Below are 57,671 nucleotides of genomic sequence, written 5' to 3' on the forward strand. Positions count from 1 at the left end.
AGAAAACGTATAAACAATACGATATTGAGACATGGATGCCGAGCCGGGGCGCTTATGGAGAAACCCATTCGTCGTCAAACCTGCAAGATTTTCAGGCGCGCCGTTCGAACATTCGCTGTCGAGATGCCGAAGGTCAGCTAGCGTACTGCCATACGCTCAACAATACGGCCGTGGCATCACCGCGGATCCTCATTCCACTTTTGGAGAACCACCAACAGGAGGATGGAAGCATTCGCATTCCGGCAGCTCTGCAGCGCTATATGGGTGGTGTTGAATATTTGACATTGCCGCTTCCAGATGAAGAGTAACCGCCTGAACTATAAGTTAAGTTGGCAGCAAGACAGAAACGGAGCCCTTTATGGGTTCTGTTTTTTATTTTCTTGAATGTAACGGCGTAGAGCTTTAATTCGTAGAAAGGTTGATTGGAAAATTGTCCAATCCCACTTCTTTAGACCATCCTAGCACTGCAAAATTCATTATTATGCATTCAATCTCCGATATAATATAATAGAAGTAAAATATTGGGTTATGGGAGATGGAAGATAGCAATGAAAAGAGTAAAACGAACACTTCGAGGAATGCTTGCATTGATCATGGTATGTGCCATCTTGGCTCCATCGCACATTCTGGCGGCTACGGGTGACGTGACCTCCATTGAAATTACCAACAGCAGCCCGCAGAAGTTAAGTGTGTCACAGACGGCTGCGCTGAAGGTGATGGCAGAAGTTGAAGGGTTTGATAGCAAGCAGGATGTGACTGCAGGGGTTACGTGGTCTACGAGTAATGCAGCAGTTGCAACCATTGTGAAAGGTAAAGTAAAGGCAGTAGCAGCGGGTGAGGCAACGATTCATGCTGAGGTCGATGGGGCAAAGGCGCAGCTCGTTGTCCAGGTTTCCGAGAAAATCAAAAGCATCAAGGCTTCGCCTAAATCCTATAGTTTTGTCAAAGGCAGTGAAAGTGCGCTTCCCAAAGTCAGCATTGTGCGTGCGAGCGGCAAGGAAGAGGACGTAACGTCAGAGATCGTGTGGAGCGTTTCGAATGCAGCAGCTGTCGTGGAAAACGGCAAGATCAAGGGCAATACCCCTGGCCGGGTGCTGTTGCAAGGTAAATACGGCTCGGAAACAGTTAAAGTACCTGTCGCCATTACAGACATTATTACCAAAGTGGAAGTTACTCCTACTGCAATGCAGTTGAACATCAAGAAATCCAAAGCACTGAAGGTCATTGGTACATATGCCAACGGAAAAACAATCAATCTGTCGAAACAGGTGACCTGGACTTCGTCGAATAATGCAGTGGCAACCGTTAAAAATGGGACGGTCAAAACGCTGACCGAAGGAAATGCAACCTTGACAGGAACCTACCAGGATCAGACAATAAAGACAGAAGTTACGGTTGTTCCATTGCTGAAAAAGTTGATTACAGGTCAGAAGAAGCTGGTGTTATCCCCGCAGGGAAGCACAACGCTAACCGTTATGGCGCAGTATGATACAGGCAAGACAACGGTAGTTACCAACAATGCAGTTTGGAGCAGTACGAAACCGGGCGTAGCTACCGTAACCAATGGCAAAGTGGTGGCTGTAGGTAAAGGCAAAACGAGCATAACCGCCAAGTGGAACAACAAGAAAGTGACGATACCGGTAACGGTAAAATAAAGCTTATTTCAATCCAGCGTGTGACCATAGCTTTTTACATCATAGAGACAGGCAGCAGAGGGGCGTAGAATATACGTCCCTTTTTAGATACAAAAATACGAAGTCACCGCAATAAGAGGCTTACCTGCGCGGATCCAGAAACAAAAACGGAGAGGATGTGATCCGCATGAAAGCTACAATTATAAGTTCAAATGGGGATCTGAAAGATTGAACTTACTTTAGGCAGAGAATTGCTGTATAAAAAGGCAACTGCGGTTTAGGCCCGATGGATCGTAAGCATTGGAGAAGGTGATGTTGATCAGAGAAAGACGAATTTATTTTATTGCGGTAGTCATTACCATGGCAGCCGGGCTGGCATCCCGTCGTTACGGGAATATGCTGCCTGTTTTCTTACATAACCATGCTGGAGATGCCTTGTGGGCAGGCATGATCTATTTCGGATTTCGTATGGTTTGGATCAGGCGAAGTAAGGCTTGGGCTTTCCTTTTGAGCTTTGTGTTTAGCTGGGTAATAGAATTCTCGCAAATGATTCAGATGCCATGGCTCAATGAGGTGCGTTCAACCATGTTGGGTGCCCTGATTTTAGGACACGGTTTTCTTGTCATAGATCTCATCAGATATACGGCAGGGATTCTGTGCACGTTCGTGATAGATCATTATTTCCTAAGCAATAGGAGGAGTTTGTATGAACATTGAAAAGTTATTCGCGGAGTCGCCAGAATTTGAAACAGAACGGCTGCTGCTCAGACGTCTTACATTAGACGACACGGAGGATTACTATGCATTTGCCTCCGACCCAAGAGTGAGCGAGCAGAGTTTGTGGAACTGCCATGAGATGGTGGATGACTCCGTTCAATACATTCAACGGGACTTGGAAAATTATGAGAATAAATTGGTGTATCTATGGGGATTTGTTCTCAAAGATACGGGGCGCCTGATTGGCCGCGGGGGGATCTTTCATTTCAATGAACTTATGCAGAGTGCTTCTTTGGGATATGCCATTGCAAGCAAGGAGTGGAATAAAGGGCTTGCTGCTGAAGCGATGCAGCCCATCGTTCATTACTGCTTTCAGGAACTGGACTGCAACCGGCTGGAGGGCAGATGCAATGCTGGCAACATCGGTTCGGCACGTGTCATGGAGAAACTGGGTATGTCGTATGAAGGCCTGCTTCGCAAGCAATTGAAGATCAAAGGCGTGTTCACGGATCAAAAATTGTACTCCCGTATACGGGATGATCTATAATACTTGCAATGATACACAGGATACATAGTAGAAATAATAAGGAGGCGGAGCAATGATCTACAGCATTATTTCTCAAACGGTATGGGAACAGGTGTCCAAGGAGAGCGTATACGCACCGGATAGTCTGGAAACGGATGGATTCATTCACTGTTCAACCAAAGAGCAGATTCCATGGGTAGCTGCACAATATTACACAGGGCGTACGGATCTGCTGCTGCTGGGTATTGATGAAAAAGCATTGAAGCCAGAACTCGTATATGAAGACCTGTATGAGTTAAATGAACTTTTTCCTCATATTTATGGAGAACTTAATCTGGATGCGGTGAAGAAAGTGATTCCTTTTCCGCCGAATGAAGAAGGCGTACTGGTATTTCCCGAATAAAGCAAGCCTTGCACTCACTATGGATATAGAAAGGTGTTGGCCTATTGTGGATATGAATATGAATCAGGCATTTCTGGAGACAGCCGAGAAGCAATTTCTGTATTATAAGCAGCTTGGAGAGAAGGCCATGGAGCAGCTGGAGACCGAGCAATTATTTCAGGCATGGCATGAGGATACCAACAGCATTGCCGTCATTGTGAAGCATCTATGGGGCAATATGTTATCCCGCTGGACCGATGTGCTCACAAGTGATGGTGAAAAGTCTTGGCGAGAGCGGGATGCCGAATTCGTCAATGACATCTCCACACGAGAAGAACTGATGGGCAAGTGGGAGGAAGGCTGGAACTGCTTGCTGAGTGCCATTCGTTCTTTTGCACCGGAACAACTCTCACAGATCATATACATTCGCAATGAAGGTCATACCGTCATGGAGGCTATTACACGGCAATTGGCGCATTATCCGTATCATGTGGGACAAATTGTTTACGCAGCCAAAATGCTAAAAGAAACACCATGGACAAGCCTTTCCATACCAAGAAATGGGTCAGCAGTATACAACGGCAGCAAGTTTGCCAAACCAAAATAACGCAGACATTTACCGAGGATGAGCTAGACAAGGATTAAATGATCGGAGTCGTGATTAACGCCTACTATTGAACAAAGAGAGGGACACTATGACACAGTTTGCATTAATACGTCACGGAAGCACAGCATGGAATAAGGAGAAGCGGTCTCAGGGGCAGACGGACAATCCGCTGGATCAGGAAGGGAGAGAACAGGCCGTTTTGCTTGCGGAAAGGCTGAGCTCGGAGTCGTGGGATGCCATCTATGCCAGCGATCTGGGGCGTGCACATGAGACGGCGAAAATTATCAGTGAAAGGTTGGGTATGGATGAGATTCATCTGGACCCAAGGCTGCGTGAGATGGGCGGCGGTCAGGTGGAAGGAACAACGGAGGCGGAACGTATAGCCAAATGGGGCCCGGACTGGAGCACTCTTGAGCTGGGGCGGGAAGCTGCAGAAGCCGGGACGATGCGTGGCAGTGCTGCAATCGAGGATATATGCAAAGAGCATCCTGATGGAAAAGTGATTGTGGTCAGTCATGGGGCCATTCTGCGTAATACCCTCCGAGGATTGGTGCCTGCGCTTGATGTCAGTACGAAGTTGTCCAATACCTCGATTACCCGGCTTGAAAAGAAAGCTGGATCCTGGGCTTGCGACTTATACAATTGCAGTGTCCACTTAAATCCTGCAGAGGATTCCTTATAGATGAATACAACTGAACTTAAAGAGCAATTACAGCTTATACAATCGAAGAATTTTGCGGCCGACGAGGTAGAGCACCCTTACGAACTGGCGCTGCATATGTTACAGCACATCGGAAGTACGGACCCTGTCCTTCGAGATGAACTTATATATGTTACATTTGCAACCTGGATCGGACAGGGGATATTTTCAGAAGAACAACTCCGTGTGCTGCTCCATAAAGCAATGGACGATCAGCATCTTTTCTATGGAATCGGAGAGAATGGGATGGACAGTGTATTTACCCGGGCCTTTTCCGTCCTGCTGCTGTCTCCCATCTTAAACATGGATCGTCAGCGGAACTTTCTAATCAAGGCAGATATCGAGGCTATTCATCACCGATTGACCACGTACCTGAAGGAAGAGAAGGATGTCCGCGGATACGTCGATGAAAAAGGTTGGGCTCATGCTCCTGCACATGCATCCGATGCGGTTGAAGACCTTGCTCAATCCCCATATATGGATGAAACGGCGTTGAGAGAACTGTTGGACTCGCTTGCTGTGAAAATAACGGATTTCAGTGCAGTATACATCCATGATGAGGATCAGCGTATTGCTCATGCAGTAGTGACTATTGTTAGACGCAAGCTACTTAATAGATCGGATCTTGCAGCTTGGATTGATGCACTTGAACAGGCATGCATAGATCAGACCGGCGAAAGAAGCTATGTTGAGATAAGCCGAATTAGCATGAATGTACGTGTCTTTTTGCAGACTCTGTATCTGGTGATACGAAAAGAAGAACAGGATCCATTTCCGATAGTTAGGGAGCTTGTTTTAAACGCATTGGAAAAAGAGTGAACATGATCAATCCTAACTTACCAACAGGGGGAGATGGCGTGAGCAAAATCAAGTATGTATGGACAGAAGAGATGCTGTCTCCACTGGGTGAGGCTGGAGTGATGATTCGTTGCGGAGATGCAATATCGGATGAAGTTCACCGCAGAGTGATCTCGGTCTGTGCTTGGCTGGAGGAAAATTCCTTTCCGGGCATGGTGGAGTTGGTTCCATCATTCGCGTCGATTGCACTGTTTTATGATCCAATGGATGTTGCAGAATCCACTCGATTGGCTTCAGGGAAAGGAGCAAGTGAATCTTCTCCATATCAACAGGTGTGCAGGATGTTATTGTCCCGGTTAGAGATGCTTGAAGAATCCGTACATAATCAATTCAGAACCATTGTGATTCCAGTGTGCTACGGAGGTCCATTCGGGCCTGATCTGGAGTATGTTGCGAGTGAAAACGAACTGACCCCAGATGAGGTTGTTGCGATTCATACATCCGGGGAATACCTGGTCCATATGATTGGATTTGCACCGGGATTCCCCTACCTTGGCGGATTACCCAAGCGGATTGCTACACCCCGAAGAGCAACTCCGAGGCTGAAAGTGGAAGCCGGGACCGTCGGAATCGGCGGCGAGCAAACCGGAATATACCCGGTAGCCACTCCTGGTGGTTGGCACTGCATCGGACGAACACCTCTGAAGCTGTTTCGTCCTGAACATGATCTGCCGAGCCTGCTTCAGGCAGGGGATCGGGTCCGGTTTGAAGCGATAACCGAGCAGGAATACATGGAGTGGAAGGAGGGCGAAGGATGAGAATGGAGGTCATTCGCCCAGGCCTGTTGTCCACAGTTCAGGATGAGGGAAGGTACGGATATCGACGGCATGGGGTACATCCGGGTGGAGTCATGGATACATTTGCAGCAGGAACAGCCAATATGCTGGTGAATAATCGCCGTAATGCAGCTGTGATGGAAATAACCATGACGGGCCCTGAGCTTCGATTTCATGAAAATAGCCTCATCGCTCTATGTGGTGCAGATCTGTCGGCAACCGTGGATGATCAGCCGGTTCCCCTGTGGCGTCCGGTCGCGTTAATGGCCGGAAGTGTATTGAAATTTGGGCGATGTCGATCCGGATTGAGAGCATATCTGTCCATTGCTGGTGGGATAGAGGTAAATGAGGTCATGGGGAGCCGAAGTACGGATCTGAAAACTGGCATTGGTGGCTTGGAAGGCAGAGCTTTGCGAGCAGGAGATATTTTATCTGCTGCGGAGGCTTCTTGCGAAGCACGAGCCATGCTCCATCAATTGCTGGAACAAGCGAAGCGGGAGAAAACACAAATGAAGGGGCCGATATGGCACCTATCCAGCAGAGAATGGCCTTTCTATCAGAAGGATCCAGTGATCCGTGTGATGGCGGGTGCGGATACCTCCAAGTTTACTAGGGAAAGCCTGGAACGAATGTATAATGAACAATATGTGATTGCTCCTCAGTCGGATCGGATGGGATATCGATTGGAGGGTTCAAGGCTGGAGCTTGAACAACCCATGAGCCGGTTATCAGAAGCCGTAACCTATGGCACAGTTCAGGTCCCAGCAGATGGTCAGCCCATCATCCTGATGGCAGATCATCAGACCATTGGAGGCTATCCTGTGATTGCACAGGCAGCCAGGGTGGATTTACCAGTATTGGCTCAGGCAAGGCCCGGGACACGGGTTGCTTTTCAGCCAATTACACATGAAGAAGCGCAGCAGTTGTTCCTGGAGCAGGAGCGGGGATTACAGCTGTGCGCTGCATTCATCCGCAGAAGATTGACCGAAACGGGGGATCGCCAATGAAGACGGTAGATATCAATTGTGATCTGGGCGAAAGTTATGGTATATACCGAATGCCGTGGGATGAAACGGTTTTGCCGCTGATCACTTCGGCCAACATTGCGTGCGGATTTCATGCAGGGGATCCGGCCACGATGCGATCAACGGTGGAAAAGGCAATGGAGCATCAGATTGCAATTGGAGCACACCCGGGATTGCCGGATATGCAGGGTTTTGGCAGGAGAAGCATGGATATAACTCCGCAGGAAGCCTACGACATGGTCATATACCAGATTGGGGCACTGGATGCCTTCGTAAGAGCATCCGGTGGATGCATGCATCATGTGAAACCGCACGGCGCGTTATACAATATGGCTGCGGAGAATATGATGCTTGCTGAAGCTATTGCTCAGGCGGTTTACAACGTAAGGCCAGAACTATACCTGTATGGACTTGCGGGTAGCGCGCTCATTGAGGCGGCGGATCGTACCGGTCTGCGCAGCGTAAGTGAAGTGTTTGCAGATCGGACTTACGGTGCGGATGGTAAATTGACGACCCGCAGTCATGCAGGAGCAGTCATTGGGCAGCCAGAACAAGCACTGGCTCAAGTGCTGCGCATGGTGAATGAAGGTATCGTAGTGTCCACGGAAGGCATAGCGGTTCCCCTCAAAGCGGAGACCATATGCATACATGGTGATGGGGAGCATGCCCTCTCTTTTGTAAGAGAAATCCGCAGAGTACTTGAAGCTGAAGGGGTAATTCTATCGGCTGCAGGTCATGCTTGAGAATGGGTCGGTACCGGAACCCGCCGAGATAGATACATATGAATGAATTGGAGTCGATGAACAAATGAAACCGATACGGAATTCCGCAAAGGCGGTCATCGTACAGAATGGAAGGCTGCTCGTCATCCGTTTGGAGGATCAATATGGTGCAGCTTATGTTTTCCCGGGTGGAGGCCAGGAGAAGGACGAAGAATTGAAGGCTGCGGTTGCCCGCGAATGCCTGGAAGAGATTGGACAGGCCGTGAACGTAGGCGAATTGCTTCATATCCGGGAATACATCGGGAAGAATCATGAGTTTGCCGAATGGGATGCTGACATACACCAGGTTGAATTTTATTTCGAATGCAGCCTGAAGGATGCGGATGCCACAGTATTTGAAGGCTCGAACCCGGATGACCATCAGGTTGCGGTGGAATGGATTGCGCTTGAAGATCTGCCTTCCGTCCGTTTGTATCCCCAAACGATTGGTGAATTGCTGCTGAAGCGTGAACCATCACGGATTTATCTTGGGGATATCAACTAATAACCTTTCCAATATTGTCACGTTTACGAACGGATTCATGGATTCACCATAGGTGGGGTGGGTACACTATAAGTACAGGCTTTTATGTCACAACAAACTTAATAGAAGTGGAACATAGAATTACACGATAACGGAACGGACAGAAGAAACCTGAAGAAGCGAAGCGGTCGCCTTTATCACTGGATTTTTCCTTTGCGAAAAGGGAATAAAAAAATCTGGGGATAACAGCGATCGGAAGGTTGTTCTGTCAGTGGAGTGTTTACGTGTAATCACCGTAAGTTCTGCTTATATACCCCCAAACCGGAAGGAGCATGTCCCATGAATAAGACGGAACTAGAACAAAACATTGTAAAGGCATTGGAAAACAACCCTTTTTGCAGCTTCTCAACTGTGGAGAATGGTAAACCGAAATCCCGCTATATGGCGCTTTTCAATGATGGTATGAATATTCACTTGGCGACGAACCGCCGCACGCATAAGGTGGAGGAGCTTGAGAACAACCCTAATGTCAGTCTTTTGCTCGGCTATGAGGCGGGTGGCTCCAAAGAAGTGGTTGAGATCGAAGGAACCTGTGAAGTAACCAAAAATGAAAACCTGCGCGAAGAAGTGTGGAATGATGAACTGAAAGCATGGTTTGACGGACCGAACGATCCGAATTATGTCATTTTGGATATTACACCCGTACGCATTGAATATACAGGCAAGGACCATGAGCATCAGGTGTGGGAACAATAAAGCAACCCAATGAAGTGCTCTTTGGGAGCACTGAATAATCGGATATATCTTGATGGACATATAAACCGTGAGGCCGCAGAGCTTCGCGGTTTTTTACTGTCTGATGAGCAGGCTGAAATGGATACATATGTAAGTCCTATGTAATATACGTATTTAACACGTTTAGTAAACTATATATTAACAAAAAAAGAGAGAATAATGTCGAAATCCCGCATGATTATGTAAAGTCGAACTCTTATGTGCGGATAATGTAAAAAATAATGCTTTTCAACCACGCTTCATTGCGTTATGATTTGGAATGTAAACGATACGCACAGATATGAATAGATGTTCATGTGAGATAAACTAACCTGAATTCAGCTGGTTAAGACCGTGATTTTAGCACGCACAACCCATGAAATCTATGCTATTTCTGCGCCTATTCGTTTGCACACTATGGCATGATTCAATGTACATAACCGGGAGGGGTTATTTTGAAAAAGAACAAAAAAGTATTATCAAGCCTGACTGCCGCTTTGGTTGCATTAAACGTGCTTGCAGTATTTCCGGTACCTGTATCGGCTGCAGATGCTGCCAAAGTAAAATTGCGGATCATGGAAACAACGGACATTCATGACAATCTGATTAACTACGACTACTACTCCGATAAAGAGACCGATCAATATGGACTCGCCAAAACAGCTACGCTGATCAAAAAAGCCCGTGATGAAGCGAAGAACAGCCTGTTGTTCGACAATGGTGACCTGATTCAGGGTAACCCGCTCGGAGACTATGTAGCCAAAATCGATCCACTTCAAAAGGGTGAGACTCACCCTGTATATAAAGCAATGAACCTGCTCGATTATGATGCCGGTAACATCGGAAACCACGAGTTTAACTATGGTCTGGATTTCCTGGACATGACGCTGGAGGGCGCCAACTTCCCTTATATTAATGCGAATGTCTATGTAGATGACGGTGATGACGATGAAACGAACGACAAGAATTACTTCACACCCTATGAAATTCTGGACAAAAAAGTAACGGATGAGAGCGGCAAAGAGCACACGATCAAAGTGGGTGTTATTGGATTCGTGCCGCCACAAATCATGCAGTGGGACAGTGCTAATCTGGAAGGCAAAGTCATTGCCAAGGATATTATTGCTACAGCCAAGAAATTCATTCCGCAAATGAAGGCTGAAGGTGCAGATATTATCGTTGCCATTCCTCACTCCGGTTTTGAAGATATCCCTCAAACGGATCTGATGGAAAACTCGGTGCTGTACCTGAGCCAGGTAGAGGGCATTAATGCGATTCTGTTTGGACATGCCCACAAGGTATTTCCAAGTGCTGATTTTGAAGGCAAAAAGGGAGTAGATCTTGAAAAAGGCACCATCAATGGCGTTCCAGCGGTGGAGCCAGGGTTCTGGGGTGATCATCTCGGAATCATTGATCTTGATCTGGAACTGGTGGATGGAGAGTGGAAAGTGGTAGATTCCGCGACAGAAGCACGTCCAATCTATGACACTGCGAACAAAAAGCCATTGGTTGATGCAGATCAGGAGATCATCGATGCGGTTCATGAAGAGCACGAAGGTACGCTTGACTATGTACGTGGCCCGGTCGGAGAGACAACGGCTCCAATCAACAGCTTCTTCGCGTTGGTACAGGACGATCCATCCATTCAGATCGTGACGAATGCTCAGAAATGGTATGTGGAGAAACACATGCAAGGAACCGAGTATGAAAATATCCCGGTATTGTCTGCAGGAGCTCCATTTAAAGCAGGCGGTCGTTCAGGTGCTTCGTACTATACGAATATCCCTGCAGGCACCATCGCGATCAAAAACGTAGCGGATCTGTACGTATATCCGAATACGGTTCATGCCGTTCTGGTTAACGGTGCTGAAATCAAGGAATGGCTGGAATGGTCTGCAGGCCAGTTCAATCAGATCGACCCGGCTAAGGGTGGACAGCAGCAGCTGATCAACATGGATTTCCCGACGTACAACTTTGATGTTATCGATGGTGTAACGTATCAAATCGATGTGACTCAGCCTGCCAAATACGATTCCAAAGCAACCGTGGTGAATGCATCGGCAAGCCGGATCAAGGACCTGAGCTTCAATGGCAAACCGATTGATCCGGAGCAAAAGTTTATCGTGGCAACGAATAACTATCGTGCTTCTTCGTCCAAACTGGCCAATCCGGATGGTAAACGTATCGTTTTGGCAGCACCGGACGAGAACCGTCAAGTCATCATTGACTACATCCGTGATAACAAAACAATCAATCCGGCTGCGGATGGCAACTGGTCACTGGCACCAATTAAGCCTTCTGCAAGTGTAACTGCAGCAGCACTGAACGATCTTGAAGTTGTGTTTGCGTCTTCTCCGGATGCCAAAGCGCTGGTTGAAGCTAACCCGGCAATGTCGTTCATTGGTACGAATGACGAAGGTTTTGCCGAGTATGGCTTGAAATTGACTGGAGAAGCCGCGGTGACTCCTGAACCGGGAACGAAGCCTGCTCCAGCACCAACACCTGCCCCAACACCAAAACCAAAACCAGAACCGCAACCGCAACCTGAGAAACCAGCAAGCGGCAAAGTGGTATATGTGGTGAAAAAAGGGGACAACCTGTACCGCATCGGCTTGAAATATGGTGTGGACTGGCGCAAGCTTGCCACAGCCAACAAAATTTCAAATGTACATCAATTGAAAGTTGGACAGAAAATCGTAATTCCCGCTTCTTAATATATAGCGGATAATGAAGGCCGACAGTCAACAGACTGGCGGTCTTTTTTTCTGCAAAAATGTTTAAGACTGTAGCAAAAACGTTCATACCGGAAGTCATTAAAACACTAGAGATTAATTTTATGACCCATGCTATAATATTTACAAACTTTGGGTATATACCATTTTACATTAATTGAAATAGAAACATAAACCGGCAAGGGGGTTCTACATGAATTGCAGTGGCTGCAGTCCAATCTATCCAATTGAGGATCAAGGTACTCTGTATCTGCGTCCCGTTTTCCCCGTTTTGCTGGAATTGCTGAGAACGTTGGGTGTGCAAGTTGAACATTCGGATGAAGCGATATGGACGAACTATACGAATGCCGAATCTGTACAAAACTGGCTGGAAGCCATACAGAAGCTCGAAGTCATCCGCCCAGAATCCATTACAGTACAGGTAACTCCAATGCATGAACAGGCGGATCAAGCAGGCTGGATTAGTCTTCAGATGATGAAATCTCGATTCGAGCATGCAGATCTGGTATCGATTATTTTGAACAATCAATTCAGCAGTCATATGCAGCCTATTGTTGATGCAAATGAACAGATTGTCGGATTCGAGTTTTTGCTTCGACCTTCCGAAAATGGCAAGACATTTAGCCCGTATAACTTGTTTGAGGTTGCCCGGGACACGGGTTTACATTCCTTTTTGGATCGGACCGCAAGAATCACAGCAATCGAAACAAGTGCAGCTTTTTTGCCTCATGGTGTTAAGCGCTTTGTGAATTTTCTGCCCTCCTCTATATACAATCCTGAATTTTGCCTGACCCATACGTTTGAAGCGATTGAGCGCTTGGAACTGGACCCCCAGGATTTTGTGTTTGAAGTTGTGGAAACGGAACAGATCCAGCATATGTCCATTCTCCAGCATATTTTTTCGGTGTATCGTTCCCGTGGAATGTCGGTAGCACTGGATGATGTTGGGGCAGGGTATTCGACCATTGAATTGATGAATCGGCTGGAGCCTGATTTTGTCAAAATTGATCGCAGTCTGATTGATCAGTGTGATCGTGACCCAGTGAAACAACAGCAAATTATCGATATTGTGCAGATGTCACGCCGATTCGGGGGACGTGTGCTTGCTGAAGGCATCGAACGCATGGAGGAATTCGATTTTTGTCGCTCCATAGGGATCGAGCTGGCTCAAGGATATTACTTTGGCAAACCTTCGCCCAAGCCGCCACAGGGCCCATACGGGCAAACATCTGCCTAGATAAATGCCTTTCTAATATGTACATATAAACAAGTCACTTCCAATAGCGGAGTGGCTTGTTTGACATGTCATGTGAATTATTGTAATCAAATAAATTTAGACTTAAGCCGATATATAAGATAACCCTATGCGAAGATTTGGTATGAAGAGAAGGGTTAAGGTAGACATGGAGAGGGTCCTACATACGAACAAAGACAGATTGAACTTTTTAGAGGGGGAGAAGCAGATGGGGGAGAATCTGGACCAAGGGCAAGCGAAAAAAGCTGCCAAACCAGTCAAACAGAAAGAAAATAAAGCAAAAAAGAAGAACAAGAAAAAGGGCTTTGTCTGGAGTATACGAAATAAATTGCTGGTATCCTTTCTGGCCGTATTGCTGGTGCCCAGTTTGATCATTGGAATGATCACACTGTTGATTGCCGATCGCACGGTAGAAGGTCAACTGATGGATAGTGCCAAACAAAGTGTAAGCACGACGAATTCAATTATTGAAACCCATGTCAATGCGAAGATTCACGATATCAATTATTTTGCCGAATCCATTCGGACGGACATGCTTAGCGGGGATGGTGGCCTTTCTGAATTGGAAGTGAAACTACAGCAGTATGTCGGATTGCATCCTGATGCGCTGAATATATTTGTAGGAACTGAAGATGGGACTATGGTTAGGGGGAAAGAAAAAACCGGCAGTGCACAAGGGTCCAACTATGATCCAAGGGAGCGTGAATGGTACAAGCTTGCGATGGCCAACCCGGGCAATCCCGCTGTGTCAGCCGTGTCCAAGAATACGGATGGAGTAACGGTTGTGTTTATATCCAAAACACTGGAAGATCAATCTGGTGTAGTAGGTCTGTCTTTGGATCTAACGGAACTTAGCGAACAGGCTTCCATTAAGGTGGGCAAGGAAGGATACGTTATTATTATGGATCCGGAGAGAAATTATATCTCCTCACCTGTGGTGGAATCTGGCACGCACGAAACGTCAGAGGCTTTGGACCCCATGTTTGCAGAACAAGAGGGATCGTTCGATTACACCTACAATGGTGATTCCAAAATGATGATCTTCTCTACTAATGAAGCTACGGGCTGGAAGATTGGCGGAACGATGTTCCAAAGTGAATTGTCTCATGCCAGTAAAGACATTCGTATGGCAACCTTAATCGTCATTCTGGCTGCGACCTTCCTCACGCTAATATTCATTATCTGGTTTACACGCTCCATGCTGCGTCCAATCCGACGTCTCCAGGAGTCTGCTCGTGCGGTAAGCAAAGGGGATCTGACAGTCAAGATGGAAACCGGACGAAAAGATGAAGTCGGTGATCTCGCCAAGTATTTTGAGCGGATGGTAGATAACCTTCGAATGATGATTCTGGGTGTACAGGAGACGACGGAGCAGGTATCGGCTTCCTCTCAGGAACTGTCGGCGAGTGCGGAGCAAACGACCAAAGCCATTGAGCACTCGACACTTTCCATTCAGGAACTTGCGGAAGGTGCAGAGCAGCAGGTGAAGAGCGTGACGGGCGGATCGGAGCAGATGAGTCGTATGGCCGAAGATGTCCGCATGATGTCTGAACGTGTGCAATCCATTACGCAGAACATGCGGAATACATCCGGAGCAGCTTATTCCGGTAATGAAGCAGCGGGACAGGCCATGGATCAGATGAGCAGCATTCAGGAGACGGTGGAACAGCTGGCGGTGGTGGTTCAGTCCTTGAATGCGCGGTCGACAGAAATCGGAAACATGGTTAATGTCATCGCCACCATTTCCAAACAGACCAACCTGCTTGCACTGAACGCGTCCATTGAAGCGGCGAGAGCGGGGGATGCTGGTCGTGGGTTCGCAGTCGTAGCAGGTGAGGTGCGGAAACTGGCGGAAGAATCCGGCAGCTCTGCAGCACAAATCGGTGAACTCGTTCATAATATCCGTCTGGATATGGATGCCGCGATGGATGCCATGACAGCCGCCCAGACCCGGGTAGAGGATGGCATTCAGGCAGTAAATACTTCGGGTCAGTCATTTGCACAGATTCGTGTGGCCGTTGAAGATGCAGCCCATACGCTCGATGATTTGTCTCAAACAACGAAGCAGCTGGAAGAAGGAGCGGCTCGTGTTGCCCAAGCCATGAATGATATTTCTGTCGTAACCCAGGAGAGTGCTGCGAATACGGAATCCGTATCGGCTTCCTCTGAGGAACAGCTGGCATCTGTAGAAGAGATTGCGTCGTCATCAGCACATCTGAATAGTATGGCGGAACAATTGCAAGGCCTGCTGGGCATGTTCAAAATGGTGGAAGATACGCCGAAGAACAAGGACCAGGCATAACCTGGTGATAATACTTGTTCATAGAATAAAATAAAGATAGACAATCCTCCTGTTGCCCTGTATAACTATATCGTTGGTTTTTCTCTTAGATTGCGGTGTATTTATAATAGTAGTAATAGGGTGAAGGTACAGGAGGATTTATGACATACGTAGCTATACTAATCTTTGTATTAACCGTTGCGCTGGTGATCTGGCAGCCCCGTGGACTGGGTATTGGCTGGTCTGCTTCAGGTGGAGCCGTGCTCGCCTTGCTATGTGGTGTCGTCAGTATGAATGATGCCTCCGATGTGGCGTCCATCGTATGGAATGCAACACTGGCATTTGTCGGCATCATTATGATTTCACTAATTCTGGATGAGACTGGATTCTTCGAATGGGCTGCACTTCATATGGCGAGACTCGCTGGAGGGAACGGACGCAGATTATTCATCTACTCCATTTTGCTCGGAGCAGCAGTGTCTGCTTTATTTGCCAACGATGGTGCGGCGCTTATTCTGACTCCGATTGTTCTCGCCATGGTGCGTGCGCTGAAATTCGATGAACGCATGGTACTGGCATTTGTCATGGCAAGCGGGTTTATTGCCGATACCACGTCACTGCCGCTGATTGTCAGTAATCTGGTGAATATTGTGTCAGCCGATTATTTTGGAATTACGTTTGTGGAGTATGCTGTGCGGATGATGGTTCCCAATTTCTTTTCCATTGCAGCGAGTACAGGAATGCTGTATCTGTTTTATCGTAAAAGTATCCCTCATCGCTACGACATCTCCGCCGCTCGCGATCCCAGGGAAGCCATTCGCGATCCGCGGATGTTCCGTATTGCCTGGTATATGCTTGCGCTGCTTTTGATAGCTTATATCTCCAGTGAGTTTCTGCAGGTCCCGGTATCGGTTATCGTGGGCGCCGTTGCTCTGCTATTTGCCATATTGGCACGAAAGAGTGAAGCAGTTGACCTGAAACGTGTTGTCAAGGAAGCACCTTGGTCCATTGTGGTCTTCTCGGTAGGCATGTACATCGTCGTATACGGACTGCGTAATGCCGGATTGACAGATCATCTGAGCCGCTGGCTGGATGCCATAGCAGAGCATGGCCTGCTGGCTGCATCGGTGGGCATGGGATTGATCGCAGCAGTATTATCATCGGTGATGAACAATCTGCCAACCGTGTTGATTAACGCACTGGCGATCCAGGATGCACATACCGAAGGCATTGTTCGAGAAGCGTTGATCTATGCTAACGTGATTGGATCTGATCTGGGTCCCAAAATGACGCCAATCGGTTCACTGGCCACATTGCTCTGGCTGCATGTGTTGTCGCGGAAGGGTGTAAAGATTACGTGGGGATATTATTTCAAGGCAGGTGTAATCCTGACGATCCCGACATTGTTAATCACCTTGGCTGGACTGGCCCTGTGGCTGTGGATTTTGAATTAGTAGAAAGGCTGCTTTTGCTCTGGTGCCTTGCACTTGAGAGGAGGCAGTTTTTTTATTTTCTTCTATATATCAAGTTTAAATACATCTAATTAACCATTAATAATAGACCGGCCAATTATTGGCTGGTCTTTTGTATTTTCTCACCTCTCCCCAGGCGGTAGATTAAAACGTCTGGAAGCGACCAAATAACACCGAGGCAGTGGAGGGAACGGAATCGATTCTGAAGAAGCGGAGCATCCGTCTGCGGCCTGGAGTTTTTAACATTACATTGGAACGGAGAGGACAGTAATAATCTGTAGAAGCGAAGCGCTCGCCTTTATCACCGGATTTTTACCAAAGGGAAAAATTAATGAAATCCGGGGATAACAGCGATCGGAAGATTGTTCTGTCAGCGTAGTGGCACGATGTAATTTACGTGAGGCCGAGCCAATACAGCGATCGGAAGAACGATCCGGAACCGGAACGGTCGCTTACGGTGTTGTTTTGCGTTCCATATATTTCAAAACACCGCCCACAATTTTAACATTGCGTTTACAAAACATTGATTTTGAGATGACATACCGAAACTACAATGATAAAAGAGTTGATGGTGAACAAACAAATTCACAAAACGCCATCACTACATTGGGGGAGGAAAACAAAACATGTTTAAAAAGTTGCCGTTTATTTTGATGACCTTAACGTTCGTACTGGTACTCGCAGCATGCGGATCCAAAAATGATGCTGGTACAGAGGGCGCTACAAGCAATGGTTCAGGATCAGGCGAAGCAGCTGCTGAGCTTAGCGGAAATATCCTGGCTGTTGGTTCAACAGCACTGCAACCTCTGGTAGAGCAAGCTGGACAAAAATTTATGGCAGTTGATGAATATAAAAATGTAACAGTGCAAGTGCAAGGTGGCGGTAGTGGTACGGGTCTGACTCAAGTATCCGACGGACAAGCTACAATCGGTAACTCCGACGTATTTGCAGAAGAGAAGCTGGAAGATGAAGCAAAAGCAAAAGAATTGGTTGATCATCAAGTAGCAGTAGTAGCGATCGCACCAGTAAGCAACAAAGATGCAGGTGTGGAAGATCTGACGAAACAACAATTGATCGATATCTTCTCCGGTAAAATTACAAACTGGAAAGATGTTGGTGGTGCAGACCAAGCCATCGTTATCGTTAACCGTCCAAGCAGCTCTGGTACTCGTGCAACATTCGAGAACTTCGCTCTGGGAACGAAAGTAGAAGATATCCAAGGTTCCATTCAAGAAGATTCCTCAGGTACAGTGAAGAAGCTTGTATCCGAGACTCCAGGAGCAATTGGTTACCTGGCACTGTCTTACCTCGATGACAGCTTGCAAGTACTGAAGTACGAAGGCGTTGAAGCAACCGTTGAGAACGTAGAAGCTGGAACATATCCAGTATGGGCTTACCAGCACATGTACACAAAAGGTGAGCCGGATGCAGCTACAAAAGCATTCCTCGACTACATGCTGAGTGACGAAATTCAACAAAATGATGTAACGGAACTGGGTTACATTCCGGTATCCGGCATGAAAGTAAAACGCGATGCAGCGGGTAACTTGACTCAATAATCTTTGAACTTGCGCATACAGCGAGAGAGGCGGACTAAGGTCCTGCCTCTTTACGCGGTTTTTGAATGAAATAATCCCATATTTTACATTACTCTATTATAGAAGGATGGTTGTTATGGAACAGACCGAAGGGGGAACGGTAATGAACAGCAAGATCAAGTCACGCCGACCCTTGAGAGAGAAACATTTCTGGGAAGAATGGACAGGACGGATCTATACGTCGATTTGTGTCGTATTGTTGATCGTTGTCATGTTTTCCATCGTTTATTTTGTGGCGTCCAAGGGTCTCTCCACCTTTTTTAAGGATGGTGTGAGCCTGAGTGAATTCCTGTTCGGCAAAACGTGGAGTCCATCATCAGAACCAGCAGCCTATGGAGCATTACCGTTCATCACCGGTTCCTTCACAACCACCCTGCTGGCCGCTCTGATTGCAAGCCCGCTCAGTTTGTGTGCGGCACTCTTTATGACGGAGATCGTGCCGGGTAAAGGGAAAAAGATACTGCAGCCTGCCATTGAATTGTTGTCGGGTATTCCGTCTGTCGTTTACGGTTTTATCGGTCTGAGTGTTATCGTGCCTCTATTGCGCAGCATCTTCGGCGGAGCCGGCATCGGGATTGCAGCCGGATGTCTGGTTCTATCCGTAATGATTCTGCCTACCGTAACAAGCATTATGGCCGATGCTCTGTCTGCTCTACCCAAAGGTTTGCGTGAATCGTCCTACGCTCTGGGCGCTACGCGCTGGCAGACGATCTACCGCGTTATTATCCCAACGGTTCTGCCAGCCTTGCTGACAGGGATCGTTCTGGGGATGGCTCGTGCCTTCGGTGAAGCACTCGCCGTACAGATGGTTATCGGTAACGCACCGCATGTACCGACATCCTTGCTTGAATCTGCTTCTACATTAACAAGTGTAATCACCCTGAGTATGGGTAACACCACGATGGGTTCGGTTCATAATAATGCACTCTGGAGTATGGCGCTTGTCCTGCTTGTGATGACGTTTGTATTCGTCATTCTGGTTCGTTTGCTCGAAAGGAGAAACCGGGTATGAAAATGAAGGCAAAAACGGTCGATAAAATTGCTACATCCGTCATAGTTGTTTTAGCCTTGTTCATCGTGGTATTGCTGCTCGGTTTGCTGGGATTCATCCTGTTCCGGGGAGTAGGGCAAATCAACTGGCACTTCCTGACGAGTGCACCGCAGCTGCTCAAAGGGGGCGGCGGGATTGGACCGCAGCTCTTTAACTCCATCTTCCTGTTGATCTTAACGCTCATTATCACCATTCCGCTCGGTTGGGGCGGAGGAATCTATATGGCGGAGTATGCGAAGCCAGGCAAGATTACAAGTTTTATCCGATTGGTTGTTGAGGTATTGTCTTCCTTCCCATCGATCGTTATCGGTTTGTTTGGTCTCTTGTTGATTGTGAATACGTTCGGTCTTGGTTTCTCCCTGATCTCGGGTGCCATGGCGCTCGCGATATTCAACTTGCCGCTCATGGTACGTACAACGGAGCAGGCTTTCCGGGCCGTTCCGAAGGAACAGAAGGAAGCGGGCCTGGCACTGGGTCTGTCCAAATGGAAAATCATCACGTCGATCCTGCTGCCTGTGGCGCTGCCAAGCTTGATTACAGGTACAATCCTGGCTTCCGGCCGGATCTTCGGTGAAGCGGCAGCCCTGATGTTTACAGCAGGGATGAGCAGTCCGCCGCTGGACTTCACGGATTGGAATCCGACAAGCCCAAGATCGCCGCTTAACCCATTCCGTCCGGCAGAGACACTTGCCGTTCATATCTGGAAAGTCAACAGTGAAGGCATTGGACCAGATTCCAAGGAAGTGGCAGCTGGAGCATCTGCGGTGCTTGTTATTCTTGTACTGGCGTTCAATCTGAGTGCACGCTGGATCGGCCGGGTTGTATACCGCCGCATGACAGCTTCGAAATAAGGAGGAACCAACATGGCCATACCTTTTGGTACGGAACAGTTAAGCATATATTATGGGCATTTCCAGGCAGTCAAGCAGATCAGCCTCGCGTTTCCTGAAGCCAGCGTTACAGCGCTGATCGGACCTTCCGGTTGCGGTAAATCCACGTTTTTGCGGTCCCTCAACCGCATGAACGATGAGATTTCCGGTTCCCGCACAGAGGGGCACATCTGGATGGATGGTAAAGACCTGAACGAGCCAGGCACCGACGTGATCAAATTGCGCCAGAAAATTGGCATGGTGTGGCAGAAGCCAAACCCATTTCATAAGTCCATCTACAACAATATCGCGTTTGGCCCCCGCTACCGCGGTATCAAAGGCAAGAAGGCACTGGATGAAATTGTGGAAAAAAGCTTGCGCCGCGCTGCGCTGTGGGATGAAGTGAAGGACCGACTGAATGAATCGGCCCTGTCTCTCTCTGGTGGACAACAACAGCGTCTGTGTATTGCACGTGCCTTGTCGGTTGATCCTCAGATTTTGCTGCTCGATGAGCCGGCATCCGCGCTGGACCCGGTATCAACGGGTAAAGTAGAGGAGCTCATTTCCGAGCTTAAGAAGGATCTCCGAATCGTAATCGTAACCCATAATATGCAGCAGGCAGCACGCATCTCGGATTATACAGCGTATTTTTATCTGGGAAGCATGATTGAGCACGGGGATACAGAACATATCTTCACCAACCCCGATAACCGTTTGACACAAGAGTACATTATGGGACGTTTCGGTTAAGGAAATTGCATGACATTGGATGGAGTATAATATAAAGCAATAAACAGAGAAGAAAGCATAACTCCCAACGACGACGTTTGGGGTTATGCTTTTTATATTTTAGGAATGGTAGAGTTTGCCATAACAAAAACAATCATGCTACGATAACCAGAGTTACAAGATGATGAGTAGCACAGATCTATGTTTCTGAAGGTAGAGATGATGACAAGTTGGATATCTAGGACTCTGAAGGAGATGTTGATGATAACAACGGACCACGAACGATTCATGGACAGCTTGGTAGCGGATGCAATAACGCGCTATCCCGTAAGGAAGCCCGCGGCCTCCTTTATCCGTCACAATGAGAATCTGACCTATCATATTATGGACGAAGCAAGTGGACAGAAGTATCTGCTGCGTATACATAAAGCTGCTTATGCAAGCATGACCGGTATTCAACATACACGTCCAGCGCTGGAAGCGGAGATGAATCTCCTTCATGAATTAAATTCAACGACTGCGTTACGCGTGCAGCACCCTGTTCGTAATCTGTCGGGAGATTGGGTTACTGTCTGCTTCCTGGAAAGCGGGGAGGAAATCTGCTGCACCATGCTGGAATGGATTGAAGGCAGGGACATTCAGCAAGGGGAGCAGCTGACAAGAGAGCAGATTCATGACTTGGGGATACAGATGCAGACACTTCACCACTATGATCGTATGCAGGATACGCCTGATATAATCGGCGCCGGACTCGAAGCGAAGGATGGCTGGACAGGCCAGACTGAAGTCCGTCCATCATATGGCAGTATCGAAGAAAATCTGAACATGCTTGAGCAGCTTGAGGAAGGCGTCACATTGGGCATATTTACACTTGAGGACTTTGCCTTGATACGTGAGACGTTTGGGAATATCAACAACCAGCTGGAAGCATATCCTATTGGCCCAGAGACATGGGGAGTGATTCATGGTGACATTACCCGGGGGAATCTGCTGATGACTGAACAGGGAATCTCCATGATCGACTTTTGCTTATATGGTTATGGCTATTATCTTTTCGATGCTGCAGGTGCGGCCTTGATCTTCAATAGGGAGGAACGGGATATCTTTCTGTCGGGTTATACCAAACAAACAGCTCCGCTCACCAAACAAGAGATCAGGCTGATGGAAGGATTCATGCTCATTTTTACGTTCGGTTATTATGCCTTCCAGATGGCCAACGAGTCCAGACATGAATGGATGAAGGATCGGATGCCGAAGCTCTGCAGCAAATATTGCAGACCCTACATCGAGAACCACAGTATTTTCTATGAATTATAAGATCGTTATTTAATATAGTAATCACGACATTACGACCACATGCTTCAACCAATATAATTGGGGCGTCCTGAACTCAGGGGGCTCTTTTTGCGTACTCGTAGCTTCTTGATTCAAGAATGCATTTATGAAGAAAGTATAAATTCTGCGGAGAGAAAGATGTATTTCGTTACAATACAGTCATGGGAGGATGAAGCAGCGATGAGAGACAACGTGAACATATTGCTGGTGGAGGATGATCCGGAAATTGCCCGCATTTTGATGGACCATCTTCGGCGTGAGGGATATGAGGTGACCTGGGCTTCGAGCGGCCTGGAGAGCTGGGAAGATTTCAGGAAGGGGACCTATCAGCTGGTCCTGCTCGACCTGATGCTGCCGGAGATGGATGGGTTCACGGTATGTAAAAATATTCGGCTGATCAGCGACGTTCCGCTGCTCATGATGAGTGCACGCATCGAAGAGGAGAGCAAGGTGAGAGGTCTTGGTCTGGGCGCTGACGATTATATTACCAAGCCGTTCAGCCTGGCGGAACTTACAGCACGCATTGAAGCCCACCTGAGCAGATATCGCAGATATCAGGGCATCAAGCCGGAAGCGACTCATCAAGCGTACAACGACGGCTTGTCAATCAACCCATTGAAACAACAGGTGCAGGTTCACGGGGAAGATGTCATGCTGACGAACAAGGAATGGGCCCTGCTCACGCTGCTCGCCTCTCATCCGGGCCGTGCATTCACCAAAGCGGAGCTGTACGAACATGTGTGGAACCAGCCGGTAGCAGGAAGCTCAGGTACGGTTACCGTGCATGTAAAAAGCCTGCGGGCCAAGCTGGGCGACGAACCACATCAACCACGCTGGATTCAGACCGTGTGGGGCAGCGGATACCGATTTATAGGAGATATAGCAGAATGAAGCTGAAGTACTGGCTGATGGTTGCTTTTCTCATTGTGATGCTGCTTCCTGTCGCTGCAGGTTGGGCACTATTCTCCCTGTACAACTACTATAACGACCAGCGCTCCGTAGCGGAATATGTAGAGTTAACCGGACGGCTGGCTCCTATTGAAAAGAGGTTGTCCGATCCGGACCTGTACCGTCTGCAATCTTCGGATGCTTATGCTTCGCTCTCCGGGCTGGCTAGTGATCAATTGAACGTTGACCTCTATCTGCCTTCAGGGATCCGGGTGTATACATCCGGCGGGGATACCTGGGCTGCCGGAGCTTATACTGTCAGGGGTTCGGAGCTATATCGTGATCTGTACGACATGCAGATTCGTCATCGCACGTTTACGCTGAAAAAGCCGGTATGGGAAAAGGGTGAACTGATTGGCATTTACGAGATTACCATGCTTCGCGGAGAGTGGCTGGAGGGCATCTCGGTTCGGACAGCCTGGGTCGTTGGGTTCGCTGGTGTTTTCTTTATCCTGTTATACGGCACCGTGCTCTGGCTGCTATCCAGAAAGCTCTTCCGTCCGATGAGACATCTGATGGGCCGAATGCATGCATTTGCACGGGGGGAGGTTCCCGTGGATAACGTACCGGTACGTCGGGATGAAATGGGCATGCTGCTGGAGCAATTTGATGCAATGCAGGAGAAAGTCAAGCAGACTCAGGCAGAGGTGGAGAAGGAGCAAAAAGAGAAAGAGCTCATGGTCGCTTCGCTGTCTCATGATCTGAAGACGCCATTAATGTCCATCAGTGCCTACGCAGAGGCACTCAGTGTGGATGCTCCGCTGGAACCGTCAGAGAGACGGGACTACCGGGATGTGTTGTTTGGTAATGTAGAACGGATGAAACACATGATTGGTGAACTTGAAATGTATACGGCGCTGGGTTCCAGTGAATTGGAGATGGCCATGGTTGAGGTGGAAGGAGAAGAGTTCTTCGATATGCTGCTTGGAAGTTACGGGGGACTTGCCGAGCGTGGACAGATTGAGGTGAGAGCGGTTGTCCGCACGGATCACCTTTACCGGCTTCATCCCGAACAACTAATGCGTCTGACAGATAATTTGATCAACAATGCACTGCGTCATACAAGCAAGAACGGTTTGATGGGTCTGGGTGTGATTGCTTCAGATCAGCCGCTACCGGAATGGGTTATTCCAACACTGGCGTTGGAGCTGGATAAGTACAGAACGGGAACAACATTAATTCTGGTGCAAAATGAAGGGACTGCTATTCCTGCAGAACAGCTGGATCGTATTTTCGAGCCCTATGTGCAGCATCAGAATCAGGAAGAGAAGGCGTATGCGGGCAGTTCGGGTCTCGGATTAAGCATAGCCAAAAGGATTGCCATCAAGCATGGAGGTGAGATGCGCATGTGGTCGGCGGAAGGATACGGCACGCTGGCTGCATGCCGATTGCCTGAGATGTAATGCCCTTAAACCAATGAGAGAGGATGAACGATAATGATGAAAAAAGGGTGGATGATGCTCGGTACGGCGCTACTTGCTGGGTCACTGCTCGGAGGCTGCGCTGAGAAGGATCTGGTTGGCCTGTCAGGAGATGAGATGATCGAGAAGGTTGTCACTGCAGAAACGAAACCCGCTTCGTACTATGCTGAAGGTGTAATGAAAGTGTGGTCGGATGACAAATTGAGTCACACCATGCACATTAAGGAATGGGTCGATGGAGAGACCGGGCGTAAGCGCACTGAAACCGAGGAGAATGGCAATATCAGCTACGCCGTTAATAACGGAACGGACATCACCATTTATGAAAAAGAAACCGGCACGGCGTATTCGATGAACGTATCTGCCATGGGACAACAGCCAGAACAGACTCAAAAGCAGATGCTGGTGGATCAGCTGGAACGGTTGCGGGATTCCCATGATGTGGATATGATGGGACAGGAAGAGCTTAACGGACAGGAAGTCATTCACATCAAGCTGATGCCAAAAGAGGGTGGCACTTTATCCATTTCCTCCGAATATTGGGTTGACCCCAAAACGTGGATGATTGTTAAAGTCATTAGCACATATGGTGATGAAAAGTCAGAAATGGTCTATGATCCGATTCAATATGATCCCGAATTTTCGGAGGATACGTTCGTAATCGACATTCCCGAAGAAGTGGAAGTGAAAAATCTGAACGATCTGAGCCAGCGTTCGGAAGTGAGTCTGGAAGAAGCGGAACAAGCGTTGGGCCAACCCTTTTTACAGGATATGAGCGGTGAGCTGGAGCTGTCTCGGATGGAAATGTATTCATCAAGTGGAGAGATTGGCAGGGATGAAGTGACCTTGTATTACGTCAACAACGACAAGGTTGAAGTGAGTCTATCCGTATTCGAGGCGCCGGATGAAAATGTGGATGATACACTGCTGCCTGATGAGTCCAAAGTGGAGGTTCGGGATACCGAGGGTTCGTATATGAAGAGCATACGAAACATATCATGGACTGAAAATGGGCTGCGTTACTCCATCATGGGTGAGAACGAGGAATGGACGAAGGAGAAGCTTCAGGCTTGGGCGAAGGATCTGAAGCTTCCCAATCAGCCTTAATTTTGAATGGTAGGAGAGTGTGAGTCACGCAATGGATTACAGAGAGGTTAACAACGGAGAACTGCGACGTCTCCACCCCAAAGCCAAACAAGCTACAGCCCTGACGGCCCTTATGGTCAATGGGCTGTTGACTCTTTTGGCCGCTGGATATCTGATGATCGCATGGGTTAGAGACTGGGTGCTGTGGCCAGGCTGGATTGGATTAGGGCTTTTTATCATTTCACTGATCTGGTACACCTGGATCCTGCCGGGATTACGACACCGACACTTTAGTTTTCGGGTGGCTGAGGATGAAGTGGAAATCCATTCCGGTTGGTTATGGCATACGGATACGATTGTGCCAATGACGCGTGTACAGCAGGTGGAACTGGAGAGCGGTCCGCTGCTGCGAAAGTATGGACTTGCCAAGGTCAGCATCGTTACTGCCGCAGCCACACTCCATATCGCCGGACTGGAAAGAGAGGAAGCAGAGCAATTAAAGCGCAGTATCGGACATCTGGCGAAGGTGGAAGATCCCGATGAATGAACCCAAGCACCTACATAAGCTGTACATGTTATTTCCCTTTTTTAGCGTAATGAAGTCCATCATTCCCATACTCGTTCTACTCATCATCAAAGGCGTGAACTGGAGCAAATTTCCCTGGTATGGTTATGCTGCTGCCCTTGTTCTATTTACGCTTCCTTTTATTCTGTATGGGTGGTTTAAATGGCGTAAATTCAGCTACACGCTTCAGGAAGATCGTATTGTGCTGCGTCAGGGCATCTTTGTCCGGGAGGAGAAATCGATCTATTTCAGCCGTATTCACTCCATCCAGACACAGCAGCCTCTGATTCAGCGCTTGCTCCGGCTGGCACAGCTCAAGATTGAGACGCCGGGCGGCAGCAAAGAGGCGGATGGTGTACTACCCGCTCTCGCGGTTGCGGAAGCAGAGCGGGTAGAGCAGTGGTTATATCAGAAGCGCAACGAGGCTGTGAAGAAAGCGGAAGCACCTCTCTCAGCAGAACATGCTGAAGATCTTAACTCCGATGAAGAGGGAGAATCTCTTGAGCAAAAGGAGAAACACATCCAGGCATTCGCTCCGATTATGCAGCCAGAACGGGAGGTTCTGCTGCGGCTGTCAGCCGGAAGACTGTTTGCCGGAGCGCTGACCACGATGAATCTACCGCTCGTCGTCGTATTCGGAACTGGGGTTTATTCCTTCGCGGATGACCTGCTCCCTGCGCACTTCTACAGCAGCTTGGTTGAGCGGGCTGGGCAGCTGCCAGCGATCTGGTGGCTCGGACTTGTTCCTGTCATGTTTTTGCTGGCCTGGATCTTGTCAGCTGTCCTGTTCACGATTAAGTATGCCGGATTCACGGTGGAGCAGGAAGGCGGTAATATTACGATTGTTTCCGGATTGCTCGACCGAAAGAAGCATGTGTTCTCACCAGGGAAGGTCCAGGCGGTGGAGATCAGGGAGGGACTGCTGCGACAGCCGTTTGGTTATGCCGAGGTGGAGATTTTTGTTTTGACTTCAGAGACGGAGAAAAAAATGATGCTTCATCCACTGCTGCCGCTCCGCGATGTCAATGAGCTGCTTGCCCGAATTGTACCGCAATTCGTCATGCAGCCACCCGCTAACAGACCCCCGGATCGAGCCCGCTGGTTATTCCTGCGCTGGAAATTGCTTGGTGCAGCCCTGCTGGGAACAGCGGGGACGGTGTTTCTGGGCCCGATGGGTGCATTTCTATTTCTCCTTATTCCCTTATGTGCCGTTTGGGGATACGAGTGCTTCAAGGATGAAGGGCTGAGCATTCAGGGCAAGCTGCTAACCCTTCGCCACCGGACCATCTCCCGCAGAACAGCGCTGATGCGCCGGCCTCATGTGGTCACAGTGGATACGGTTGCTACCCGAAGACAGCGAAGCAAGTCCTTGTTATCCGTTCGGGCGAGGCTGATGGTGAATCGGGGCGGCTTCAAAGCCATATTCCTGGAATATGGCCAGGCTAATGCCGTAAAGGAATGGTTTCGGCAGGCTTCGGATCTGACCCAAAAATGATATAGAAAAGCAACTTGGATTAAACCGACTTGAGACTGCCCGATTAACGGCAGTCTTTTTGGTACGGGAAGCCTTGCGAAACATGAAGATCGACGCCGGGCATAGTCCATTTTTTTACTGCGAAAAAGGATCAAATAGGAGATAATACAATTATTGGGTTTTAATTCAGTACTTCTTAAAATTCATGAATGAATCTGGGAGGGATCTGATGGATGAGCAATGATCGAGATCAGGAGAACGGGAAGGGCACCCAGTCAGGGGGATGGAAACATGCCGGTTTGCTCCTGGGCGGAGTAGGCATATCCAACCTGGGGGATTTTATCTACATTGTGGCCATTAATTTGATGGTGCTTAACATGACACAGTCCCCGGCGGCAGTTGCAGGCTTGTGGATTATCTCGCCGATTGCCTCGGTATGCACCAAATTCTGGTCAGGCAGTCTGATTGACCGCTACGACCAGCGGCAGCTGATGATTGGGGCGGATGTGGTGAGAGCTGTGCTCGTGGCATTGCTTCCGCTGATGCCCAGTCTATGGATGATGTACGGCATCATGTTTCTTGTCAGCATGTCCTCATCCATATTCGTGCCTTCTTCGCAGGTGTACATCACCCGGCTGGTTCCTGCTGAGCGGCGCAAGCGATTCAATTCCCTGCAGGCCATGATCAGTTCTGGTGCTTTTATTACAGGCCCAGCCATAGCCGGAGTCATGTTGATCTATCTGTCACCTGCAGCGGCGATCTATGCCAATGCAGCTTCCTTTGTGGTGTCGGCGCTCATCCTGATGTTACTGCCAAGGCTGGGCACTGGAGAGCAGAGCAGCGGTAGGACAAGGTTAACCCCTCGTCTGATTGCCCAGGATTGGCGAGCCGTAATGCTATTCAGTCGACAAGCAGGATATGTGGTGGGCATCTATGCCTTGTTCCAGATTATTCTTGTTATTGGCATGTCGCTGGATGCACAGGAAGTGGTTTTTATCCGTCAAGTCATGAACCTGTCCGAGTCACAGTATGGTGCGTTGATGAGTGTTACTGGAGCTGGATACATGGCGGGTTCTCTGCTGGTGTGGTTGTTCGCCAAACACTTGTCCATCCGTCACATGATGGGCGGAGGCGTGCTCTTGGTTGCGCTTGGTTATTTCCTGTTCGCTCTTTCGTTTTCGTTCGAGCTTGCCGCATTCGCCTTTATTCTGCTTGGGTTGTGTTCGGCGCCGGCAAACACGGGACTGGTCACCTTTTATCAGAATAATATACCGGTAGACTTGATGGGGCGAATGAGCAGCGTACTTGGACTCATGCTGAGTGCATTGCAGGTCATTTCGATTTTGGTCATGGGTGTAGTTGCCGAAGTAATCTCTCTTCGAACGGTATATACGGTCGTTTCGGCAGTTCTGATGCTGGGTGCCCTTCTGTTATGGCTTACGAGCTGGCTTCCTTCAAGACAGTCATATTATAAGGATCACAGCTCTTCCTCAAAATCACTACATAGCTAGTCTATATCCTATTGGAAACTGAACGATTCCGTGGAAAGCTGCATATAATAGTAGAGGAATTTTGCCAAGATGATAATGATGCGTTACTTTTGTTGACATTACGTGTGTTGCATATTAATCTGTTATATGAATGATCAATCTCACAAGGACAACGTTTGATATGTGTTCAAGCGAATATATACGATACAGCGGATGAAAACGAGCGGGAGAGACCTGGGCAGGCCATTGGTTTCAGTAGGCTGCCAGGCACCGAAGGAGCAAGCCGCTGCGCACCCGGCGCAGGTGGTTAATCTCTCAGGTAAATGTACCATCGTTGGACGCAGCTCTGGAGAGTGCGCGAATGCGCCACCCAAGGGGTATATGATGAGAAGGGTACCCCATGGGGCTGCCTCTGATCATGAAACTCTCAGGTAACGAGGACAGAGAGAGGGCCTAAGGCCTTCTACTGTCCTTTTTTGATGTCATCATTCAGTAATGAAGGAACATTATGGTGCATGTCTGGATGGATATGACGATATGGAGGGGTGCAGGATGCGATTTAAAGATGTTTTTTCAATTATCGGTCCGTCGATGACGGGCCCTTCAAGTTCACATACAGCCGGGGCAGCGAGACTGGGGAGAATTGCAAGGCAGTGGCTGGGGTGTACCCCTGAACGTGCCAGGCTGACACTGTACGGCTCATTTGCCGATACGTATCAAGGTCACGGTACAGATCTGGCGTTAATTGGTGGTTTGCTTGACTATGTCACGGATGATCCGCGGATACCGGACGCTGAGACGTATGCCGAACAAGCGGGTATGGAGGTTGAGTTCTATACAAGTGGACTGCCTGCTCCGCATCCGAATACGGTCAAAATTGAGTTGTGGCACGGTGAGCGTCAATGTTCACTCGTTGGTGCTTCGATTGGCGGCGGCAGTGTGTCGGTGCATACGCTCAATGATTTCCGGGTACAGATCAGCGGGGAATTCCCCACACTCGTTCTGCGTCATGCGGACAAGGCAGGGGTGCTTGCTTCCGTGACGTCTACGATCAGCTCCTCAGGGGTTAACATCGGTTATATGCAGGTAGACCGAAAAGCCCGGGATGGCGAAGCACTAACAGCGATGGAAATGGACGGAGTACCAAGTGCCGAGATGTTGGAACGCCTGCGTTCACTGGATCATGTGCTGGATATTCGCGTCATTGATTTGAAGAGAGGGGTTGATCCGGATGCGCTTTAAGCACTTGCATGAACTGAATACGATCTGTACGGCTGAATCCAAAACCATTGCCCGGCTAATGATCGAGGAGCAGGTTCAGGAGACCAATACGCCGGAAGCGGACGTTGTGCGGCAGATGTCGGAATATTATCAAGTGATGAAAGAGGCTGTACGGAAAGGACTGACGGAGGACACCACCTCGCGCAGTGGCTTGACTGGCGGAGACGGCAAAAAGATGGCCGAGTATATTCGCCAGGGCGAAACCTGCTCGGGGGACGCTTCCGCACTGGCAATGGCCTATGCCCTGTGTGTATCTGAAGTCAACGCATCCATGGGCCGGATTGTGGCTACGCCGACAGCGGGTTCTTGCGGGATTATCCCCGGTGTATTCATCAGCTCCCAGGAGCGATTCGGATGGAGTGATGAGCATCTGGTGAACGGCTTATTCTGTGCAGGTGCAATTGGATATGTCATCGCCAATAACTCGTTTATTTCAGGTGCAGAGGGTGGCTGTCAGGCAGAAGTCGGTTCGGCGATCGGCATGGCAGCCGGTGCAATGGTGGAGCTGCGTGGGGGGACGCCGGAGCAGGTCGTTCATGCCGTAGGTCTCGCGTTAAAAAATACACTGGGCCTCATCTGCGATCCGGTTGCAGGGCTTGTTGAAATTCCATGCATCGTCCGCAACGGACTCGGTGCGGTAACGGCACTGGCTGCAGCCGATATGGCGCTGGCCGGGGTAAGAAGTGCCATTCCATCGGACGAAGTCATTGACGTCATGCTGGAAGTGGGAAGTGCGATGCCGAGCAGGCACCGCGAGACGGCGCAGGGCGGATTGGCCCAGACGCCAACGGGCCGAAAAATGATGGAGAAGCTGGCGAAACCCAAAGCGAAGCGTGCAGAACCTGAAGCTGAGTCCGAACCACAGAACACGAAGGATAATGAGACAGAGCAGGCATAGAACGAGGCTGATAGGATAGGATTTATTATACGGGAGACAAACGGAGAAAAGCGTCCGCTGGCCTTTACAGGTCATGCAGGACGCCTTTTTTTGTTTGAAGAGAAAGAGCCTCAGCCTAACTCCGGGCTTTACAGGAGAAAGCTCCTGTAATCTATAACGATAAGAAATAAATATTTACCGTTTATCCCTGAACGATATCCGTACTTAACACGGCATAACCGTATGCTGGCAGTTCAACAGCGAGAATATCGCCGTCCCTGGCCGTGCGGTGGTTACCGTCCAACAATTCGGTCCATTCGTCCGTACCCGCCTCGAATTCAATGATCGCCGTTTCCTCCGAACGATTGAACAGAACGAGAATGCGTTCATCTTCACTTTGCCGTTCAAGAATCAGCTGGCTGCCTTCAGGACGGGCTTGCAGGAATCGGACGTGACCTTCTGCACGCAGAGCGGGATGGGCATGGCGAAGGGCAATAAGCTGCTGATAAAAGGTGAACAATTCACGGTCCTGCTTCGCCTCGTCCCATTCCATGCATTTCCGGCAGCCCGGATCATGGTCACCATCCAGCCCGATCTCGTCTCCGTAATAAATGCACGGTGTGCCCAGATAAGTGAACTGGAACAATGCTGCCAGTTTCATCTTGCGCTGATCACCTTCACACAGTGTCAGCAGTCTTGGCGTATCATGGCTATCCAGCAGGTTGAACGCCACTTCGCTGGCTTGCAATGGATAACGTGAAAGCTGCCGTCCGATGGAATTTGCGAACGTCTCGGCATTCATTTTATTTTTGACAAAGAAACCATTCACGGCATCGGTAAACGGATAGTTCATGGAAGCGTCGAACTGATCACCTTGCAGCCAGGCCGAGGATTCGTTCCAGATTTCTCCGAGAATATACGCCTCTGGATTCGCAGCCTTGACCACGCGGCGGAAATCGCGCCAGAACGCATCATCCACTTCGTCCGCGACATCCAGCCGCCAGCCGTCCATGCCCACTTCCTTGATCCAATACTCGGCTACCTTCAGCAGATAGTCCTTCACCTCCGGATTTTCCGTGTTCAGCTTCGGCATGTGAGGCTCAAATCCAAAGGTCTCATACGTAGGGATGCCATCCTTCACGTCCAGCGGGAATTCATGAACATGGAACCAATCCTTGTATTTGGACTTCTCCCCGTTTTCCTGTACGTCTACAAATGGGGCAAACGTCTTCCCGGAATGATTGAACACCGCATCGAGAAGCACCCGAATACCGCGTTCATGACACAGTTTGACCAATCGTTTTACGGTGTCTGCATCACCGAAATGCCGATCTACCCGGAGGTAATCCTCGGTATCATATTTATGATTGGTGGTTGCTTCGAAGATAGGGGTAAAATAAATGGCATTAATGCCTAGCTCACTGAGGTAGTCCAGATGATCCATTACACCCTGGAGGTCGCCTCCGAAGAAGTTGGATGGTGTAGGCTCGCCGCCCCATGGTTCAACATTCTCCGGATTCAGTTCCGGATTGCCGTTGGCAAATCGCTCGGGGAAGATCTGATAGAAAACCGCATCCTTGACCCACTCAGGCGGCGTAAAGACCGCACCCTGGTGGATATAGGGGAACTGAAACATCTGCCCCGGATCGTCCGGTTCGTCTTCATGGAAACCCGTTTCCGACATCCAGATCTGCTCGTCTCCGCTTTTGAGCAAAAAGGAGTACTTCAGACGATGGTACGGAGGCTTTATTTCACCTTCATAGTAGTCGAACATGGAGTCTGAGGTGAACTTGGTTAAAGAGATCTGCTTTTTGGTGTTTTCCCATGCGTATTTGTCGCCAGTCATGGCGTATACCTCGTTGAGATCATTCTTTTTGGCACGCAGGCGCAGGCGAACAGTATCCTTATCGTAGGCATATGCCCAGTTCCGTTTGGGTTGATGATAGATGGCTTCCAGCAGCATGTTAAAACTCCTCCCGTCTATTCACTTCATATGTACTTCATGGACATCAGGCATGGCATTTCTGTAGCTGAAGATTAAGGTATAATACTAATGAGAGTAACGGAGTAATCCCTTTATATGGTGCTTCGTTCGTTCCTACATACAGCTTACTCCAATATGTTCAGATATATAATTAACCCAAAGGGTGCAGAAAGGAAACGAATCTACGCATGAAAACAAAACTGCTATACATTGAGGACGATACGGAAATCGCGACATGGGTCAGAGCTGACCTGGAGGAACGCGGTTATGAGGTCATATGGCTGGGAAGCGGTGAGGGGGCTGCCGAAGCTGCCGGGGACTGCTGCCTAATTATTTTGGATGTCATGCTGCCTGGGCTGGATGGATTTACGGTAGGACAGAGGCTCAAAAAGGAACACCCTTCCGTGCCCATCGTCATGCTTTCGGCCAGAACCTCCATCGATGACAAGCTGCATGGGCTTGATTTTGCTGATGATTATGTAACCAAGCCGTTTCATCCCGATGAGCTTGCTGCACGAATTGAAGTGCAGCTGCGCAAGGCAGGGACCACCGTTTCGTCCGATGCTGCCCTGAAGCTGGATCACCTGTCCATCTATGAGAAGGACAATCGGATCGTCAATGAGGAGACGGGGGAGGAGATTATTTTATCGGGAAAACAATTTCACATCTTCGCGTACCTGCTCAGGCATATGGGCATGATCCGTACGAAAGAACAGATTTATGAGGCTGTCTGGAATGAGCCTTATCTGGATGGGGATAAGACATTAATGGTACATATTCGCCATCTGCGCGAGAAGCTTGAACGGGATCCGGCCAATCCGTCGGTTATTCAAACCGTACGCGGGGTTGGATACCGTGTGAAGAAACCATGATCAGACGGTTCAGAAAGCGAGAGAATCCGAAGGGTCAGAGCGAAGGGGAAAATACAGGGAAACGTAAGTTTCGATTTGGCCAATCACTCATGTCCCGTTATATGATTCTGATCTTGTGTGCCGTTTTATTTGTTCCCGTCGTACTTCCCATTACCTCCATCGTATATGTGGTGATTGTGAATAACATGGGCAAGAGCAGTAATACTGCTCCTTACGGTGACGTTACCCATATAAGCAATCTCTGGTCCAATGAATCGAAGAAGCTGGAACAGGCAGCACCTGCCAAGGTAGATCAACGCATACAACAGTTACATGCCCAATATCCCAAATCTTCGATGTACAGAGTGGATGAAAATGGGGAGACCGTGTTTATTCTTGGGGGTGAAGGTGTAGAAGTAGTTGAAACTCCGGCAAATGGCTCAACCCTGACTACTCTGAAATGGCCGCTGGATGATCAGAAAAAGGTAGAAACCCGCATTCCCGCAGTATGGGATGCATCCTACACGCTGGCATTCATGAAGGAGGCCGTCTACCGTGACCCGTTAACCGTCGTTTCGTTTATAGGTGGAGGCAATGAGGACAAGGGAAAAGGCTTCATGGTCATTGAAGTGCCGAGATATCTGCTCCAAAAATCCCAGAGCAACTGGCCGATGGAGCTCCTGTATCTTGGTTTGCTGATGACGATTATTTTTCTGTTCTTCATTGTGATGTCCATTCTGTTTTTTGCACGGATTCGCAAACGCCTGATCCGTCTGCAGACAGCCATGATTACGCCAGGTAAGGAAGGCATTCCGCTTCCTGTTGATATTCGCAGATCGGACGAGATAGGTCAGCTGGAAGACTCCTTCAATCAGATGGTGTATCAGTTGACCGAAAGCCGTCACAGGGAACGTGAGGAGGAACAATTCCGCAAACGTCTCATTGCAGGACTCTCCCATGATTTGCGTACGCCACTAACGGTCATTCGTGGACATATGCATGCTCTTCACAAGGAAGCGCTCAGCGATAAGGGAATTAGTTCATTGTCACGCATGGAGTCCAAGATGGATGATCTAAGTGGACTTATTGATAACATGTTATCGTACAATCTGCTGGCGAGTGGTAAGTATACACTGAAGCTGGAAGAGAAAGATGTTTTTCGGATCGTTAGAGAAACGGCCGCGGCATGGTATCCCGTATGGGAGAGAGAGCAGTTCGACATCGATATTGACCTGCCGGATGATCCGCTGATCTGGCGTGTGGATGAACAGGGCATGCGTCGTATTCTGGATAACCTGTTTCAGAATGTGGTTCGGTATGCAGGAGACGGAAAATACATTGGCATATCCACTGAACGGATTCATGACAGAGCAGCTCTGGTTATTCGGGATCAGGGTCCGGGTATGCAGCAAGAGGTGGGGGCGAAAGGTACAGGTCTCGGGCTGTCCATTGTGGATCTGCTCGTTCGCGAGATGGGCCTGCGTAAAAAGGTGGATAGCTCACCCGAAGGAGTTCGGATATTTATTTATTAACCTTAGGTCTGACCTTGCAGTATTTAAACTAAACTTAAACTTCGGACAACTGTAGTTTTAACCTTGGACGGTTACGATGATATCCGAGGTGATTAAACAGTGAGTGATAACATTATTCAAACGGCTAATTTATGGAAAACATATCGGGATCGTGCGGCGGTTCGTGAATTGGATCTGCATATTAAGAAAGGGGATATCTACGGTTTTCTGGGACCCAACGGTGCGGGTAAAACAACAACCATCCGCATGCTGCTGGGCTTGATCAAACCGACAAAAGGTGTCATTCGTGTCTTCGATAAAGACATTCGGAAGGATCGCATGGATATCCTGAGCCGTGTCGGCTCGCTCGTGGAGTATCCGTCCTACTATGGCCATCTGAATGCGGTGGAGAATCTGGAGGCATTGCGCCGGATCCTGAACGTGCCCAAATCGAGAATTGCCGAGGTCCTGTCCATTGTCGACCTGACGAGGGATGCGAAACGCTCGGTTAAAGGATATTCGCTTGGAATGAAGCAGAGGCTCGGAATAGCAAGTGCCTTGCTGGGCCAGCCGGAACTGCTGATATTGGATGAACCTACGAATGGACTGGATCCGGCCGGTATTCAGGAGATCCGGGAGTTAATTAAGCGCATGCCGCTGGAACACGGGATTACGGTATTGGTATCAAGTCACTTGCTCAGTGAAGTGGAGCAGATGGCCAGCCGGGTTGGGATTATTCGCGAAGGCAAAATGGTCCTTCAGGATACAATTGCGAATTTGCACAGCCAGACAGGCAGCTCCATCCGATTGACCGTCTCCGAGCCGGAGGAAGCGATGAAGCTGGCGAGAGAACAAGGACAATTTGGTCAGCGTCAAGGGTCTGAGCTGACATTTCCATACATGGACAACAGTGCGATTGCGCTGCTGGTACGCAGGCTGGTTGAGCAAGATCACGCTATTTACAGGGTGGAGGAGCACCGACAGTCTCTCGAAGACCTCTTCATGCGGGTCATTGGTGAGGGGGCTATGGTATGACGGGACGTGCACTATCGTCGGACTGGCTCAAAATTCGTGGCAAGGGCATTTGGTTTCTTGTATTTCTCGCACCCATCGGACTTACCTTAATGCAGGCTCTGAACTTTGGACTCCGTCTGGATTATTTAAAAGGAATATATGGGGATAATCTGTGGAATGGGCTTCTGGAGAATGTGGTTGTTTTTGTACCGCTAGCATTAATGCTTGGCGCAACGATCCTGAGCTCCATGATTGCCAATGTTGAGCATGAGCAAGGTTCATGGAAGCAGCTTCTGGCCATGCCGATTCCGAGACCAGCAGTATATCTGGCGAAGTTCTTATTGGCGTGTATACTGCTTGTGATCTCTTGTCTTCTTTTGACTGCCGGAATCGTGATTCTGGGCCTCGTGTTCGGGTTCAATGCCGGAGACATTCCCTGGATTCAAGCATTCAAGCTGGGCCTGCTGCCACTGGCCGGTGCACTTCCTGTACTATCCATTGAATTGTGGCTAACGATGGTTGCCAAAAATCAGGCACTTCCGGTGACCTTGGGCATTGTCCTTGCGATCACAGGTATGTTCGCACTTAGTATCTCACCAATCTTCCCGCTCGCATGGGCACAGATGGCATGGAATGGACCGAATCCATTCATGTACGCAGGGATGGGATTGGCGGCGGGGATCCTGATTATGCTGCTTGGAATGATGCATTTCAGCCGGAAGGATGTGGCTTAGGATGAACTTTGCTGCGACGTATTTCCGAATCCTGTCCTCTGAACGGCTGAAAATGGGCAAATCACCTGTATGGCTCTTGATTCTGTTGAGTCCTTTGTTAGCTTTGCTTATTGGGCTTCTCAGTGAGCCATCAGGACAGTGGAAAGTTCTGATGGGAACAATGGTCTTTTTGCATGGAATGCTGCTCATGCCGATCCTGACGGGGGTATTCACTTCATTTGTCTGCCGCTTCGAACATGCTGGTGGGGGATGGAAGCAAATGCTGGTGCTGCCTCTCACCCGGACAGGCGTTTATGCAGGCAAGCTGACGATCGTCATTTTACTGCTGCTTTGCACCCAAGTGTTACTGCTGGGATCCATTCTGCTGGCAGGATTTATTCAGGGTCTAACCGAGCCCATACCCTGGGAATGGATTGGGGGCAAATTGCTGCTGGGCCTGTTCGCCTGCCTGCCCCTTGCCGGTTTGCAAATGTTAGTTTCCCTGATCTGGAGCAGCTTCGCAGCACCCCTTGCTCTGAATTTTGCCTTGACTGTACCGAACATCCTGATTGTGAACTCGGCGACATTCGGTCCGTTCTATCCTTGGGCTCAGCCGATGCTGCTGATGACAGAGGCGGAAGGCGGAGGATTCGGAGCCTACAATGTACCGCTGGGTACGCTCCTTGCAGTAGTTGGAGGGAGTGCAGTGCTGTTTATTTTGATCGGAGTTTTGTATTTTAGAAAAAAAGAAATCTAGGATTGCACGATGTTAAAAACAGATCTTCATTAAAACAAGATCCCCCAAGACCGTCCACCGAGCAAGGATGATGTGCGGACAGGGGGATCTTTTCTTTATCTCAACCAACCTTCGTGTATGGTAAGTTCACGAATCACCTTTGCCGGTGTTCCGGCAACCAATGTATTGTCGGGTACATCCTTGGTGACCGTACTCCCCGCGGCAACGACAGCATTTTTTCCTATGGTTACTCCGGGAAGGACCAATGCGCCGGTTCCGATCCAGGCGTTGTCTTTAATGATGATTTTTTTGGCCATGCTGCTCCCGTCATCCAGAGAGTCAATCCTATGATAGGCACTATCGAATATGCTTGTCCTTGGTCCAATCATGACGTTATTGCCAATGGAGATCTCGACATTGGCAGCAATCCCCACCCCGGCATTAATCATGACGTCATCCCCGATGGTTAACCTTGCCCCTTTGACAACCGTCAGCTGTGTCCCCCAAGGCTTTCCAATGATATTGAGTCGTTTGCCCACATGGAGATCACCAAATTTATTCAGGTAAACCTTGCCTCGTATTCGTGGCAGCAGCCTAAGTGACGGCTGAATTCTTCCAAATAAGGCCATTCCTCTTACCTTCCCATAAGCAACTTTAACTCGATTGGGCAGCATAATCTCCATCCTCTCCAAAAACTAGCCGCGTCCTGTTGCGCTGATTATGAATTAGGTAATGTTTATACAGGACAGGCATGCTCTATGTGTATCGATTATAGCTGAAATGATACATAATGTATCTATGACATTGTAACTAATATCCAGATTTTCAAAGCCAATTTTGGACTTCCGGAACAATCATTTAATTTTGATTTTGAAATAAAGAATGTAAGGTTCCATCTTTTTCAAGTTGGGATATTACAAATTTAAACGAGATTGTAAGCAAAATCAGACTGGAATCTGGTAAAATAAAAAAAGCTGTTTCTAGGCAGCTATACATGGTTATTCGAGGGTAGATACTTAATACTAAAAATGGCTTTTTAGAATGTTTAGAAAAAGATACAGGCTGAGAAAAGAGGGGTAAGCCTTGGATATTAATAAAACGGAAACCCTGAAGCGGATTATTTCTGAGGGAAGTTCTTACCAATCATTGTTTTTTAATCACCCGGATGCCATATATGTGATGGACATCCATGGAAACTATATCGATGCTAATCCATCAGTAGAGCGAATATCAGGCTATACGCTTGACGAGCTGATGCGTATGAATCCAGGTCAGGTCTGTCCACCAGACAGTGAACAGTCGAGGCAGGAATATATTAACGAGGTCATTACTGGCCGTTCAGTCAGTAACAGTATAACGTTTTATCATAAAAATGGAGCTGTAAGACAAGCTGAAATTACCTACGTGCCCATAACAGCGGGAGAAGAGGTTGTAGGCATCTATGGTATTGCCAAAGATGTGACGGATATTGTTGAAGTGGAACGGAAACTCCAGGAGACGCAAGAAAAGTATCAGGTGCTTGCTGAGCACGCCCAGGATCTGATTACGACAAGTGCGCTGGATGGCAAACTGCTTTACGTTTCCCCATCCGTGTATTCTTTGCTCGGATATCGACCGGAAGAAGTGACAGGCAAGTCCTTCAAGGATTATTGCTATCCCGGAGATTTCCCGGATCCGATGGAGCTGTCTGAGATTGGCAACGGCTGCAAAATGCGCGTGCGGCACAAGAAAGGTCACTATATCTGGATGGAAACTCTGGCTAAGCCAGTAGCTGGAGAGAAGGGAAGAGGCATTCAGATCGTAAGCATAAGCCGTGATATTACCCAGCATAAGGATGCGGACAGACGTCTGAGAGAGAGTCGTCAGCGGTATAAATCCTTGTTCGAGCACAATCCAGCTGCGGTGTATTCATTAAATCTTGAAGGTAAGTATAGTGCGGTGAATCGTAATCTGGTTAAAATGCTCAACATTCCTCGCGGCAAGCTGATCGGACAATCGTTTCTGTCCAATCTCGATCCATGTGAGGTAGGGCGCGGCAAATCCTACTTTGATCTGGTGAAGCAGGGTAAACCGCAGCATTATGAAACGCGTATTGTGAATTCCATGGGGAAGACGTTCGATGCATCCATTATCAATGTGCCGATTATCGTCGATCAGGAACTGGTTGGAGTGTACGGAATATTGTCTGATATTACCGAACGCAAGGAGTATATGGATCGTATTCAGGAACTCAGCAAACAGCATGCGCTGATTCTGAATTCCGTTACAGAAGGCATATATGGTCTGGATGCGGAAGGAACCACCATGTTTATGAACCCGGCGGCGGCTTCCATGTTTGGGTATGAAGTGGAAGAGTTTATCGGCAAAAGCGCCCATCCGATCATCCATCACTCCCGTGCGGATGGAAGTTATTTTCCTAAAGAAGAATGTCCAATTCACATGACCGTTATGGATGGACAAAGACGCTCGGTCAAGGAAGATGTATTCTGGCGCAAGGATGGCAGCAGCTTCCTGGTGGAATACCAGGTTACACCGATTATTGATCAGGAACAGATTCAGGGCGTAGTCATTGTGTTCAATGATGTAACCGGAGAGCGTGAAATTGTGCGCGCCAAGGAGACGGCTGAGCTTGCAGCGCAGGCCAAGTCAGAGTTCCTGTCGATGGTAAGTCATGAGATTCGTACGCCGATGAACGGGATTGTGGGCATGACCGAACTGCTGATAGGAACCGATCTGTCGGAAGAGCAGCGGGAATATGCCCAGATTATTCAGGAGAGCGGAGATGCACTGCTGAATATTTTGAATGACATTCTGGATTTCAGCAAACTGGAGTCGGGTAAGATGGCTCTTGCATATGAACCATTCTCTCTACGCAAAATGCTGGAGCAGGTGGCAGAGCTGTTTAAAATTCGGGCAGACGAAAAACAGCTGCAGCTCAGGTATCGTCTGAATCCAAGCATTCCAGAATTCATGGTGGGTGATGCCATGCGTATCCGTCAAATTCTGGTCAATCTGGTTAGTAACGCACTGAAATTCACGGATAAGGGCAGCATCGAAGTCAATGTGGATATCGTTAAGGGCAGAAAGCCAGAAGATAGCGTGCTTGATTTTGCAGTGAAAGACACCGGGATCGGTATTCCTGCGGACAAGCTGGATCAGTTGTTCCAATCCTTCTCCCAGCTGCACCCGGTCATTAATCGCAAGTATGGAGGTACAGGACTTGGTCTTGTTATCTCGAAGCGGCTTGTGGAGATTATGGGCGGTAGTATTAGCGTGGAGAGTGAGGACGGAAAAGGATCAACGTTCCGTTTTGCAGTACCTGCAACGAGTGTAGATTACGCGTCAGAAGACACAGCACGTCAATTCAGTCATGATCGCACACGTCAAGGTGACAAGGTGTCCATGCGTATCCTGGTAGCTGAGGATCACCCGGTGAACCGAAAAATTTTGACCGAGTATCTGGAAAAGCTGGGTTATGAAGCGGATGTATGTACCAATGGAGTCGAAGCCATTGAGGCCATCTCGCAGAATTCGTATGATATTGTGTTGATGGATATTCACATGCCGGTCATGGATGGGCTCAAGGCAACCGATCTGGTGCACCGTCTGATTCCACAGGATCGCATTCCGGCTATTATTGCCGTAACAGGCAATGCAAAACGGGAAGACAAGGAAGCGTGTCTCGAGATTGGTATGCGTGACTTCATCAGTAAACCGGTCATGCTCAGTGAACTGAAACGGGTACTTCAGCAATGGGGGCCTACAGATCAGCCCCAGCTGGCACCGAATTAAATAAAATCCTGAGATGTTAATCCAAACAGGCCAGCGATTTCTCCTAGCAGGAGGTCGCTGGCCTGTTTGATTGTTCCTGCTTTTCAATTCAGAAATGAGTCTTTAAGGCCATGGAACAATTAGGCCAAGGTCAGGCGATTAATATTGCCCGCTAAAATCTCACAGGAACGCTCGAATTTTTCACGCTCGGATGGGTCCAGATTCAATTCGATGACTTCCTGAATCCCGTTTCCTCCAATAATGGCCGGAACGCCTGCACAGACACCTTTCTGACCATATTCTCCCTCCAGAATGGCCGATACGGCAATGATTTTGTGTTCATCATTAAGGATGGAACGTGTAATATGAGCCAGGGCATTGCCAATCCCGAATTGGGTGGAACCTTTGCGGGTGAAGATCTCCCAACCGGCATCTTTGGTTTTGCGGGCAATATCATCGAGATCCAGGTGTTTGAAGCGTTCCTTATGCTGTTCCATGATGTGCATGATCGGTTTGCCTCCAATTGTTACGTGGGACCAGGCTACGAATTGGGACTCCCCGTGTTCCCCGAGAGCATATCCGTGCACACTGCGCGGATCAATCGAAAACACTTCGGATAGCAGCGTTTTGAGCCGGGAGGAATCGATGGAAGTCCCTGTGCCAATGACATGCTCACGCGGAAGGCCGGACAATTTCCATACCATATAAGTTACTATGTCAACCGGATTGGCTGCGACGACAAAGATACCGTTGAATCCGCTATCCATGATGGGGAGGACGATGTCTTTTGCAATCGATTCGGCCTCCTCCAGAATATCCAGACGTGTCTGGCCAGCTTTTGGATTGGCTCCTGCAGTCAGGACAATGACATCCATGTTTCCGCAATCTGCATATGTCCCGGCATATACTTTGGTACGATTATGTGTAAAATCCATACAATGCGAGAAATCCAGCGCCTGGGCAACAGCGCGGTCATACGTCCGATCCACCATCATGATTTCCCTGCATATCGACTGATTAATCATGGAATATGCACAACTTGAGCCTACAAGACCCGCCCCGATAACCGCCACTTTACCTGATTTGCCTAACACTGCCGTTCAACCCCCATATCCTAATCATGTAATTGTCCTGACTTCAAGCCATATGTTAAGTATAGTCCTTTAATTTATGCCGAAATCCGTTTCTACGTTACATAAGATAACACATGGAAAAGCTGTGCAGCAATGATATCCTCTGTCGCGGGAGCGTATTGGAGTAGTGGGGTTAACAAAATTGACATGAATATCCTGTTTTCATAAACCGACGGCGTCTGCACCAGCATAATTCGATTGTGACAGCATTCCTCCTCCATGTCGGAATAAGAGGGATTTTTACGAATAACAGACGTGACAAAACTTCTTATGAATCCCCAGAAACAGAACAAAACCGCCAAAGGGATCGAGCCAGACGTTGACGAATACCTATGGCAAGCTAAACAAAAGCGATTTGTTCATGAGACAGGTTGACCCGATCCGATGACAGTTCCAGAAGGGAACGCTGAAGCCACCATTTCGAATTCAAAAGACTTCATTCCGGGAGGGAATAATGATGATTGAAGAAGTTGGAGCAACGACGGAAACGGCCAAGAGCCTGGGCATAGGAGCCAGTACTCTTCGTAAATATGCGGCAGCACTTGAGGAACAGGGATATCGATTCGAGCGTTCCGCCAACAAGTCCAGATTGTTTAGATCGGACGATATTCAGTGCATTGAACGATTAATGACGGAGCTGAGGGAACATAACCTGCCGCTTGCAGATGCCGTGGTGACGGTCCTGTCCCCGAATGTGCCAGAGAGCACCGTAGAGATGACTTCTGAGAAGGAATGTGCAGCAGCCGTGCTGCCTGCCGTATTCCCTGAAGAAACGGAGCCGACTGGCCATCTCCGGTCCTATGAAGGTCTGGGTCAGCTTGTGAATGAAGTGACCTTCGGAATGATCGAGCCACAGGATGATCGTGTGCAAATGCTCCAGCAGCGGGTGGATGAGCTGGAGTTAACGCTGAAGCAGCTTGCTGATACGCATACGGCTCTCCAGGATCAGATGGAGAAGCAGCGTCTATGGATGAATGAGAAGTTGGAAGAAGAACGGGATCGTGAACTGGTCACCAATCTGCGCAGCTTCCAGGGCCGTAAACGCAAACCGAAAGGGACTTCACTGCGTATGCTCTTTGGCTTGCTGCCCAAGAAACACAAGGAAGCGTGAGGGCAGAGGGGCTGCCGTGATTTCGTGCAGGCAGCCTGATATAATAGGCTCCATAGTACAACAGGAAAACTGGCTGTTAGGACTGCTCGAATGTGCCTGTGAAGGGTCGCGTGAAGTTCAGAAGTCGCCAGTGTGGGAGGACAAGTGGAGCTGCAACGAAGCTGGCAAAGATTTGTGGGTCTGTGGACAGACCGTCCTCGGCAAGAAGGTTCTCTGATCTCGGGACGTTACCGAATTCAGGAGCTGCTTGGTATGGGAAGTTATGGACTCACCTATTTGTGTATCGACGAACTGAATGGCAAGGAAGTGGCGTTAAAGGAATCGAAGCCCAGCAAAGGCAGACTTTCTGCCCGGTTGCTGGAACGAGAAGCGGACGTGATGAGCCTGATGGATCACCCGGCCATCCCGAAGCTGCTGCATGCATTTATATATAAGAGGAGAAGCTACATTTCCACAGAGTATATCCGGGGAGAGACACTGGAACAGTGTATATTTGAACAGGGCCGAAAGTATACAGAGCAGGAATGCTTGGCACTGGCTCTCCAACTGCTGGAGCCTGTGGTCCATGTTCACGAGCGGGGATATATCCATGGGGATGTGCGGATACCCAACGTTATTTTGCGTGATGAGCGTGTACATTTGATTGACTTCGGTCTGGCACGGCGTATGGGGGAGCCGTTGCTGCCTGAGCTGAAGCGAAGAATGCGGGAACTGCCCATGCCGGAGGATGAGCCGGCTGCACCTGATCAGGATCTGCAGGATCTGGGACACTTTCTTCTGTTTATGCTGTACTCGGCATATGAGCCGGAGAAGGGCAAGGCACCTGCAAGCTGGCAGGAAGAACTGAAGCTTACGCCTGGTTTGCACCACATGCTGGAGAGACTGCTGGGGCTTCGCCCGGGATACACAGAAGGAGCACCTGAATTACAGGCCGAGATAGAACGCCTGCTGGATTCTTATTAAAAGTGAATCGGAAACGCCAATAGGGGATGTTCTGCTGCCGTGAGATACGGCTGGCTGAACATCCCCTATTGGCGTATATCATCATTGCAGCACCATATTAGCTGGAGCTGTACTTTCTGCTTTTGTAATAACCGGAGCCATGGCGGTTATCCCTGTATTTCATATCGGACGATGAATATCGTTTATAGCTTCGTTTGCCTGAGGAGCTGCTGTAGCGTTTATAGGAGCGTCTGTCCGAGGAGCTATAGCGCCTTCGGTGTGATGAAGATTTCGAATCAAGGAGTTTGCCAATAATTTTTTTGAACATGCAAGATCATCCTTTCGTCTTCCGTTTTAAGCATATACGCAGCCTTTGGGGGGAGGGTTTCGTGTTTTTTATGGAATGTGGTATTCATTGCACACGAGGTTGGCGTATAATAGGATGTTGGTGCTTTACAGATCGTACGAATTTTTTATTTTTTGCGTTTCGCGTTACAATAGAAGACAGGATAAGATCATAACGGACAGGAGAAGTTGTAATGATTACGTTAAAAACCAAAGAGCAGATACAGAATATGAAAAAGGCGGGCGAAATTCTCGCCGCGTGCCATAAAGAAATTGCGAAAATGATTCGTCCAGGGATCACCACCCAGGAGATTGACCAGTTCGCAGAAGCTTTTATGAAGAAAAATGGCGCAACACCGGAGCAAAAAGGGTACAACGGGTACCAATATGCGACATGTGCGTCTGTAAACGACGTGATTTGTCATGGCTTTCCGGGAAAATACGTACTGCAAGAAGGCGATATCGTGACGATTGATATGGTCGTGAATCTGAATGGCTGGCTGGCCGATTCTGCCTGGTCTTATGCAGTGGGTCAAGTGACACCGGAAGCCCAGCATCTGCTGGATGTCACCAAAACGTCCCTCTACAAAGGCATTGAGCTTGCCGTAGTTGGCAACCGGATCGGTGATATTTCCCATGCCATTCAGACGTATGCTGAAGGGGAGGGCTTGTCTGTCGTACGTGAGTTTATCGGTCATGGCATTGGCGAGAAAATGCATGAAGAACCACAGGTGCCTCACTATGGTCCACCACATCGTGGTCCCCGCCTCAAAGAAGGCATGGTCATTACCATTGAGCCCATGCTGAACATTGGAACGTACCGCAGCAAGCTGGATGCGGATGGCTGGACAGCCCGTACGCAGGACGGAAGCCTGTCTGCTCAATACGAGCACACCATTGCCATCACAGCAGATGGTCCTGTAATTTTGACTGCGCAGGAATAGTGAATCAATTATGGCAATAGAATGAGATTTGATGTTTTCAAGGCGGCCCACGTTTGTGATCCGCCTGTTTCGGTTTAAACTATTAAGAGTCAGTATTTGGCATATAGGATACAGAAAGCATCATGGGGATTCTGAATTGCTAACGGTGCCTTCCAGATCAGCTATGTCCAAATGCTCGAAAAGATAACATATAGTGCTGGTGGTATAACATATACGATGATAAGGGTTATACGCAGGCCACTGGCAACAAGGAGGTCATGAAGTTGTCTCAAAATGAACAGATCGTACTAGCATCCCGTCCGGAAGGTGCACCATCCAGGGATAATTTCAAATTCATTCAGACGCCGCTCCCTGAACCGGAAGCAGGACAGGTTCTGGTGCGTACATTATATTTGTCGGTTGACCCTTATATGCGTGGCCGTATGAAGGATACGAAGTCTTACGCACCTCCATACGCGCTGAATGAAGTGATCAAAGGTGGGGCCATCGGACAAGTGGTGGACTCGTCAGAACCCAATCTGCGAAAAGGTGACTTTGTCTCCGGCATGTGGGGCTGGCAGCGGTATGCAGCTGTCAACACGGGAGATCTCTCGCTGATCGATACGGAGGAAGCGCCGCTTACAGCCTATCTTGGTGCCCTCGGCCTGACGGGCCTGACGGCTTATTTTGGTATGGAGGATATCGGCAAACCGAAGGATGGCGAAACGGTGGTGGTATCCGGCGCAGCGGGAGCCGTCGGTATGATCGCCGGCCAGATCGGCAAGATTGTCGGAGCAAGAGTGGTTGGAATCGCAGGTTCTGACGAAAAATGCGCATATCTGAAAGAAAAGCTCGGGTTTGATGTGGTCCTCAACTACAAGCGGGAGAATGACATGTCCGCAGCGATCGAACGGGTATGTCCAGATGGGGTAGACGTCTACTTCGACAATGTTGGCGGTGACATTTCGGATGCGGTACTCAGACATATCAACCGAAATGCACGTATTCCGCTGTGTGGGCAGATTTCGTCCTACAATTTGGAGAAACCGGACATCGGCATGAGACCACAGACGCTGCTATTGACCAACACGGCGCTGATGAAAGGATTTCTGCTCGGGGACTATGCCAAATCCTTCAAAGAAGGACGCGCCAAATTGGCAAAATGGATGAAGGAAGGTCTCATTCAGTATGAGGAGAACATTGTAGAGGGATTTGAACAAACACCTGAAGCCTTCATGGGTCTTTTCTCGGGAGATAACCTGGGTAAACAGCTGGTGAAAGTTGCAGGTCCCGAGTAAGATCGTGCGCTACCCTATGTGCCATGAATCAAGGCCAGATAAACAACAAAAAGACACGTTCCGCATGCGTACATGCCGAGAACGTGTCTTTTTTGACGTCGTCGCTAGTTAGGCTCAAGCCGATGCAGCGACAACTTCTTTGTAGTGTTTGTACATATATACCCGCCAGCGCACAATCATGCCGAAGGCCAGAAGGAAGAATAATCCGCCTGTTTGCGGGATGGTAACGTACTGCTGAATGACTTCATGCAGGATCAGGCGTACCGCCAGCAAACCAAGCAGAATGAAAGCAAAGCTGCGGGAACGGGTCGCGAATATCTCCTCGTTTACCTTTTCAAACCGGGTACTGCGAATGAGAGGATAGGAGAAGATGAACCAGCCAACCAAAAATGCAATGACAGCCCACCATAGTGGAAAATGCGTTTCCGGGACAACAAACATCAAAAATCCGGTACTCATGCCCAGTGGGGGAATCAGAATTTTGCGTATAGTCACCGGCCTGTGACTGGCTTTCATCCGAATGAAAATGGCAAGCAATGCCATGATGAGCATACCCAGGGTTGCACCGATCTGAAGGTAAGACGGACTGATTTGAGCCACGAAAGTATCCCTCTTTCTGGAATAATATATGTTCCGTACATCCGGATCATCAAACAAATCATAGAATTTAATGTTTCTATATATAGATTCTATTATATCACAAACCAAGAAAGCCGATAGAATGCTTAGTGCATTATTTGCCCGAATACGGTATAACGAGATTAACACAGTTTGGCATTGGAAATTTGTATTATTTTGTCCAATGCAGGTGCATTTATGCGAACAAGGGCAATACAGGTAATCAAGCACGATATCGATGCACAAAGAGAGCAAGCAAGACACCCTGGGAGGAAGACACAGCATGAAAAGAAACCACAGGCCGCTAACCTTATGGTTGCTGGCTTGTCTGACACTGATATCGGTCGGTCTGGTTGTCCCCTGGATCTGGTGGCAATCTCAAGCACCAGTGCTGCTGAACATCATGATAATAGACAAAACGAATGCTAATGCACCTTCTCCGGGATATAAGGGCCTGGTTTGGCTGTTAAATCAACAGAAGATTGTACAGAAGACTGGAGAACGATACGTTTATGACGAAAATGAGGATGAGGTTAACCTCCTAGAGCATGCTTCTCCAATAACGAAAAAACTTCCGGACGAAGTCACTGAAACCGATCTGATCTATCTGGCTTCATCGAAAACAAATGCTGGACCTCCTGTTAATTTCAGAACGAAGAAGGTCGAGGAGGACGCAGGATTAACGGTTTATGATGTCCTTAAAATTCGCGAAGCAGCCAGCAGAGGGGTCGCAGTCGTTGCAGAGTATAATACACAATCCTTATGGACGTCGGATAACGTCAGGGAACAGCTGCATCCCATTTTGGGCTTGAAGAGCAGCGGGTGGCGAGGAAAATATATATCCAATCTGCAGAGCCGAGTTCAAGTGCCTGAACAGGTACGTATGGATTATGAGCGTATTGCTGGGCAGGCTTGGCCATACTCCGGAAAGGGCATTCTCCTGGTGCATGAAGATGGCCGGGTCATCGTGCTGCGTGGCGGCAAGGATGTCGGGGCAGCAGAGATCAAGCTGTCCTTTACGGAGAAAGGCAGGCAGTGGAGCGGCATTCAGCAGGAGTTCCAATATACCAGCTGGTTCGATGTTGTCGTGCCGGATTCGCCAGAATCGATACTGGCAAGATATAAAATGAGCCTGACTCAAGAAGGACGGCAGAAGCTGATTAATGCCGGTATTCCGGGTGATTTTCCGGCCATCCTTCGCAATGATGGAGATTATCAGTCGTATTATATGACAGGTTCATTCGGAGAGATGGAGCATTACTCATTCTGGCGCAGGATCAAGGGATGGGATGTCATCAGAGAGTGGCTTACACCGAATCGAAAAGAAATACCGGATATGTTTTACTGGAAGGTGTACGTGCCTGTCATGAAGCAGATTCTGAAGGAAATTCAAGCCGAAGAGCGTGTGTGGCCATAGGGAAAGACCGTTCGGAGAGAAAGGCCGAAGGTAGAAAGGGATGCAGTGTAGTGCTGCATCCCTTTTCAAATATTTACGGTGCAGAGTCAGTCCTGATGCAGATGCTGCAGTCCGTTAAGGAAGGCCTGGACAGTCAGGTGCAGGCTCTCATTGGAATCGAAATCCATGTTGAACCCGCCCTGGGCTTCAATGGATGCGAAGCCATGGCACAGGCTCCTTAATCCGCGCACCGCATGCAGCGCTTCGGCTTCGGTGAGCGGGTAGGGCTGCAATGCATGCAGCAGAATGTCCAGCGTAGCTGCACTGGCTTCGGCAAGCTCCGGTTCATGGATATCCGGAGCGTGGAACGAGGCTTCGTACAGCCCTGGATGCTGGCGGACAAAGCCGATATAAGCTGCGGCGATGGCCTGTATGGCCTCGTCGCCCGTGCGTTCAGCGGCAGCCGTGGCAAGTGCCTGGCTGAGCTGTAGTACAGACATCAGCGCCAGTTCCTGGCGAAGCCCGGGAAGCCCGCTGATGTGGTTGTACAGCGACGGGGAGCGCACGTCCAGCCGCTGGGCCAGTGCGGCCAGGGTCAGCGCCTGGAAGCCGTCGCTGTCGGCAAGCTGTGCCGCGGCACTTAGCAGTGTGCCGCGATCCAGCCCCTGCCGCGGGCTCACAGGTGCCCCCCGGCAGGGCGCAGCCGCTGCTCCGCATCAGCCGCTGCCGCACGCATGGCGGCCCCTGGCTGGTGCAGCATCCGTCCGTGGCCTACCGCCAGCACGGACGGTTCCAGCTCGGCCAGGTGCTTCGCGCTGGCCAGAGCCAGTTCCCGGTTCCACGTCGCAAGCGCAGGGAACGGGAAGAGCGGGCGCACGCGGCCGGAGACGGCGAGGCCGCCATGCAGCTGATACGCGTCGCCGGCAATGAGCACGCGGCTGCGCGTGTCCATGAAGGCCATATGCCCGGGCGTATGGCCTGGAGAAGCAATCGCGATCAGGGAGCCAATGCGATCGCCGTCTTCCAGCAGCCGGTCCGGACGGGTGCGGATGCCTTTCGGTACACTGCCGCGTACTGGGGTCTGGGGTTCTCCCGGAAGCAGGGCAGCATCTCCGGCCAGCAGCCTGGCATCCCGGCTGGAGATAGAGACTTCTGCTGAAGGGACTGCCTCCTTGAGGCCATCCAGCGCACCGACATGGTCGTCATGGGCATGGGTCAGAATAATCCGGGTGATCGGTTTACCAAGGGACTTGGCGGTAGCAAGAATCCCCTTCAGACTAAATGGCATCCCCGCATCAATAACGGTTACACCATCTTCTTCTTCCACGATATAGACGTTCACAGGGAAAAGACGGGGGAGAAAGGAAATCTGAATAACGTCATGTTCACGAGTTAATCTCATGCAATGGGCCTCCTAAAACTAATGGTATTAGTAATATAACTAATGTCATTAGTTTTTGCAAGATGCCCCGTAAAATAAAAAAAATGGAGGAAAATCTCCTCTTTACAAAAAAAGCGTTTTCAAATTGAGGAATACCGATTATAATGATGACGTAAGCCCTTTCATATGTCTATCTTTTTGGAGCCATTCGCGATGCGATTGGCTCACTTTTTTGTTCATTTTGTATAGAAATACGGTTACTTTCGTAAAATGACCTTGTTCTGTTTGAGGATCATAAATGCTGCTATGACAGGGAATCCTGGGCCTGTTTGAACGGGGGAACAGAAGTTGACAAACATAACTGTTATTCCTATAATAACAGTTGAACTTACCTTGTGTTTTACTACATCGGTGATTGCTGCCGGGAAGGGAGTAAGTGATGAACAGTGAATTTACCATTGCCGTCCATTGTCTGGTTTTTCTGTCCATGAAGGATGAGTGCATGGCGAACAGTGAAGACCTGTCCCATAGCGTCGGTACGCACCCGGCGAGAGTACGCAAGGTTCTTAGTGTGCTGCGGAAGAATGGTTATCTGACCACCAAGGAAGGTGCTCACGGCGGATACCTGCTCAGTCGTCCGAGCGAAGAGATCAAGCTTGGGGAGTTGTACCGTCTGGTTGCCGGCGGCTCACTTGGGCCCAATTGGTGTTCCGGAGAGTCCGGTTCCAATTGCATCGTATCCTCTAACATGCAGGATGTCATGGGGAGCATCTATGATGGCGGTGAGGATGCGCTAACTTCCTATTTCGACAGTATATCGATTGAGGATGTGAAGCATCGTATCGGAAATGGGGAAGCATGCTCTTCGTCCAAGAATGAATTGTCGTCGAACGGTTAATTGGCATGGACGTTGTCCCGGGGAAATGAGATTCATGGATGTTTAGGAGATTCCGGGCATAACGTGAACACAGATGGGTGCGATCCTCTGCGCTGATGTTATTTTCGGAAGGTGGGTATCTCGTAGAGATCACTTGATATGGCCTTGCGAACATAAATGGAAACAACAGAAATGATAAGATATAATAAAAAACAATTTTGGGGAGTGGAATGAATGTCCAGCATTGAAAACAATGAAACACTGCGCGTTATTAACGAACGTCATTCAGTCAAGAAATATGAAGCCGGATTTGTTATGCCAGAGGAGGATCTCACTGCAATCCTGACTGCAGCTTCTGAAGCTCCGTCTGCATGGAACCTGCAGCACTGGAAATTCCTTGTGATTGAATCCGAAGCGGATAAGGCTAAATTGCTGCCGATCGCTTATGGTCAAAGTCAAATCACAGAAAGCTCTGTTACGATCGCTGTACTCGGAGACCTCGAAGCCAATCGCAATGCAGTCATCTATGATCAGGCTGTTGAAGCTGGCCACTTGAAGCCTGAAATTCGCGACGCGTTGGTTGGTCAGATCAACGGCGCTTATCAAAACCAGCAAACGGCTCGCGACGAAGCGATCCGCAATGCTTCTTTTGCTTCGCAAAACATCATGCTGGCTGCGCGTTCCCTTGGCTATGATACATGCCCAATGGGTGGTTACAACCCGCAGCAACTGATCGAAACATTCAATATTCCTCCTCGCTACATTCCTACATTGCTGATCACGGTGGGTAAAGCGGCACAACCGGCTCGTCCGGCAGGTCGTTTCCCATTGTCTGATGTCGTAGTTAGAGGCTCATTCTAAAGTATTCGTATTAAAAATAGCCGCATGCCCCTCAGGGAGCATGCGGCTATTTGCTGTGAAAGGCAGGAAGGATTGGATGCTTGCCAACCATCATTTCCAGCTCTTCATTGCAATTCTTATTTCTCAGGTGTTTCCGGGATTTGCGGAGCATGGAAGCTTTCCATGTATTCGATGGCATTGTACATCATAACTGCTGCTTCTGCGCGAGTAATGGTTTCCTTCGGATTGAAGTTGCCATCCGCATCAAGCGTATTGATTTTAAGAACCAGCGAGCGCTGAACAGCACCCTGATACTCTGGAGTAAGCTCCTGTTCATCTGTAATTTCTACCGGTTTGATATTAATCATCGGCAGGCCGCCTTTGGCTTCGATTCCCTTCATCAGGAACAGAGTGAATTGTTCACGTGTCATTTCTGCAGCTGGATCGATATCCTTGGGCATCTGAATTCCATTATACTGGGCACGAACGAAGGCATCGCTGTACCATACACCGTCCTTGACGTTGCTGAAGGTATCACTCGGGAGCGGTTGTTTGATAAAACGGATGGCATCCAGGTTCAGATCGAGACCATCGGTAATCAGCTGCACTCCTTGTGCAGTATTTAATTGCTGTTCCGGTTTGAACAAGCTGTCGCTCACTCCCTTGATCAATCCATCCTGATGCAGAGCTTCAATTTTGTCAGCACCTGCAATACCTTGAAGGTCCGTAAAATGGGCTTGAGCAGCGTTAATCGGGCCAGCACTCAGGGAGAGTGTGAGCAGTGCTCCGGCAGTTATAGTGGCTAGTATATTTTTTTTCATGTTGAAATCGCCTCACTTTTCTAGGGAGTCCCTTTGTATAAAAGCTATTTTCCCTATAGACGACCCTTGTCTAAAAAAGGTTGCTGCAATTTTCCAACAGATGATTCGCATTATTTCAAGTAACAAGGGAATGCACAACTAACCCTTGGATTTGTTGCGATACTCCGTGGGTGAACGTCCCATCATTTTGCTGAACAGTCGTGAGAAATAATAAGGGTCCTTGAACCCCAGTTCGGAGCTGATCTGTTTGACGGTCCAGTCCGTAAAATCAAGATAACGGCAGGAATGCTGGATTTTGAGTCGCAGGAAATAATCTATGGGTGAATGTCCGGTTGCCTGCTTGAACAGTTGTGAATAATGGGGTGCTGATAACTGGGCCTGTGCTGCTAGCTCCTTTAACGTCAATCCGCGCTCCAGGTGTTCCAGCATATACTGGACCGATTGCTCTGCTGCTCGTTTGCTGCTGATCATGCTGACCCCTGTTCCCTGACCATAGGCCAGCATACCGAGCATATAGCCCGTAATCTGCGAAGCGTATATCATGGCTTGCAGGGAGTACCCGGTTTCCAGTGCATCATAGCATTCATGGAACAGCTCCAGCCATTTGGGGGCTTTGGAAGGAACGATGGCAGAGATTTTATGGGCCAGGAGCAGTTCAATATAGGTAGAAGCGTGTTCGCCACGCAGATGAATCCAGTAGATGCTCCAGGGTTCAGCCGCATTAGCCCCGTAAACGTGGGCCATATATGCAGGCAAGATGACCAGGTCACCTGCATGTACAACTTGGGGTTTGCTGCCATCTAATTCGTACCATCCTGTTCCTTGTACGCAATACATGAGAATATGGGAGTCACATCCTTGAGGCCGATCCCGGTAATGATGCTCTGCTTCATGGAAATATCCGATATCCGTAACGTACAGCCCTGAAGTTACTGGGTATCGAGCTGCTTCATCGAGCAGAGGATCAGGCAGTACAATGAGTTTTTGCATAGGGAATCCAGCAGATTTGCGCAGTGTGGTTGTACGGTTGTAAGGTCTCATACTTGTATTATGGTGAGGGAGGATGGGGGAGTCAATGACGGATATGCAAGCGTTCACAGAAATATCATGATCTTCAGAACGTTGCGTGTGTTCCGATGAAGCAGAAGCCGGTGAATTGGGTAAGTACATCATAGTGGAAGCATTAATCCAGAGCATGAACCGACTCAATGAAGAAAGATAGACATGGAATTGGAAAAGAGAAGGAGAGATGAGAGATATGGAACAAGCAGCAGCGAATGAAACATTTTTCTATACAGGAACTTATGCATCAGCAGATCAACCAGGGATTGTACTGTGCGCACTGGATGCAGATACAGGTGAGATGAGAATCGTCAGTCACACAGAGGGTGTGGACAACCCATCCTATCTCGCATTATGCCCAGATGCTAACTGTCTGTACGTTGCGAGTGAAACCGATGAGGGAGAGGTGCTTGTATATCGCAGGGATACGGCAACGAGTGAACTGCATCTGATGGATCGCAAACTGACCAAAGGGGCTTCTCCTTGCTATGTGTCGGTCACCAAGGATGGCAAATGGGTGCTGACTTCGAACTACAGCAGCGGTAGTGTGAATGTATTCCCGGTAGGGGATCAAGGGACGCTTGAAGAGATGAGTGCACTGGTTGAACATACGGGCAGAGGGAAGAACGATGATCGTCAGGAAGGACCTCATGCTCATTCCATACAGCCGGACCCGTCCGGACAGTATGCGGTCGTATGTGACCTTGGGCTCGACCAGATTATTGTTTACCGTATGGAAGAAGGAAGGCTGGTCACACACCGCGAGACAAATCAGCCTCCTGGTTCAGGTCCAAGACATTTGGTTTTCCATCCGAGTGGGAAATGGGCGTATGTCATTAATGAGCTGAACAACACGGTTACCGCATTCATGTATGATGAGCGGAGAGGTGAGTTTAATACGCTGCAGCATATCTCCACGCTGCCTGAAGGGCATTCGGGAGAAGGAACAGCTGCAGATATCCGTGTATCCCCTTGCGGCCGTTTCCTGTATGCTTCCAACCGCGGCGATAACAGCATCGTGCTGTATCATATTGATCAGGAATCCGGAAAATTGGAAGCCGTGGAATGGACGTCGACCATCGGTCAGACTCCTCGTAACTTCAATTTGATGCCAGGCGGCATTCTGCTCGTGGCCAATCAGGATAGCAACAATATTGTTGCATTTCAGATTGATGGGGAAGATGGGCGCCTGACGCACAATGGATTTAAACTCGAAGTGTCCCGTCCGGTATGCATTACGCCTGTGGTATAAGCTGCAGTGTTGCAATTGAGCAGATTCAAATCCGATTACTCAAGACCATGCATGGGCCTGATCCAGCATGGTCTTTTTATTTTTTATTATTCAATGTATCCCGAGAGTTCAAGGTATTCCGAAGAATACAAAATCAAAGTGCTTACGACACAAAATTACTAATTTAGACCTATAGATGGAATTAAATGTTTAATTTAGAATGAAATTATTAAAGCGCTTACATAAAGATGACGCTAAGGGGACAACGGGCTTACCAATTCCATTTGGGGAGGCTATTATTCTATGTTGAATCGATTGTCTTGGAGAAGGGCGCTGCGAATTACCGGAATAGCCCTGCTAAGTTCAGCCATGCTGACGACTGCGTTAGGACTGGGGAACACACCGGTAACCGAGGCGGCGGGTACGCGTCAGATGGAGTTTCTGGACCGTGGGGTGGTTGCGGTAAAGACAGGTACGGGTGTATTTGTCAGCTGGCGTCTTTTGGGTACGGAAGGATCCAATGTTTTGTTCAATGTATATCGGGATGGAACCAAAGTGAACGCATCCCCCATAACCAATAGCACGAACCTTCAGGACGCCAGCGGGACAAGCAGTTCCAAATATACGGTTCGGGCTGTAGTGGGCGGAACCGAGCAGTCGGCTTCGGCTGCTGCGAGTGTATGGGGAAACAACTACCTGTCTGTGCCTCTCAGCATACCATCGGGCGGGACAACACCGGATGGGGTGGCTTATACGTATAGCGCCAATGATGCCAGTGCAGGCGATCTGGACGGCGACGGGGAGTATGAACTAATCGTGAAGTGGGACCCCTCCAACTCCAAGGATAACTCTCAGAGTGGATATACCGGTGAAGTATTTATCGATGCCTATAAATTGAACGGGACACGTTTATGGCGAATTAGTCTCGGCAAAAATATCCGCGCAGGTGCTCATTATACCCAGTTCATGGTGTATGACCTGGATGGAGACGGCAAGGCCGAGGTTGCGATGAAAACGGCTGATGGCAGCAAGGATGGCACCGGTACGGTCATTGGCGATGCTAGCAAGGACTACCGCAACTCCAGCGGATACGTGCTTTCCGGGCCGGAATTCCTGACCATTTTCAATGGACAGACTGGCAAAGCGCTCTCCACAGTGAACTATGAACCGGCACGGGGCAACGTATCCGATTGGGGAGATAATTATGGCAACCGGGTAGACCGTTTTCTTGCAGCGATTGCCTACCTGGATGGAGAACGCCCAAGTCTGGTTATGGCACGTGGGTACTATACGCGTACGGTGCTTGTAGCCTACAATTGGCGGAATGGGCAGCTGACGAAGCAGTGGACATTTGATTCGAATACATCCGGCAATTCGGGGTATGCCGGGCAGGGGAATCATAATC

At 48.9% G+C, this 57,671-nt stretch carries 53 protein-coding genes and 2 riboswitches (2 of these 55 only partly in view); of the genes, 45 read left to right on the forward strand and 8 right to left on the reverse strand.

Annotated features, from left to right (window positions below):
* From serS to sdaAA, 30 genes are all read left to right on the forward strand, one after another.
* Positions 1–308 carry the end of a serine--tRNA ligase gene (gene serS / locus AC3WQ3_RS11155; protein WP_492472287.1) on the forward strand. The gene continues 988 nt to the left of window position 1, outside the view, so the window shows 308 of its 1,296 coding nt (coding positions 989–1,296); its start codon lies beyond the left edge, outside the window; its stop codon occupies positions 306–308.
* Positions 309–548: 240 nt separating this feature from the next.
* Positions 549–1,655, forward strand: coding sequence for an Ig-like domain-containing protein (locus AC3WQ3_RS11160; RefSeq protein ID WP_492472288.1), 1,107 nt, complete (start codon positions 549–551; stop codon positions 1,653–1,655).
* 375 nt (positions 1,656–2,030) lie between these two features.
* A complete protein-coding gene (locus AC3WQ3_RS11165) occupies positions 2,031–2,351 on the forward strand; it encodes a ribosomal maturation YjgA family protein (RefSeq protein ID WP_492472374.1) in 321 nt (106 codons plus the stop codon).
* Complete coding sequence (locus AC3WQ3_RS11170; RefSeq protein ID WP_492472289.1) at positions 2,341–2,898, forward strand: GNAT family N-acetyltransferase; 558 nt, start codon at positions 2,341–2,343, stop codon at positions 2,896–2,898. The genes AC3WQ3_RS11165 and AC3WQ3_RS11170 overlap by 11 nt, the downstream gene beginning before the upstream one ends.
* 52 nt (positions 2,899–2,950) lie before the next feature.
* Positions 2,951–3,280: a DUF952 domain-containing protein gene (locus tag AC3WQ3_RS11175; RefSeq protein WP_492472290.1), complete on the forward strand. Its 330-nt coding sequence runs from the start codon at positions 2,951–2,953 to the stop codon at positions 3,278–3,280.
* A gap of 52 nt (positions 3,281–3,332) precedes the next feature.
* Positions 3,333–3,866, forward strand: a complete 534-nt coding sequence (locus AC3WQ3_RS11180; RefSeq protein ID WP_492472375.1) for a DUF1572 family protein — start codon at positions 3,333–3,335, stop codon at positions 3,864–3,866.
* An 88-nt stretch (positions 3,867–3,954) separates the two neighbouring features.
* The gene (locus AC3WQ3_RS11185) at positions 3,955–4,548 is read left to right on the forward strand and encodes a histidine phosphatase family protein (RefSeq protein ID WP_492472291.1); all 594 of its coding nucleotides are present in this window, start codon (positions 3,955–3,957) and stop codon (positions 4,546–4,548) included.
* The gene (locus AC3WQ3_RS11190) at positions 4,549–5,385 is read left to right on the forward strand and encodes a DUF2785 domain-containing protein (RefSeq protein WP_492472292.1); all 837 of its coding nucleotides are present in this window, start codon (positions 4,549–4,551) and stop codon (positions 5,383–5,385) included.
* 71 nt (positions 5,386–5,456) lie between these two features.
* Positions 5,457–6,182, forward strand: coding sequence for a 5-oxoprolinase subunit PxpB (gene pxpB, locus AC3WQ3_RS11195; protein ID WP_492472376.1), 726 nt, complete (start codon positions 5,457–5,459; stop codon positions 6,180–6,182).
* On the forward strand, positions 6,179–7,207 hold the full coding sequence (locus tag AC3WQ3_RS11200; protein WP_492472293.1) for a 5-oxoprolinase subunit C family protein: 1,029 nt from the start codon (positions 6,179–6,181) through the stop codon (positions 7,205–7,207). Before pxpB ends, AC3WQ3_RS11200 begins: the two co-directional genes overlap by 4 nt.
* A complete protein-coding gene (locus AC3WQ3_RS11205; RefSeq protein WP_492472294.1) occupies positions 7,204–7,968 on the forward strand; it encodes a 5-oxoprolinase subunit PxpA in 765 nt (254 codons plus the stop codon). The genes AC3WQ3_RS11200 and AC3WQ3_RS11205 overlap by 4 nt, the downstream gene beginning before the upstream one ends.
* Positions 7,969–8,032: 64 nt before the next feature.
* Positions 8,033–8,491, forward strand: coding sequence for an NUDIX domain-containing protein (locus tag AC3WQ3_RS11210; RefSeq protein WP_492472295.1), 459 nt, complete (start codon positions 8,033–8,035; stop codon positions 8,489–8,491).
* Between the two features lie 318 nt (positions 8,492–8,809).
* Positions 8,810–9,226 (forward strand): pyridoxamine 5'-phosphate oxidase family protein, encoded by a 417-nt coding sequence (locus tag AC3WQ3_RS11215; RefSeq protein WP_095291705.1) that lies wholly within the window; start codon positions 8,810–8,812, stop codon positions 9,224–9,226.
* 473 nt (positions 9,227–9,699) lie between these two features.
* Positions 9,700–11,958, forward strand: coding sequence for a bifunctional 2',3'-cyclic-nucleotide 2'-phosphodiesterase/3'-nucleotidase (locus AC3WQ3_RS11220; protein WP_492472296.1), 2,259 nt, complete (start codon positions 9,700–9,702; stop codon positions 11,956–11,958).
* Between the two features lie 211 nt (positions 11,959–12,169).
* Entirely contained in the window at positions 12,170–13,213 is a 1,044-nt protein-coding gene (locus AC3WQ3_RS11225; protein ID WP_492472297.1) for an EAL domain-containing protein, read from the forward strand.
* 226 nt (positions 13,214–13,439) lie between these two features.
* Complete coding sequence (locus tag AC3WQ3_RS11230) at positions 13,440–15,533, forward strand: methyl-accepting chemotaxis protein (RefSeq protein ID WP_492472298.1); 2,094 nt, start codon at positions 13,440–13,442, stop codon at positions 15,531–15,533.
* Positions 15,534–15,673: 140 nt separating this feature from the next.
* Positions 15,674–16,966, forward strand: a complete 1,293-nt coding sequence (locus tag AC3WQ3_RS11235; RefSeq protein ID WP_492472299.1) for an arsenic transporter — start codon at positions 15,674–15,676, stop codon at positions 16,964–16,966.
* A 644-nt stretch (positions 16,967–17,610) separates the two neighbouring features.
* Entirely contained in the window at positions 17,611–18,543 is a 933-nt protein-coding gene (locus tag AC3WQ3_RS11240) for a phosphate ABC transporter substrate-binding protein PstS family protein (protein WP_153976682.1), read from the forward strand.
* Between the two features lie 115 nt (positions 18,544–18,658).
* The gene (gene pstC / locus AC3WQ3_RS11245) at positions 18,659–19,594 is read left to right on the forward strand and encodes a phosphate ABC transporter permease subunit PstC (protein ID WP_236146679.1); all 936 of its coding nucleotides are present in this window, start codon (positions 18,659–18,661) and stop codon (positions 19,592–19,594) included.
* A 2-nt stretch (positions 19,595–19,596) separates the two neighbouring features.
* Positions 19,597–20,484, forward strand: coding sequence for a phosphate ABC transporter permease PstA (pstA, locus tag AC3WQ3_RS11250; RefSeq protein WP_095291810.1), 888 nt, complete (start codon positions 19,597–19,599; stop codon positions 20,482–20,484).
* Between the two features lie 12 nt (positions 20,485–20,496).
* Complete coding sequence (gene pstB, locus AC3WQ3_RS11255; protein WP_095291715.1) at positions 20,497–21,252, forward strand: phosphate ABC transporter ATP-binding protein PstB; 756 nt, start codon at positions 20,497–20,499, stop codon at positions 21,250–21,252.
* 240 nt (positions 21,253–21,492) lie between these two features.
* Positions 21,493–22,548: a phosphotransferase enzyme family protein gene (locus AC3WQ3_RS11260; RefSeq protein ID WP_492472300.1), complete on the forward strand. Its 1,056-nt coding sequence runs from the start codon at positions 21,493–21,495 to the stop codon at positions 22,546–22,548.
* Positions 22,549–22,746: 198 nt separating this feature from the next.
* Positions 22,747–23,457: a response regulator transcription factor gene (locus AC3WQ3_RS11265; protein ID WP_492472301.1), complete on the forward strand. Its 711-nt coding sequence runs from the start codon at positions 22,747–22,749 to the stop codon at positions 23,455–23,457.
* Positions 23,454–24,917 carry a sensor histidine kinase gene (locus AC3WQ3_RS11270; RefSeq protein ID WP_492472302.1) on the forward strand — a complete coding sequence of 488 codons (1,464 nt, stop codon included), beginning with the start codon at positions 23,454–23,456 and terminating at the stop codon, positions 24,915–24,917. Before AC3WQ3_RS11265 ends, AC3WQ3_RS11270 begins: the two co-directional genes overlap by 4 nt.
* 36 nt (positions 24,918–24,953) lie before the next feature.
* Positions 24,954–26,042 (forward strand): LolA family protein, encoded by a 1,089-nt coding sequence (locus AC3WQ3_RS11275; protein WP_492472303.1) that lies wholly within the window; start codon positions 24,954–24,956, stop codon positions 26,040–26,042.
* 31 nt (positions 26,043–26,073) lie between these two features.
* Positions 26,074–26,568 (forward strand): PH domain-containing protein, encoded by a 495-nt coding sequence (locus tag AC3WQ3_RS11280; RefSeq protein ID WP_492472304.1) that lies wholly within the window; start codon positions 26,074–26,076, stop codon positions 26,566–26,568.
* Positions 26,561–28,081, forward strand: a complete 1,521-nt coding sequence (locus AC3WQ3_RS11285) for a PH domain-containing protein (protein WP_492472305.1) — start codon at positions 26,561–26,563, stop codon at positions 28,079–28,081. The genes AC3WQ3_RS11280 and AC3WQ3_RS11285 overlap by 8 nt, the downstream gene beginning before the upstream one ends.
* Before the next feature lie 212 nt (positions 28,082–28,293).
* Positions 28,294–29,571 (forward strand): MFS transporter, encoded by a 1,278-nt coding sequence (locus AC3WQ3_RS11290; protein ID WP_492472306.1) that lies wholly within the window; start codon positions 28,294–28,296, stop codon positions 29,569–29,571.
* Positions 29,572–29,764: 193 nt separating this feature from the next.
* Positions 29,765–29,890: riboswitch (glycine riboswitch) on the forward strand.
* 4 nt (positions 29,891–29,894) lie between these two features.
* A riboswitch (glycine riboswitch) is annotated at positions 29,895–29,996 on the forward strand.
* Positions 29,997–30,102: 106 nt separating this feature from the next.
* Positions 30,103–30,792 (forward strand): L-serine ammonia-lyase, iron-sulfur-dependent subunit beta, encoded by a 690-nt coding sequence (sdaAB, locus tag AC3WQ3_RS11295; protein WP_492472307.1) that lies wholly within the window; start codon positions 30,103–30,105, stop codon positions 30,790–30,792.
* On the forward strand, positions 30,782–31,729 hold the full coding sequence (gene sdaAA, locus AC3WQ3_RS11300; protein ID WP_154896555.1) for an L-serine ammonia-lyase, iron-sulfur-dependent, subunit alpha: 948 nt from the start codon (positions 30,782–30,784) through the stop codon (positions 31,727–31,729). Before sdaAB ends, sdaAA begins: the two co-directional genes overlap by 11 nt.
* Positions 31,730–31,910: 181 nt before the next feature.
* On the opposite strand, the gene AC3WQ3_RS11305 is transcribed toward sdaAA, so the two are convergent.
* Positions 31,911–33,671 (reverse strand): alpha-glycosidase, encoded by a 1,761-nt coding sequence (locus AC3WQ3_RS11305; RefSeq protein ID WP_492472308.1) that lies wholly within the window; start codon positions 33,669–33,671, stop codon positions 31,911–31,913.
* A gap of 209 nt (positions 33,672–33,880) precedes the next feature.
* Between AC3WQ3_RS11305 and AC3WQ3_RS11310 the strand changes: the two genes are divergently transcribed.
* From AC3WQ3_RS11310 to AC3WQ3_RS11330, 5 genes are all read left to right on the forward strand, one after another.
* Entirely contained in the window at positions 33,881–34,564 is a 684-nt protein-coding gene (locus tag AC3WQ3_RS11310; protein WP_492472309.1) for a response regulator transcription factor, read from the forward strand.
* On the forward strand, positions 34,561–36,075 hold the full coding sequence (locus AC3WQ3_RS11315) for a HAMP domain-containing sensor histidine kinase (RefSeq protein WP_492472310.1): 1,515 nt from the start codon (positions 34,561–34,563) through the stop codon (positions 36,073–36,075). The genes AC3WQ3_RS11310 and AC3WQ3_RS11315 overlap by 4 nt, the downstream gene beginning before the upstream one ends.
* Positions 36,076–36,174: 99 nt before the next feature.
* Positions 36,175–37,089, forward strand: coding sequence for an ABC transporter ATP-binding protein (locus AC3WQ3_RS11320; protein ID WP_336783760.1), 915 nt, complete (start codon positions 36,175–36,177; stop codon positions 37,087–37,089).
* Positions 37,086–37,802 carry an ABC transporter permease gene (locus AC3WQ3_RS11325; protein WP_110756779.1) on the forward strand — a complete coding sequence of 239 codons (717 nt, stop codon included), beginning with the start codon at positions 37,086–37,088 and terminating at the stop codon, positions 37,800–37,802. Before AC3WQ3_RS11320 ends, AC3WQ3_RS11325 begins: the two co-directional genes overlap by 4 nt.
* A 1-nt stretch (position 37,803) precedes the next feature.
* Positions 37,804–38,538, forward strand: coding sequence for an ABC transporter permease (locus AC3WQ3_RS11330; protein WP_336783758.1), 735 nt, complete (start codon positions 37,804–37,806; stop codon positions 38,536–38,538).
* Between the two features lie 95 nt (positions 38,539–38,633).
* Here AC3WQ3_RS11330 and AC3WQ3_RS11335 read toward each other — a convergent pair whose 3' ends face one another.
* Entirely contained in the window at positions 38,634–39,191 is a 558-nt protein-coding gene (locus tag AC3WQ3_RS11335) for an acyltransferase (protein WP_492472311.1), read from the reverse strand.
* 409 nt (positions 39,192–39,600) lie between these two features.
* Between AC3WQ3_RS11335 and AC3WQ3_RS11340 the strand changes: the two genes are divergently transcribed.
* The gene (locus tag AC3WQ3_RS11340) at positions 39,601–42,309 is read left to right on the forward strand and encodes a PAS domain-containing hybrid sensor histidine kinase/response regulator (protein ID WP_492472312.1); all 2,709 of its coding nucleotides are present in this window, start codon (positions 39,601–39,603) and stop codon (positions 42,307–42,309) included.
* 119 nt (positions 42,310–42,428) lie between these two features.
* Here the strand turns inward: AC3WQ3_RS11340 and AC3WQ3_RS11345 are convergent, their stop codons facing one another.
* Positions 42,429–43,382, reverse strand: coding sequence for an L-lactate dehydrogenase (locus tag AC3WQ3_RS11345; protein ID WP_127539168.1), 954 nt, complete (start codon positions 43,380–43,382; stop codon positions 42,429–42,431).
* A gap of 496 nt (positions 43,383–43,878) precedes the next feature.
* Here AC3WQ3_RS11345 and AC3WQ3_RS11350 point away from each other — a divergent pair, with 496 nt between their 5' ends.
* The 4 genes from AC3WQ3_RS11350 to AC3WQ3_RS11365 all read left to right on the forward strand — a co-directional run bounded on the left by AC3WQ3_RS11350 (position 43,879) and on the right by AC3WQ3_RS11365 (position 48,040).
* Positions 43,879–44,532, forward strand: coding sequence for a MerR family transcriptional regulator (locus tag AC3WQ3_RS11350; protein ID WP_492472313.1), 654 nt, complete (start codon positions 43,879–43,881; stop codon positions 44,530–44,532).
* Between the two features lie 144 nt (positions 44,533–44,676).
* Positions 44,677–45,495 carry a serine/threonine protein kinase gene (locus tag AC3WQ3_RS11355; RefSeq protein WP_492472314.1) on the forward strand — a complete coding sequence of 273 codons (819 nt, stop codon included), beginning with the start codon at positions 44,677–44,679 and terminating at the stop codon, positions 45,493–45,495.
* Positions 45,496–46,013: 518 nt separating this feature from the next.
* A complete protein-coding gene (gene map, locus AC3WQ3_RS11360; RefSeq protein WP_154896565.1) occupies positions 46,014–46,763 on the forward strand; it encodes a type I methionyl aminopeptidase in 750 nt (249 codons plus the stop codon).
* Positions 46,764–47,020: 257 nt separating this feature from the next.
* Positions 47,021–48,040: an NADP-dependent oxidoreductase gene (locus AC3WQ3_RS11365; protein ID WP_492472315.1), complete on the forward strand. Its 1,020-nt coding sequence runs from the start codon at positions 47,021–47,023 to the stop codon at positions 48,038–48,040.
* Positions 48,041–48,154: 114 nt separating this feature from the next.
* Here the strand turns inward: AC3WQ3_RS11365 and AC3WQ3_RS11370 are convergent, their stop codons facing one another.
* Positions 48,155–48,640 (reverse strand): CcdC family protein, encoded by a 486-nt coding sequence (locus AC3WQ3_RS11370; RefSeq protein WP_336783752.1) that lies wholly within the window; start codon positions 48,638–48,640, stop codon positions 48,155–48,157.
* 301 nt (positions 48,641–48,941) lie between these two features.
* On the opposite strand from AC3WQ3_RS11370, the gene AC3WQ3_RS11375 reads away from it, so the two are divergent.
* Complete coding sequence (locus tag AC3WQ3_RS11375; protein ID WP_492472316.1) at positions 48,942–50,075, forward strand: hypothetical protein; 1,134 nt, start codon at positions 48,942–48,944, stop codon at positions 50,073–50,075.
* An 86-nt stretch (positions 50,076–50,161) separates the two neighbouring features.
* Here AC3WQ3_RS11375 and AC3WQ3_RS11380 read toward each other — a convergent pair whose 3' ends face one another.
* Positions 50,162–50,734 carry a TetR/AcrR family transcriptional regulator gene (locus AC3WQ3_RS11380; protein ID WP_492472317.1) on the reverse strand — a complete coding sequence of 191 codons (573 nt, stop codon included), beginning with the start codon at positions 50,732–50,734 and terminating at the stop codon, positions 50,162–50,164.
* Positions 50,731–51,456 (reverse strand): MBL fold metallo-hydrolase, encoded by a 726-nt coding sequence (locus tag AC3WQ3_RS11385; protein ID WP_492472318.1) that lies wholly within the window; start codon positions 51,454–51,456, stop codon positions 50,731–50,733. Before AC3WQ3_RS11385 ends, AC3WQ3_RS11380 begins: the two co-directional genes overlap by 4 nt.
* Positions 51,457–51,874: 418 nt before the next feature.
* Here AC3WQ3_RS11385 and AC3WQ3_RS11390 point away from each other — a divergent pair, with 418 nt between their 5' ends.
* Together AC3WQ3_RS11390 and AC3WQ3_RS11395 are read left to right on the forward strand one after the other, a co-directional pair.
* On the forward strand, positions 51,875–52,333 hold the full coding sequence (locus tag AC3WQ3_RS11390; RefSeq protein WP_154896569.1) for an Rrf2 family transcriptional regulator: 459 nt from the start codon (positions 51,875–51,877) through the stop codon (positions 52,331–52,333).
* Positions 52,334–52,546: 213 nt separating this feature from the next.
* Positions 52,547–53,173: a nitroreductase family protein gene (locus AC3WQ3_RS11395; RefSeq protein WP_492472319.1), complete on the forward strand. Its 627-nt coding sequence runs from the start codon at positions 52,547–52,549 to the stop codon at positions 53,171–53,173.
* A gap of 116 nt (positions 53,174–53,289) precedes the next feature.
* Here the strand turns inward: AC3WQ3_RS11395 and AC3WQ3_RS11400 are convergent, their stop codons facing one another.
* Positions 53,290–53,973: an S-layer homology domain-containing protein gene (locus tag AC3WQ3_RS11400; RefSeq protein ID WP_336783748.1), complete on the reverse strand. Its 684-nt coding sequence runs from the start codon at positions 53,971–53,973 to the stop codon at positions 53,290–53,292.
* A gap of 138 nt (positions 53,974–54,111) precedes the next feature.
* Positions 54,112–54,963 carry an AraC family transcriptional regulator gene (locus tag AC3WQ3_RS11405; protein ID WP_336783747.1) on the reverse strand — a complete coding sequence of 284 codons (852 nt, stop codon included), beginning with the start codon at positions 54,961–54,963 and terminating at the stop codon, positions 54,112–54,114.
* Between the two features lie 268 nt (positions 54,964–55,231).
* Between AC3WQ3_RS11405 and AC3WQ3_RS11410 the strand changes: the two genes are divergently transcribed.
* Both AC3WQ3_RS11410 and AC3WQ3_RS11415 read left to right on the forward strand, forming a co-directional pair.
* A complete protein-coding gene (locus AC3WQ3_RS11410; RefSeq protein ID WP_492472320.1) occupies positions 55,232–56,287 on the forward strand; it encodes a lactonase family protein in 1,056 nt (351 codons plus the stop codon).
* 348 nt (positions 56,288–56,635) lie between these two features.
* Positions 56,636–57,671: the 5' portion of a rhamnogalacturonan lyase gene (locus AC3WQ3_RS11415; RefSeq protein ID WP_492472377.1), read on the forward strand. It continues 773 nt past the right edge of the window; 1,036 of the gene's 1,809 nt are visible here — the first part of the coding sequence; its start codon is at positions 56,636–56,638; the stop codon falls past the right edge of the window.

The organism is Paenibacillus sp. FW104-T2, from assembly GCF_058789975.1.

Excerpts from the sequence above, each read along its gene's own strand:
- AC3WQ3_RS11160 (WP_492472288.1), top strand. The coding sequence starts at position 549 with ATGAAAAGAGTAAAACGAACACTTCGAGGAATGCTTGCATTGATCATG.
- AC3WQ3_RS11165 (WP_492472374.1), top strand. The coding sequence starts at position 2,031 with ATGCTGCCTGTTTTCTTACATAACCATGCTGGAGATGCCTTGTGGGCA.
- AC3WQ3_RS11170 (WP_492472289.1), top strand. The coding sequence starts at position 2,341 with ATGAACATTGAAAAGTTATTCGCGGAGTCGCCAGAATTTGAAACAGAA.
- AC3WQ3_RS11175 (WP_492472290.1), top strand. The coding sequence starts at position 2,951 with ATGATCTACAGCATTATTTCTCAAACGGTATGGGAACAGGTGTCCAAG.
- AC3WQ3_RS11180 (WP_492472375.1), top strand. The coding sequence starts at position 3,333 with ATGAATATGAATCAGGCATTTCTGGAGACAGCCGAGAAGCAATTTCTG.
- AC3WQ3_RS11185 (WP_492472291.1), top strand. The coding sequence starts at position 3,955 with ATGACACAGTTTGCATTAATACGTCACGGAAGCACAGCATGGAATAAG.
- AC3WQ3_RS11190 (WP_492472292.1), top strand. The coding sequence starts at position 4,549 with ATGAATACAACTGAACTTAAAGAGCAATTACAGCTTATACAATCGAAG.
- pxpB (WP_492472376.1), top strand. The coding sequence starts at position 5,457 with ATGCTGTCTCCACTGGGTGAGGCTGGAGTGATGATTCGTTGCGGAGAT.
- AC3WQ3_RS11200 (WP_492472293.1), top strand. The coding sequence starts at position 6,179 with ATGAGAATGGAGGTCATTCGCCCAGGCCTGTTGTCCACAGTTCAGGAT.
- AC3WQ3_RS11205 (WP_492472294.1), top strand. The coding sequence starts at position 7,204 with ATGAAGACGGTAGATATCAATTGTGATCTGGGCGAAAGTTATGGTATA.
- AC3WQ3_RS11210 (WP_492472295.1), top strand. The coding sequence starts at position 8,033 with ATGAAACCGATACGGAATTCCGCAAAGGCGGTCATCGTACAGAATGGA.
- AC3WQ3_RS11215 (WP_095291705.1), top strand. The coding sequence starts at position 8,810 with ATGAATAAGACGGAACTAGAACAAAACATTGTAAAGGCATTGGAAAAC.
- AC3WQ3_RS11225 (WP_492472297.1), top strand. The coding sequence starts at position 12,170 with ATGAATTGCAGTGGCTGCAGTCCAATCTATCCAATTGAGGATCAAGGT.
- AC3WQ3_RS11230 (WP_492472298.1), top strand. The coding sequence starts at position 13,440 with ATGGGGGAGAATCTGGACCAAGGGCAAGCGAAAAAAGCTGCCAAACCA.
- AC3WQ3_RS11235 (WP_492472299.1), top strand. The coding sequence starts at position 15,674 with ATGACATACGTAGCTATACTAATCTTTGTATTAACCGTTGCGCTGGTG.
- AC3WQ3_RS11240 (WP_153976682.1), top strand. The coding sequence starts at position 17,611 with ATGTTTAAAAAGTTGCCGTTTATTTTGATGACCTTAACGTTCGTACTG.
- pstC (WP_236146679.1), top strand. The coding sequence starts at position 18,659 with ATGGAACAGACCGAAGGGGGAACGGTAATGAACAGCAAGATCAAGTCA.
- pstA (WP_095291810.1), top strand. The coding sequence starts at position 19,597 with ATGAAGGCAAAAACGGTCGATAAAATTGCTACATCCGTCATAGTTGTT.
- pstB (WP_095291715.1), top strand. The coding sequence starts at position 20,497 with ATGGCCATACCTTTTGGTACGGAACAGTTAAGCATATATTATGGGCAT.
- AC3WQ3_RS11260 (WP_492472300.1), top strand. The coding sequence starts at position 21,493 with ATGATAACAACGGACCACGAACGATTCATGGACAGCTTGGTAGCGGAT.
- AC3WQ3_RS11265 (WP_492472301.1), top strand. The coding sequence starts at position 22,747 with ATGAGAGACAACGTGAACATATTGCTGGTGGAGGATGATCCGGAAATT.
- AC3WQ3_RS11270 (WP_492472302.1), top strand. The coding sequence starts at position 23,454 with ATGAAGCTGAAGTACTGGCTGATGGTTGCTTTTCTCATTGTGATGCTG.
- AC3WQ3_RS11275 (WP_492472303.1), top strand. The coding sequence starts at position 24,954 with ATGAAAAAAGGGTGGATGATGCTCGGTACGGCGCTACTTGCTGGGTCA.
- AC3WQ3_RS11280 (WP_492472304.1), top strand. The coding sequence starts at position 26,074 with ATGGATTACAGAGAGGTTAACAACGGAGAACTGCGACGTCTCCACCCC.
- AC3WQ3_RS11285 (WP_492472305.1), top strand. The coding sequence starts at position 26,561 with ATGAATGAACCCAAGCACCTACATAAGCTGTACATGTTATTTCCCTTT.
- AC3WQ3_RS11290 (WP_492472306.1), top strand. The coding sequence starts at position 28,294 with ATGAGCAATGATCGAGATCAGGAGAACGGGAAGGGCACCCAGTCAGGG.
- sdaAB (WP_492472307.1), top strand. The coding sequence starts at position 30,103 with ATGCGATTTAAAGATGTTTTTTCAATTATCGGTCCGTCGATGACGGGC.
- sdaAA (WP_154896555.1), top strand. The coding sequence starts at position 30,782 with ATGCGCTTTAAGCACTTGCATGAACTGAATACGATCTGTACGGCTGAA.
- AC3WQ3_RS11305 (WP_492472308.1), bottom strand. The coding sequence starts at position 33,671 with ATGCTGCTGGAAGCCATCTATCATCAACCCAAACGGAACTGGGCATAT.
- AC3WQ3_RS11310 (WP_492472309.1), top strand. The coding sequence starts at position 33,881 with ATGAAAACAAAACTGCTATACATTGAGGACGATACGGAAATCGCGACA.
- AC3WQ3_RS11315 (WP_492472310.1), top strand. The coding sequence starts at position 34,561 with ATGATCAGACGGTTCAGAAAGCGAGAGAATCCGAAGGGTCAGAGCGAA.
- AC3WQ3_RS11325 (WP_110756779.1), top strand. The coding sequence starts at position 37,086 with ATGACGGGACGTGCACTATCGTCGGACTGGCTCAAAATTCGTGGCAAG.
- AC3WQ3_RS11330 (WP_336783758.1), top strand. The coding sequence starts at position 37,804 with ATGAACTTTGCTGCGACGTATTTCCGAATCCTGTCCTCTGAACGGCTG.
- AC3WQ3_RS11335 (WP_492472311.1), bottom strand. The coding sequence starts at position 39,191 with ATGCTGCCCAATCGAGTTAAAGTTGCTTATGGGAAGGTAAGAGGAATG.
- AC3WQ3_RS11350 (WP_492472313.1), top strand. The coding sequence starts at position 43,879 with ATGATTGAAGAAGTTGGAGCAACGACGGAAACGGCCAAGAGCCTGGGC.
- map (WP_154896565.1), top strand. The coding sequence starts at position 46,014 with ATGATTACGTTAAAAACCAAAGAGCAGATACAGAATATGAAAAAGGCG.
- AC3WQ3_RS11365 (WP_492472315.1), top strand. The coding sequence starts at position 47,021 with ATGAAGTTGTCTCAAAATGAACAGATCGTACTAGCATCCCGTCCGGAA.
- AC3WQ3_RS11375 (WP_492472316.1), top strand. The coding sequence starts at position 48,942 with ATGAAAAGAAACCACAGGCCGCTAACCTTATGGTTGCTGGCTTGTCTG.
- AC3WQ3_RS11385 (WP_492472318.1), bottom strand. The coding sequence starts at position 51,456 with ATGAGATTAACTCGTGAACATGACGTTATTCAGATTTCCTTTCTCCCC.
- AC3WQ3_RS11390 (WP_154896569.1), top strand. The coding sequence starts at position 51,875 with ATGAACAGTGAATTTACCATTGCCGTCCATTGTCTGGTTTTTCTGTCC.
- AC3WQ3_RS11395 (WP_492472319.1), top strand. The coding sequence starts at position 52,547 with ATGTCCAGCATTGAAAACAATGAAACACTGCGCGTTATTAACGAACGT.
- AC3WQ3_RS11400 (WP_336783748.1), bottom strand. The coding sequence starts at position 53,973 with ATGAAAAAAAATATACTAGCCACTATAACTGCCGGAGCACTGCTCACA.
- AC3WQ3_RS11405 (WP_336783747.1), bottom strand. The coding sequence starts at position 54,963 with ATGCAAAAACTCATTGTACTGCCTGATCCTCTGCTCGATGAAGCAGCT.
- AC3WQ3_RS11410 (WP_492472320.1), top strand. The coding sequence starts at position 55,232 with ATGGAACAAGCAGCAGCGAATGAAACATTTTTCTATACAGGAACTTAT.